This window comes from Brumimicrobium oceani (genome assembly GCF_003143775.1).
Taxonomy (GTDB): Bacteria; Bacteroidota; Bacteroidia; order Flavobacteriales_D; family Crocinitomicaceae; genus Brumimicrobium; species Brumimicrobium oceani.
On the sequence record NZ_QFRJ01000014.1, the window covers coordinates 1 to 57,671 of the forward strand.

53 protein-coding genes (1 of these 53 running past the window's edge) are annotated in these 57,671 nt (G+C 35.9%); 20 read left to right on the forward strand and 33 right to left on the reverse strand.

What is annotated here, in order from left to right; translation table 11 throughout:
• Positions 1-506: 506 nt before the first annotated feature.
• Genes yajC through DIT68_RS13870 form a run of 4 tightly spaced genes read right to left on the reverse strand, consistent with a single transcriptional unit; the run spans position 507 to position 3,300 of the window.
• Complete coding sequence (gene yajC / locus DIT68_RS13855) at positions 507-794, reverse strand: preprotein translocase subunit YajC (protein WP_233244201.1); 288 nt, start codon at positions 792-794, stop codon at positions 507-509.
• A gap of 46 nt (positions 795-840) precedes the next feature.
• Positions 841-1,236 carry a DUF1573 domain-containing protein gene (locus DIT68_RS13860; protein WP_109360419.1) on the reverse strand — a complete coding sequence of 132 codons (396 nt, stop codon included), beginning with the start codon at positions 1,234-1,236 and terminating at the stop codon, positions 841-843.
• A gap of 10 nt (positions 1,237-1,246) precedes the next feature.
• A complete protein-coding gene (locus tag DIT68_RS13865) occupies positions 1,247-2,197 on the reverse strand; it encodes a transcription antitermination protein NusB (RefSeq protein ID WP_109360420.1) in 951 nt (316 codons plus the stop codon).
• Positions 2,198-2,202: 5 nt separating this feature from the next.
• Positions 2,203-3,300 (reverse strand): Glu/Leu/Phe/Val dehydrogenase dimerization domain-containing protein, encoded by a 1,098-nt coding sequence (locus DIT68_RS13870; RefSeq protein WP_109360495.1) that lies wholly within the window; start codon positions 3,298-3,300, stop codon positions 2,203-2,205.
• A 93-nt stretch (positions 3,301-3,393) separates the two neighbouring features.
• Between DIT68_RS13870 and DIT68_RS13875 the strand changes: the two genes are divergently transcribed.
• From DIT68_RS13875 to DIT68_RS13890, 4 genes are all read left to right on the forward strand, one after another.
• On the forward strand, positions 3,394-5,154 hold the full coding sequence (locus DIT68_RS13875) for an ABC transporter ATP-binding protein (protein WP_109360421.1): 1,761 nt from the start codon (positions 3,394-3,396) through the stop codon (positions 5,152-5,154).
• A 28-nt stretch (positions 5,155-5,182) separates the two neighbouring features.
• The gene (gene uvrA / locus DIT68_RS13880; protein WP_109360422.1) at positions 5,183-7,972 is read left to right on the forward strand and encodes an excinuclease ABC subunit UvrA; all 2,790 of its coding nucleotides are present in this window, start codon (positions 5,183-5,185) and stop codon (positions 7,970-7,972) included.
• A 137-nt stretch (positions 7,973-8,109) separates the two neighbouring features.
• Complete coding sequence (locus tag DIT68_RS13885) at positions 8,110-8,511, forward strand: hypothetical protein (protein WP_146194231.1); 402 nt, start codon at positions 8,110-8,112, stop codon at positions 8,509-8,511.
• Between the two features lie 134 nt (positions 8,512-8,645).
• The gene (locus DIT68_RS13890) at positions 8,646-9,053 is read left to right on the forward strand and encodes a hypothetical protein (RefSeq protein ID WP_109360424.1); all 408 of its coding nucleotides are present in this window, start codon (positions 8,646-8,648) and stop codon (positions 9,051-9,053) included.
• A 69-nt stretch (positions 9,054-9,122) separates the two neighbouring features.
• On the opposite strand, the gene DIT68_RS13895 is transcribed toward DIT68_RS13890, so the two are convergent.
• From DIT68_RS13895 to DIT68_RS13945, 10 genes are all read right to left on the reverse strand, one after another.
• A complete protein-coding gene (locus DIT68_RS13895; protein WP_109360425.1) occupies positions 9,123-10,160 on the reverse strand; it encodes a PorP/SprF family type IX secretion system membrane protein in 1,038 nt (345 codons plus the stop codon).
• 53 nt (positions 10,161-10,213) lie between these two features.
• A complete protein-coding gene (locus tag DIT68_RS13900; RefSeq protein ID WP_109360426.1) occupies positions 10,214-12,127 on the reverse strand; it encodes a T9SS type B sorting domain-containing protein in 1,914 nt (637 codons plus the stop codon).
• A gap of 3 nt (positions 12,128-12,130) precedes the next feature.
• Entirely contained in the window at positions 12,131-13,552 is a 1,422-nt protein-coding gene (locus DIT68_RS13905) for a peroxiredoxin family protein (RefSeq protein WP_158276196.1), read from the reverse strand.
• 101 nt (positions 13,553-13,653) lie between these two features.
• A complete protein-coding gene (locus DIT68_RS13910; protein WP_109360428.1) occupies positions 13,654-14,625 on the reverse strand; it encodes an FISUMP domain-containing protein in 972 nt (323 codons plus the stop codon).
• 49 nt (positions 14,626-14,674) lie between these two features.
• A complete protein-coding gene (locus DIT68_RS13915; RefSeq protein WP_109360429.1) occupies positions 14,675-15,646 on the reverse strand; it encodes a fibrobacter succinogenes major paralogous domain-containing protein in 972 nt (323 codons plus the stop codon).
• Positions 15,647-15,659: 13 nt separating this feature from the next.
• Positions 15,660-16,571, reverse strand: coding sequence for an FISUMP domain-containing protein (locus tag DIT68_RS13920; protein ID WP_109360430.1), 912 nt, complete (start codon positions 16,569-16,571; stop codon positions 15,660-15,662).
• 329 nt (positions 16,572-16,900) lie between these two features.
• On the reverse strand, positions 16,901-17,065 hold the full coding sequence (locus DIT68_RS13930) for a hypothetical protein (RefSeq protein ID WP_109360496.1): 165 nt from the start codon (positions 17,063-17,065) through the stop codon (positions 16,901-16,903).
• Between the two features lie 606 nt (positions 17,066-17,671).
• A complete protein-coding gene (locus DIT68_RS16590) occupies positions 17,672-17,803 on the reverse strand; it encodes a DUF4372 domain-containing protein (protein ID WP_233244202.1) in 132 nt (43 codons plus the stop codon).
• A gap of 213 nt (positions 17,804-18,016) precedes the next feature.
• Positions 18,017-18,592 carry a TlpA family protein disulfide reductase gene (locus DIT68_RS13940; protein ID WP_109360432.1) on the reverse strand — a complete coding sequence of 192 codons (576 nt, stop codon included), beginning with the start codon at positions 18,590-18,592 and terminating at the stop codon, positions 18,017-18,019.
• Between the two features lie 2 nt (positions 18,593-18,594).
• On the reverse strand, positions 18,595-18,960 hold the full coding sequence (locus tag DIT68_RS13945; RefSeq protein WP_109360433.1) for a CoA-binding protein: 366 nt from the start codon (positions 18,958-18,960) through the stop codon (positions 18,595-18,597).
• A 324-nt stretch (positions 18,961-19,284) separates the two neighbouring features.
• Here DIT68_RS13945 and DIT68_RS13950 point away from each other — a divergent pair, with 324 nt between their 5' ends.
• From DIT68_RS13950 to DIT68_RS13980, 7 genes are all read left to right on the forward strand, one after another.
• The gene (locus tag DIT68_RS13950; protein ID WP_109360434.1) at positions 19,285-20,478 is read left to right on the forward strand and encodes a pyridoxal phosphate-dependent aminotransferase; all 1,194 of its coding nucleotides are present in this window, start codon (positions 19,285-19,287) and stop codon (positions 20,476-20,478) included.
• Positions 20,478-21,470: a bifunctional heptose 7-phosphate kinase/heptose 1-phosphate adenyltransferase gene (locus DIT68_RS13955; RefSeq protein WP_109360435.1), complete on the forward strand. Its 993-nt coding sequence runs from the start codon at positions 20,478-20,480 to the stop codon at positions 21,468-21,470. Before DIT68_RS13950 ends, DIT68_RS13955 begins: the two co-directional genes overlap by 1 nt.
• A complete protein-coding gene (locus DIT68_RS13960; RefSeq protein ID WP_109360436.1) occupies positions 21,464-23,290 on the forward strand; it encodes a TrkH family potassium uptake protein in 1,827 nt (608 codons plus the stop codon). The genes DIT68_RS13955 and DIT68_RS13960 overlap by 7 nt, the downstream gene beginning before the upstream one ends.
• A gap of 2 nt (positions 23,291-23,292) precedes the next feature.
• A complete protein-coding gene (ubiE, locus tag DIT68_RS13965; protein WP_109360437.1) occupies positions 23,293-24,027 on the forward strand; it encodes a bifunctional demethylmenaquinone methyltransferase/2-methoxy-6-polyprenyl-1,4-benzoquinol methylase UbiE in 735 nt (244 codons plus the stop codon).
• Positions 24,028-24,177: 150 nt separating this feature from the next.
• Positions 24,178-24,903, forward strand: a complete 726-nt coding sequence (gene porT / locus DIT68_RS13970) for a type IX secretion/gliding motility protein PorT/SprT (RefSeq protein ID WP_109360438.1) — start codon at positions 24,178-24,180, stop codon at positions 24,901-24,903.
• The gene (locus DIT68_RS13975; RefSeq protein ID WP_109360439.1) at positions 24,903-26,471 is read left to right on the forward strand and encodes an NAD(P)/FAD-dependent oxidoreductase; all 1,569 of its coding nucleotides are present in this window, start codon (positions 24,903-24,905) and stop codon (positions 26,469-26,471) included. The genes porT and DIT68_RS13975 overlap by 1 nt, the downstream gene beginning before the upstream one ends.
• A 244-nt stretch (positions 26,472-26,715) precedes the next feature.
• The gene (locus tag DIT68_RS13980) at positions 26,716-27,327 is read left to right on the forward strand and encodes a class I SAM-dependent methyltransferase (protein ID WP_109360440.1); all 612 of its coding nucleotides are present in this window, start codon (positions 26,716-26,718) and stop codon (positions 27,325-27,327) included.
• Between the two features lie 274 nt (positions 27,328-27,601).
• On the opposite strand, the gene DIT68_RS13985 is transcribed toward DIT68_RS13980, so the two are convergent.
• The gene (locus tag DIT68_RS13985) at positions 27,602-28,336 is read right to left on the reverse strand and encodes a TrmH family RNA methyltransferase (protein WP_109360441.1); all 735 of its coding nucleotides are present in this window, start codon (positions 28,334-28,336) and stop codon (positions 27,602-27,604) included.
• A 138-nt stretch (positions 28,337-28,474) separates the two neighbouring features.
• Between DIT68_RS13985 and DIT68_RS13990 the strand changes: the two genes are divergently transcribed.
• A complete protein-coding gene (locus tag DIT68_RS13990; protein ID WP_109360442.1) occupies positions 28,475-28,798 on the forward strand; it encodes a hypothetical protein in 324 nt (107 codons plus the stop codon).
• Between the two features lie 178 nt (positions 28,799-28,976).
• Here the strand turns inward: DIT68_RS13990 and DIT68_RS13995 are convergent, their stop codons facing one another.
• Entirely contained in the window at positions 28,977-29,813 is an 837-nt protein-coding gene (locus DIT68_RS13995) for an RICIN domain-containing protein (protein WP_317133915.1), read from the reverse strand.
• Positions 29,814-29,816: 3 nt separating this feature from the next.
• Positions 29,817-30,134 carry a hypothetical protein gene (locus tag DIT68_RS14000; RefSeq protein WP_109360444.1) on the reverse strand — a complete coding sequence of 106 codons (318 nt, stop codon included), beginning with the start codon at positions 30,132-30,134 and terminating at the stop codon, positions 29,817-29,819.
• Between the two features lie 502 nt (positions 30,135-30,636).
• Here DIT68_RS14000 and tamL point away from each other — a divergent pair.
• From tamL to DIT68_RS14035, 7 genes are all read left to right on the forward strand, one after another.
• Entirely contained in the window at positions 30,637-33,300 is a 2,664-nt protein-coding gene (gene tamL, locus DIT68_RS14005) for a translocation and assembly module lipoprotein TamL (RefSeq protein WP_146194232.1), read from the forward strand.
• 1,215 nt (positions 33,301-34,515) lie between these two features.
• On the forward strand, positions 34,516-35,133 hold the full coding sequence (locus DIT68_RS14010; protein WP_109360446.1) for a DUF4494 domain-containing protein: 618 nt from the start codon (positions 34,516-34,518) through the stop codon (positions 35,131-35,133).
• 3 nt (positions 35,134-35,136) lie between these two features.
• Positions 35,137-35,796, forward strand: a complete 660-nt coding sequence (gene pdxH / locus DIT68_RS14015) for a pyridoxamine 5'-phosphate oxidase (protein WP_109360447.1) — start codon at positions 35,137-35,139, stop codon at positions 35,794-35,796.
• The gene (locus DIT68_RS14020) at positions 35,769-37,037 is read left to right on the forward strand and encodes a M16 family metallopeptidase (protein ID WP_109360448.1); all 1,269 of its coding nucleotides are present in this window, start codon (positions 35,769-35,771) and stop codon (positions 37,035-37,037) included. The genes pdxH and DIT68_RS14020 overlap by 28 nt, the downstream gene beginning before the upstream one ends.
• Before the next feature lie 86 nt (positions 37,038-37,123).
• Positions 37,124-38,662, forward strand: coding sequence for a PAS domain-containing sensor histidine kinase (locus DIT68_RS14025; RefSeq protein ID WP_109360449.1), 1,539 nt, complete (start codon positions 37,124-37,126; stop codon positions 38,660-38,662).
• Positions 38,663-38,767: 105 nt separating this feature from the next.
• Positions 38,768-40,291, forward strand: coding sequence for a histidine kinase dimerization/phosphoacceptor domain -containing protein (locus DIT68_RS14030; protein WP_109360450.1), 1,524 nt, complete (start codon positions 38,768-38,770; stop codon positions 40,289-40,291).
• A 240-nt stretch (positions 40,292-40,531) separates the two neighbouring features.
• Entirely contained in the window at positions 40,532-42,061 is a 1,530-nt protein-coding gene (locus tag DIT68_RS14035) for a PAS domain-containing sensor histidine kinase (protein ID WP_109360451.1), read from the forward strand.
• Here DIT68_RS14035 and DIT68_RS14040 read toward each other — a convergent pair.
• The 9 genes from DIT68_RS14040 to DIT68_RS14080 form a co-directional block, all read right to left on the reverse strand.
• Positions 42,049-43,452 (reverse strand): hypothetical protein, encoded by a 1,404-nt coding sequence (locus DIT68_RS14040; RefSeq protein WP_109360452.1) that lies wholly within the window; start codon positions 43,450-43,452, stop codon positions 42,049-42,051. The genes DIT68_RS14035 and DIT68_RS14040 overlap by 13 nt on opposite strands.
• Before the next feature lie 87 nt (positions 43,453-43,539).
• Positions 43,540-43,953, reverse strand: a complete 414-nt coding sequence (locus tag DIT68_RS14045) for a DUF6691 family protein (RefSeq protein WP_109360453.1) — start codon at positions 43,951-43,953, stop codon at positions 43,540-43,542.
• 17 nt (positions 43,954-43,970) lie between these two features.
• Positions 43,971-44,531, reverse strand: coding sequence for a YeeE/YedE family protein (locus DIT68_RS14050; RefSeq protein WP_317133914.1), 561 nt, complete (start codon positions 44,529-44,531; stop codon positions 43,971-43,973).
• Between the two features lie 6 nt (positions 44,532-44,537).
• Positions 44,538-45,371 (reverse strand): universal stress protein, encoded by an 834-nt coding sequence (locus tag DIT68_RS14055; protein ID WP_109360454.1) that lies wholly within the window; start codon positions 45,369-45,371, stop codon positions 44,538-44,540.
• 2 nt (positions 45,372-45,373) lie between these two features.
• On the reverse strand, positions 45,374-45,778 hold the full coding sequence (locus DIT68_RS14060) for a rhodanese-like domain-containing protein (protein WP_199223428.1): 405 nt from the start codon (positions 45,776-45,778) through the stop codon (positions 45,374-45,376).
• Between the two features lie 96 nt (positions 45,779-45,874).
• Positions 45,875-47,287 (reverse strand): MBL fold metallo-hydrolase, encoded by a 1,413-nt coding sequence (locus tag DIT68_RS14065; RefSeq protein WP_109360455.1) that lies wholly within the window; start codon positions 47,285-47,287, stop codon positions 45,875-45,877.
• Positions 47,288-47,764: 477 nt separating this feature from the next.
• Positions 47,765-48,481, reverse strand: a complete 717-nt coding sequence (locus DIT68_RS14070) for a BRO-N domain-containing protein (protein ID WP_233244203.1) — start codon at positions 48,479-48,481, stop codon at positions 47,765-47,767.
• A gap of 4 nt (positions 48,482-48,485) precedes the next feature.
• On the reverse strand, positions 48,486-49,082 hold the full coding sequence (locus DIT68_RS14075; RefSeq protein ID WP_109360456.1) for a methyltransferase domain-containing protein: 597 nt from the start codon (positions 49,080-49,082) through the stop codon (positions 48,486-48,488).
• Between the two features lie 125 nt (positions 49,083-49,207).
• A complete protein-coding gene (locus DIT68_RS14080) occupies positions 49,208-50,941 on the reverse strand; it encodes a SulP family inorganic anion transporter (protein WP_109360457.1) in 1,734 nt (577 codons plus the stop codon).
• A 224-nt stretch (positions 50,942-51,165) separates the two neighbouring features.
• On the opposite strand from DIT68_RS14080, the gene DIT68_RS14085 reads away from it, so the two are divergent.
• A complete protein-coding gene (locus DIT68_RS14085) occupies positions 51,166-51,588 on the forward strand; it encodes a nucleoside-diphosphate kinase (protein WP_109360458.1) in 423 nt (140 codons plus the stop codon).
• A gap of 449 nt (positions 51,589-52,037) precedes the next feature.
• On the opposite strand, the gene DIT68_RS14090 is transcribed toward DIT68_RS14085, so the two are convergent.
• The 7 genes from DIT68_RS14090 to DIT68_RS14120 form a co-directional block, all read right to left on the reverse strand.
• Positions 52,038-53,345 (reverse strand): pyruvate dehydrogenase complex dihydrolipoamide acetyltransferase, encoded by a 1,308-nt coding sequence (locus tag DIT68_RS14090; protein WP_109360459.1) that lies wholly within the window; start codon positions 53,343-53,345, stop codon positions 52,038-52,040.
• Between the two features lie 14 nt (positions 53,346-53,359).
• Entirely contained in the window at positions 53,360-54,412 is a 1,053-nt protein-coding gene (pdhA, locus tag DIT68_RS14095) for a pyruvate dehydrogenase (acetyl-transferring) E1 component subunit alpha (protein WP_109360460.1), read from the reverse strand.
• 270 nt (positions 54,413-54,682) lie between these two features.
• Positions 54,683-55,156: a cytidine deaminase gene (gene cdd, locus DIT68_RS14100; protein ID WP_109360461.1), complete on the reverse strand. Its 474-nt coding sequence runs from the start codon at positions 55,154-55,156 to the stop codon at positions 54,683-54,685.
• 286 nt (positions 55,157-55,442) lie between these two features.
• Positions 55,443-55,826 carry a hypothetical protein gene (locus DIT68_RS14105; protein ID WP_146194233.1) on the reverse strand — a complete coding sequence of 128 codons (384 nt, stop codon included), beginning with the start codon at positions 55,824-55,826 and terminating at the stop codon, positions 55,443-55,445.
• A gap of 391 nt (positions 55,827-56,217) precedes the next feature.
• Entirely contained in the window at positions 56,218-56,697 is a 480-nt protein-coding gene (locus DIT68_RS14110) for a hypothetical protein (RefSeq protein ID WP_109360463.1), read from the reverse strand.
• Positions 56,698-56,793: 96 nt separating this feature from the next.
• Positions 56,794-57,024 (reverse strand): DNA-binding protein, encoded by a 231-nt coding sequence (locus DIT68_RS14115; RefSeq protein ID WP_109360464.1) that lies wholly within the window; start codon positions 57,022-57,024, stop codon positions 56,794-56,796.
• 92 nt (positions 57,025-57,116) lie between these two features.
• Positions 57,117-57,671 carry the 3' portion of a mobile mystery protein B gene (locus DIT68_RS14120; RefSeq protein WP_109360465.1) on the reverse strand. Its footprint extends 42 nt past the window's final position, so 555 of the gene's 597 nt are visible here — the last part of the coding sequence; its start codon lies off the right edge, out of view; its stop codon occupies positions 57,117-57,119.

A 57,671-nucleotide genomic window follows, 5' to 3' on the forward strand; every position in this document is an offset into this window, starting at 1 on the left:
AGAAAAACACGCTCAAAAAGTGAGAAATTAAATCAATAAAATAGACAATAACGCTTAGTTAAAAATTGAAATTTATATTTCTCCTTTCTTAATTGGTTAAAACTAGCTGATGAATAAAGCGGGTTAAAGGTATTCCTTTTATTGTAGCATACTAAATAGCTGGTAAAGTTACCGACAAGCATTTAAAATTTATAACCATTTTTTTGACCTCGCTAACCATAAAAAAAGTTACTGCAAGATTCCATCTTGTGGTAACTTTTTTTCTACATCACTTTAATCCATGTTATCCCTTAGTCTGATCAGATGTCATCAAGCTTTGAGTGCTACCGCGAGATTTTTTTCTCGTGGTAGCCAAAACCAAAAAGACCAGTTCCGACATGATGTCAAAACTGGTCTTTTAATATTTTAATAGAACTTAATTTCTGATTTAGAAAGTTCAATATTCTTAGGCCTTTGATAAGAAGACTTCAAAGACAAGGCTTGTAAAGTTTTCTTACAAAGACTAATTATTTGTTTACTTGAGCTAATTGCTGTTCATCAGTCCCAGTAGAAACAGCAGATTTCTCTACACGAATCTTTGCACTTCCTTCGCAACTTAACAGAATGGTTGTGTCACCAATTTCTAAAACTTTTCCATGAATACCACCAATAGTAACAACTTTGTCACCAACAGCTAAGCTTTCACGGAATTTTTTAAGCTCTTTTTGCTTCTTCATCTGCGGACGTATCATAAAGAAATAAAATACTCCTAAGATAAGTAGCAACATTACTAATTGCATTCCTCCTTCACCCATAACTTACTTTTTAATTTAATTATTAAATATTCTTCTATTGTCTGCGCTAGTCTAAAACTGTCGCTTGAATCATTACAACAGTTGCTGATGGTCTTGTATTGGCCAATATAGAAATTGGTTTTTTAATTACACCTTTTCCTGTCTCATCTGTGTTTACAGAAGCTTTAATGATTGTTGTTTCGCCTGGTTTAATAGGATCTTCACTGTATTCAGAAACAGTACATGCGCAGGCAGCAGAAATGTTTGCTATAACTAACGGATAGTCTCCTGTGTTTTTTACTTCAATTTCTGCCTCAACAATTTCTCCTTTGGCAACAGAGCCAGCATTATACAATTCTTGAACCTCAATCGTTGTATATTGTCCAACCTGTGCTTCGGTTTCTCCACCTCCACAAGAGAGAAGACCCAAAGAAAGAGCCGTCATTAAAAATACTTTTTTCATCTTTTCGTTTTTATTTCATTAAACCGCGTCCCACTTTTTGAATGTCGCCTGTACCTTCAAGTTTTGTAATCGCTTTGTCTAGGATTCCGTTAATGAATAAATTACTTTTTGGCGTACTATAAAATTTTGAAATTTCAATGTACTCGTTCAAAGTAACCTTTGTGGGAATATTGCTGAAAGTTGTTAATTCAGTAATTGCCAACTCCATTAACAAAACATCCATTTTTGCGATACGATCAAGTTCCCAGTTTTGGGTTAAATCATCGATAATCTTTAAGTTTTCTGGACGATTTTTGATCGCTTGTCTCAGTAGGTCGGCAATAAAGTCTTCCTCATCATCATTGGGCTTGTATAAGGGGAGAATAGAATATTCCTCACTGTCTTCTTTAAAAGACTTGAGGGTCTTAATCACCATTGAACAAGCCAAGTCGATATCATCCATCCAGTACACGCTTCTTTCTTCTAAGAAGTCATATAAAAGTGGAAAGTTGGCTATCTCCGTTTTAAACAACTGAACCATAAACTCTTTGTCTTCCTCAAAGCCTTCTTTTTCATTGTTCATGAATTCGAAGTAAACCTCAGATTGACGGATGTGATTGTACATTTTACGCATCAATTCCTGACGATCATCACCAATCCAATTGGCTTTGAGGTCTTCTGCTTGATGACGTAATTCTGCACTCTCTTCAAGGATTTGAATAATTTTGTTGTCAATAAACTTCAGATTCGGATTAATATCCTCCTCTGAAGGTAACATCTTCTTTTTATTCTCATCCACACGATGTTCTCCCTTTAATTTTAATTCAGGGAAAATCATGAGTAGCGAAATGTACAATTCATACATTTGGTCTACTGCTTTGAATAGTTCTTTTTTAGCCCACAAAAACTCTTTGTCCTCATGCTGAGAAAAAGCATAAAGCGTTTGGAGTACTTTTATACGTAAGTGTCTTCTGTTTAACATCTATCTTAGTAAGGTAATTTAACTTTACCAACAGCAGCTATTCTTTCCTCAGCTACTTTATTAGCAATAGCATAAGCTGGAATGTTTTCGTCTGTTGAACGTTTTATAATTTCGTAAATTGTATCGTAAATTCCTTCTGCTTTTTGCAATGCCCACTCAGAAGTGTTGCTTGTTAACTCAGCATAAACATTAATTACACCACCTGCATTAATTGCATAATCAGGAGCATAAATAATTCCTTTGTCGAGCACTGCTTGACCGTGTTTTACTTCGTTTGCCAATTGGTTATTTGCAGAACCAGCGATGATAGAACATTTCAAACGAGAAAGTGTATCGTCATTCACGGTTGCGCCAAGTGCACATGGTGCATAAATGTCCATGTCGATGTCATAAATTTCATCTAAACCAACAACTTTCGCTCCGTAAGTTTCAGAAACGTGTTTTAAAGTTCCTTCATCAATATCAGAAATATAAACTTCTGCATTTTCTTCACGTAAGTGTTTCACAAGGTATTCTCCCACGTGTCCAACACCTTGAACGGCTATCTTTTTACCTGCTAAACTATCGTTTCCGAATTGTTTTTTAGCACATGCCTTCATTCCTACATAGGTTCCTAAAGCAGTAATTGGAGATGGATCTCCACTTTTCCCTGGTAATCCAACAACGTGGTCAGTTTCCATGTTTACCCAAGTCATGTCAATTGGAGAAATTCCAACGTCTTCTGCAGTGATGTATCTTCCTGCAAGTCCGTTTACAAACTTTCCAAATCTGCGGAATAAAGCTTCCGATTTCATGGTTTTAGAATTACCAATGATTACAGCTTTACCACCTCCCAAATTTAATCCAGAGATAGAGTTTTTGTAAGTCATACCACGAGACAAACGCAAAACGTCGTTTATTGCCTCAAGTTCGTTGTTGTACATCCACATTCTGGTTCCTCCCAAAGCAGGTCCTAAAGTCGTGTTGTGTACGGCTATAATTGCTTTTAATCCCGTTGCATTATCATTACAAAATAATAGTTGCTCGTGATCATATTCACTCATTGCTGCAATGACTGGATTGTCTACCAAATCCTCAGCGGTAACTTTTCTTGTTTCTATCATTGTATTACGCTTTTTATACTTCATATAAAATCAAATGGCTACTTTTGTAGAACAAAAATGCTCATTCGTTGTGCAAAAATAGGAAATTAATAGATGAAGTCTCTAAGCTATCTCAACAAATATTTTTTTAAGTACAAATGGCGCCTTTTATTGGGTGTTTTGTTCATTCTAGGATCTAATTTTCTTTATGTGAACATGCCATTAATTGTAGGTGATGCAGTAGATCAATTTAAAACAGGATTTGATGCAGATAATTGGTTGAAATTTGCGCTGTCTTTGGGTGGAATGTACATCCTGCTGTCATTGGGTAAAGGGATATTTTTATTCATGCAGCGCCAAACCATTATCGTTGTTTCTCGCTATATTGAATATGATTTGAAAAACGAAATTTATGATCAATATCAAAGGCTTTCTTACAACTTTTATAAAAGAAACAACACAGGAGATTTAATGAACAGAATCTCTGAAGATGTTTCTTATGTAAGACAATATCTTGGGCCAGGAATAATGTATACCATCAGTACAACAATTCTCTTTGCTTTTACCGTAACCTTTATGGTAAATATTAGTCCAGAATTGACCTTATACACTTTGATTCCTCTTCCTTTACTAACTTTTATTATTTACAAAGTTTCGAGTATTGTAAATAGACAAAGTGTAAAAGTACAACAGCAGCAATCGAAAATTTCAACGAAAGTACAAGAGTCGTTTTCTGGAATTACGGTATTAAAAGCTTATGGTGCAGAAGATAAGTTTCAAGCAGATTTTAATATCGATGCCAAAGGATATTTGGCCAGACACATGGATTTGGTGAAGACCAATGCTTTTTTTATGCCTACCATCACTTTCTTAATTGGTCTAAGTACCATTATGACCATCTATTTTGGGGGAATCCTTTCCTTTGAAACACAAAGTGGATTGACGGCGGGAAATATTGTTGAGTTTATTTTCTACGTAAATATGCTCACATGGCCTTTGGCGAGTGTGGGTTGGGTTACTTCTATGATTCAAAGGGCTGCCGCAAGTCAGGAGCGAATTAATGAGTTTTTAAGTGAAAAGCCAGATGTTAAAAACACCAATAATTCACCTTTCCATTTTAAAGGAGATATAGCGTTTGAAAACGTAAGCTATACTTTTCCTACCTCAGGTATTCAAGCGGTAAAAGATTTGAGTTTTGAGATTAAACAAGGAGAAACATTGGCCATCATCGGAAGAACAGGGTCAGGAAAAACCAGTGTCATCAACCTTTTAATGCGTCAGTTCGATCCTACTTCAGGAACAATTAAAATTGATGGTGAGGATTTGAAATCCATCAATGTGAATGATTTTAGGAAAGAAGCTGGTGTTGTTCCGCAAGGGGTTTTCTTGTTTTCAGATTCTATTCGAAATAATGTAATGTTTGGATTGGCGGCAGATCAAGAAGCAACAGAAAAAGAGGTGATTGAAGTGTTGGAAACTACCCATGTTTGGCATAACATCAAAGACTTTAAACAAGGTTTAGATACCGTTTTAGGAGAACGTGGTGTGAATTTGAGTGGTGGACAAAAACAAAGAATTAGTATTGCGAGAGCATTAATTAGAAAGCCGAAGCTGTTGATTTTTGATGATTGTCTTTCTGCTGTGGATACGGAAACTGAAGAGATAATTTTAAATAACTTAAAGGAAACACTTCAGGGAACAACTTCATTAATCGTAAGTCACCGTGTTTCTTCTATCAGAAATGCAGATAGAATCTTAGTGTTGGAAGATGGTGGGAAAATCGAAGAAGGAACTCATGATGAACTTTTGGCTTTAGGCGGTGTTTACTCCGAGATATACAATAAGCAATTGTTGGAAGAACAGGAGGAGGAATAATTGACAATTCGTAATTCGTAATTAACTAATGAGGACAGAATTTATACATATAAAGGGCGCAAAAGAACACAATCTTAAAAACATTGAAGTCAAAATTCCACATGGAAAAATGACTGTAATTACAGGATTGTCGGGTTCTGGGAAATCCTCTTTGGCTTTCGATACATTGTATGCCGAGGGTCAGCGTCGTTACATTGAGAGTTTATCAGCGTATGCCAGACAATTCCTCGGAAAACTCGATAAGCCCAGTGTTGATTTCATTAAAGGAGTAGCTCCTGCCATTGCAATTCAGCAAAAGGTGACCTCAACAAATCCACGTTCTACTGTGGGAACGGTGACGGAAATATATGATTATTTGAAAGTGCTTTTCGCACGCGTAGGGAAAACCTATTCCCCCATTAGCGGTAATGAAGTGAAAAAGCATGATGTAACAGATGTTGTGGATTTAATCAATAGCCGAGAGGAAGGTGAGAAATTTATGATTCTGTCTCCTGTGAAAAACTATGAACGTTACGGAATTGAACGACAATTAAATATTTTTAAAGAACAAGGTTTTGCACGTGTTCGATTAGATGGGAAGGTTTTAAGAGTTGATGAGGCAATTGAAAATCCTCCCAAGAAGATAAAGGATTTAGAATTGGTGATCGACCGTTTGGGGGTTAGAAAAGAAGATGAAGATCATCAATCCAGAATTGGAGATTCTGTTCAGTTGAGTTTTGCAGAAGGTAATGGCGAATGTTGGATTTACTTTCCGAAAAATGAAGAGATTTTTCCGTTTTCTAATCGTTTTGAATTAGACGGAATGCAGTTTGCGGAACCTAATTTGCATTTTTTCACTTTCAATAATCCTTACGGAGCTTGTGGAACTTGTGAAGGGTTTGGATCCGTAATTGGAGTGGATGAAGATTTGGTTATTCCCGATCGATCTCGTTCACTTTACGATCAAGCAGTTGTGCCGTGGAAAGGTGAAAAAATGGGACAATATTTGAACGATTTTATTGCTCAGTCGGCCTCGATTGGCTTTCCAATTCACCGTCCGATTAAAGATTTAACGGATGAAGAATATGATATTCTTTGGAATGGTAGAAAGGGAATTGATGGAATAAATGATTTTTTCGAATATTTAAACACAAAGAAGTACAAAATTCATGTGCGTGTGATGTTGGCGCGTTATCGTGGAAAAACGAAATGTCCAGATTGTAAAGGAACACGCCTTAGAAAAGATGCCAATTATGTTAGGTTAGGAGGGAAGAATATTTCAGAAATGATCTTAACTTCAATTGAGGACAACTTGGAATTCTTTAAAAATATTGAACTGGATGAGCAACAATTAGAAATAGGAAAACGAATTCTGGTTGAAATTCAAAGCAGGTTAAATTGGTTGAATGAAGTTGGTTTAGGATATTTAACGCTTAATAGACAAGCCAATACATTATCTGGTGGAGAATCTCAACGCATTAATTTAGCAACCTCATTAGGAAGTAGTTTGGTGGGGTCAATGTATATTTTGGATGAACCAAGTATAGGACTACACCCAAAAGATATTGAAAAATTAGTAGGTGTTTTAAATGAATTGAAAAGCCTAGGAAATACTGTAATCATTGTGGAACACGAAGAGGCCATTATGAAATCGGCTGATGAAATTCTCGATATTGGTCCTTTGGCTGGTGTGAATGGTGGAGAACTCGTTTTTCAAGGAACGCACAAAGAATTGGTGAATGCCAAAAACAGTTTAACGGCAGATTACTTAACAGGAAAAGTAGAAATTCCTGTTCCTAAAAGAAGAAGAAAGTTAAAAGATGCCATTCATGTTATTGAAGCTTCTGAAAATAATTTGAAGAAAATCAGTGTTAAAATCCCATTGCACGGAATGGTTTGTGTTACGGGAGTGAGTGGATCTGGGAAATCGACTTTGATTAAAGATATTCTTTACCCAGCTTTGTCAAAGCAATTAGGAATTCACGGAAATGCTATTGGAAAACACACAGAAATCACAGGCGATTTTTCACAAGTTGAAGCTATCGAATTTGTAGATCAAAACCCGATTGGGCGTTCTTCGAGAAGTAATCCTGTTACTTATGTAAAAGCTTTTGATGAAATCAGAACCTTATACTCTCGTTTGAAATTGGCAAAAATGAGAAATCTGAAACCGGGTTACTTTAGTTTCAACGTTCCTGGAGGAAGATGCGAAGTTTGCGAAGGTGAAGGTTTGATTACTGTTTCTATGCAATTTATGGCAGATATCCAATTGACCTGTGAAGCGTGTAATGGATCGCGGTATAAAAATGAGGCTTTAGAAATTAAATATGAAGAGAAGTCGATAGCCGACCTTTTAGCAATGGATATTGACGAAGCATTGACTTTTTTCAAATCTAAGGAAGGTAATCTCGAAAAGAAAATAGTTGATAAAATTCAACCTTTGGTAGATGTTGGATTAGGCTATTTAACGATGGGACAATCGTCGTCAACATTATCGGGGGGAGAAGCCCAAAGAATAAAGTTAGCTTCTTTCTTAGTGAAAGCAAAAAATCCAACCAAAACGTTATTCATTTTTGATGAACCCACCACAGGACTGCACTTCGATGATGTAAATAAATTATTGATTTCATTAAATCGCTTAATTGAAATTGGCCATTCTGTTGTGATAATAGAACACGATATGGATGTGGTGAAAAACGCAGATTGGGTTATAGATTTAGGTCCAGATGGTGGAGTGAATGGAGGTAATTTAGTAGCGCAAGGAACTCCAGAAGATTTGGTGAAAATTAAAGAAAGTTATACAGGCAAATTTTTGAAGGAGAAGCTTATTAATGTTTAATTATTATGGTTTAATGTTTAACGTGGTTGGTTTTTTAATTATTATTGGTAGATTGTTGAAGATTTGCGATTTTTCGACAGCGCAAACGACGTTAATAAATAAATCCTAAACAATAATCATTGAAAATGACTAGTATTATGAAAAATATTCTCAAATTTCTATTTACAGTTTTATCAGTTGTTCTAGTGTTCTCTTCCTGCGTGAAATATGAAGCGGGACCAAGTATTACTATCTATACCAAAAAGTTTAGAATTACAGGAGAGTGGGAAAAAGAATTGTATTATTCTTCTGCTGGCGAAGAATACGAAACGGACGGAATTCAAAAAATGGAAATTTATAGAGATGGAGTAATTACTTATTTCGAGGACAGCACCGAAATTACTGGTAATTGGGAATTTATAAAAGACAAAGAGGAGATTTATATTACTAACGACTTGTTTAATCCTACTTCTTACAAGACTTTTAAAATCAAGAAACTGAGAAATAAGGAGATGTTGTTGGAGGATGAGTTTGGAGAGAGTCGTCGTTTTTTTAAATAAGATGAATGCTATGGTGAAATTGAAGGACTTTGAGATATTCACCTTTTTTTAATCAACTCATTAAATAAGAAGCTCTAAATTTTGTGTTATGGGTTCTAAACAATATTTTTGAGCAATAATCGATAATAAATAAAATGAAAAACAATTTTAAATTTTTTCTCGCGATTTTGAGTGTAGCCTTCGTTTTTACAGCTTGTAAAAAATACGATGAAGGTCCGGCTCTTTCGTTATTAACTAAGAAAGCAAGGATTTCTGGGGAATGGAGGGTAGAAAAAGAGATTTCTGCAGCAGGTGTAGAACAACTTGTTCAATCGCAAGATGTACTTTCTATAAGCAAGAGTGGTTCTTTTGAGATAATTGAAGATAACAAAATTGAAACTATCGGTACTTGGGACTTCATTAAAGACAAGGAATACATTAGCTTCACTTACAAAGAGGATGGTGTAAACAATATTGAAGAGTTCAAAATTATCCGATTGAAAAACAGAGAATTGTGGTTAAAAGATATCGAAGGAAAACAATATAATTACGTTCCTGCTTAAAATATATTTTTTTAAAAAATAGTGGTTCATCCTACAGAAGTAGTAGGATGAATTTTCTATTTATAGAGATCAATAAAATCGTGTATTTGCTTTATTTCCAAAAGCCGATTTCTGAGAAATGAATTTAAGACTGATTTCAAATCCCCCTTTACCGTTACTGGCATTTCTTAGTTGAGAAGCATTAATATCGTAGCTTAATCCTAAAACAAAAGAATCCCATTGTACTTGTACAGTTGGAATAAAAGCATCAGCAACGCGATAATAGGCTCCAAAAGCTATTGATGAAGATTTGTTATGACTTTTAGAACCTTCGTTCAAATTATAATTTAACAAGGAGCCAAATACAATGTCAAGTGCTTTGTTTTGTAAAGCCAAGTAAGCTGCTGGTTGAACTGCCCATTGAGAAGAAGAAAGCCCAAATGAACTGTTGAAACTAGTGATGAACTTTAAACCTAGGTCTTCTTGACTGATTTTATGATAGCGCGGTTGGTTGTAATGGTAAACGGCAACTCCCACATTAATTTTCTTACTTCCAGTAGCTGGTTGACTAAAAATATCAGACCATAAATAAGAAATTCCTCCAGAAATAGTTGGACTAATTTCAGAAATATTTGATAAATCTTCATTTGGATTTATCGCGGGATTATGTCCTGTTCCTTCAAATTGATTATCAAAACGCAAATCGCTTTTATCTATGCTTTTTTGATTAAAACCTCCTTGGAGTCCGCCAGAAAAGAAGCTCTTACTATTAATTTTAACATGTGCAGCAAAAGTAAAATTCACCAAGGTTGTGCGCATTTTTGAATTTCCTGCTACATCGGAAAACATGGAGAATCCTCCAGCCAAGTGACTTTCACTACCATTTAAGCCTTTTTTAAAGCGTGTATCGAAACTTGCTCCAAAAGATTGGAAAGGAGATGAAATAACACTTCCCCATTGAGATCTGTAATTCACAATGGCCCTCAAGTCTCCTCCAGAATTCCCTGCAAAGGAAGGATTGTGAAGGAGTGGAGTGCTTTGGAGTTGTGAAAAGTGAACATCTTGAGCATAGACTTTATAGCTAACAAATAGCAGCATTGCAATTGTAAAAAGTATAGTGTTTTTCATGGTCTTGTTTTTTTAACTCTAAAGTTATTTCCTATAATAAGTGCATAAATTGCTTATCTAATTAAGTTTATATCTCCGCTTTCTACTATGGTTTTTCCATTTTCAAAAGTAGCTTCTAATATGTAAGCGTAAACACCAGAATTTTGAAGGTTCCCTTTGTAATATCCGTCCCAGCCGTCATTTAGCATATTAGTTTCAAAGACTAAATTCCCCCAATGGTTGAATATTTTAAAGGAAACATTCGTAATGCAAAAACCTCTAACAGGAATAAAATCATTGTTGCCGTCACTATTTGGTGAAAATGCATTCGCAACATAGATGAAACACTCGCATCCATCTGTATTGTTGTAAATTTCGAAAGATTTAGTAACACTGCACGAAACAGCATCTGATACAGTTACGTCATAAGTTCCCTCAGAAAGTTCTGATATAAAAGAATCAGTACTTCCATTATTCCAAGAATAAGTGAAAGGAGGATTTGGTGAACTAGGATTAAGTACTATTTGACCTGTATAGGTTTCACAACTATCTTGTATAATTGTAGCACTGAGAACAGGAGTAGGGTTAATATTTACATTTACTTGTGATGTATCATTGCAGTTGTTTCCAAGTGAAGTAATCACCTCATAGGTTCCAGAGTTGGCCGTGCTTGTGTTGTTGATTGTCGGGTTTTGGCTCTGACTTGTGAAGTTGTTTGGTCCAGTCCATACATAAGAAGCGCTATTTATTGTTGTTGCATTGAGGCTTAAAATTCCCCCTTGACAAATTGGGCTGTTGCTAGTTGCAGTTACGTTAGGTGGACTAACAATTGTTAAATCTAATGTTACAATAGAATCACAACCATTTGCTGCTCCTCCGGTTATCGTATGGGTTGCTGTATTGTTATCTGAAGAATAGGTAATTCCATCAATCCACGTATAACTGTCACAAGCTGTTTGTGTATCTGTTCCTGTAACTTCAATATTTATTGTTAAATCAAGAGTTACAATGGAGTCACAGCCATTTGCTGATCCTCCAATTATAGTATGGGTTGCAGTGGTGTTGTTTGCAGTATATGTAACCCCATCAATCCAAGTATAGCTGTAGCAAGCCGACTGTACATCAGTTCCATTTGATGTTGGACTTATGGTCAAATGAGTTGTTACAACACTATCACATCCTAAAATATTGATTAGATTATCTACATATACACCAGCATTTGAATAGGTATTTGTTCCAACACTTATGCTTTCACCTTGACAAATGAAAAGGTTTTGAGAAACAGAATCTACCGCACAAGGGACAATTAGAGTCCATGGAGAGAATGTGTTTTGACCTAATATTGGTCCTAAAGAACCAACTCCAGTAGTAACACCAGCTATTCCTGGTCCAACAGGTGCATCCCAAGAAGTACCGTTCCAATGCTGTGCTTGAATTGCACCATTTGGGGCACTCGTTGTGTTTTCTACACCTAAATACGAGAAAGTTAAATCGGCAGTGTTTCCACTGGCTTGAATATCCCAAAAACGATCTAATGCATACAAAACAGAGTCTGTTATTCCTGTCATATTACCAACCGCAGCCACGTTTGTAGCGGCTGGATGCGGCAAGTTTTGCTGGTCAGTTGACCAAGTTGATACACTGATATTGTTATTTCCCGCAGTTTTATTAAAGACAAATGGAATATAATCTGTTGCATTGACTCCCACTCCAAATGGGAAAGTATAACTTCCTGTTGCTATTCCTGAAAGCCACTTTACATAGTTATATTGATTTTCTGAATGAATATGGCCTCCTTGTGGCAGTCTTGTTATTCCCGAAGGATTAGCCTCCCCAACTACAATGTAAGTTTGGCTTGATTGAGAACCGTCCATAACAATATTGGCACCGTTTAATATGATTAAACTGTTTTGGGCGCTTAAATTATTTGAGAGTTGATAACTAACAATTAAAATTAACGGAATAAGAAAGTTTTTGACTGGCTTCATAATTTAATTTTTAGTAGTTAAGGTATAATTCACCCATGCATCGACTTGTTCTACAGAAGCAGGTCTAAGTATAATTTTTCTTTCACTATCTAGTAGAAATAGAGTAGGAGCAGCATTGACATAATAATCTTGTGCGGCTTGGTTGTCCCATCCTTTGAAATCACAAGAAGAAAGAAAAGGGAAATCTCTCACGAAATTTTTAAACTCTAGCTCATCGTGATCTAGAGAAACAAATACCGTTTCAACGCCTCTTAGTTTCCATGAAATATACTTCTCCTTAATTCTTGGAATTTCCTGAGCACAATGAGAGCACCAACTTGCGCCAAATACTACAAGCGTATAGTTTGATTTCAAATCACTTAACTTTAAATCTTTATTTACTTCAGTTCCCATCATCATTTTTCTACCTTCAAAAACAATGTCAGAAGCAGTATTTCCAATTTTCATTGCCCGGTAAGACTCCATTTGTTTTGTTAAATTATCATCTATTGTGCAACTGTTTTGGGTAAGAAGTTTAAGCGCTAAATGTTCTGAAGCTTGATAAAGGCTTCGTTTTTCTAATAACTTAAATAGAAAATCACCTATTTCATTTAATAATTTTTCATTTCCTTCAAGATTTTTAATCAAATAATTGGTGGAGATATTCATTTGTAGATACATGCTGTCGAAAGTCATTCCACCATTTTCTAATAACCAATAATGACTTTCTATCAAATCATCTAAAATTCCACTGTGGTAAAGTTCAGGATCATTGAAATTAATATTTCGAAAATCTGCAACATTTTTTGGAATTCTTTCATTGTATTGCTGTGCCGATAGTGGAATGTCATCTAATAATTTTCTCAAAGGCAGAAACCAAGAAACATAGGATGATTTATTCAATTGAATTAAAAATTCTTGATCTTGATTTTCTAATCGTGAAATCTCTTTTTTAATTATGTTAGCATACTCTTTTTGCTGTTTCAATAATTCGACTGATTTGTACTGAGGCAATAAAAATTTCCATCCCGCCAACGCACGCTCTCGTTGATTGTGTTCAACCGCGTATTGGTTAAAAAGTAGATTTTCATTGCTGTTCGAAAACTTTATGCTGTCAGGTTCTTTTAAATGCGTCCCTGTAATCTCAATTTTCGGCTCGTTTAAAACCATAAACAGCTGACTTTTATCAGATGTTTCTAAATATCCCATTCCTTTATAGTTTTTGTATAATAGATTGAAATTACCTGATTCATCAATTGTAGTTTTGGCTAATTCTACCGTTTCAAATCCATTATAACCCAAAAGTTTTACTTCTTGATTTGAGTGGTGTTTTAAATTAGCAGATATCTCCTGTGAAAACGATGTAGACCAGTTCAATATAAGAATCAAGCACAGAAGGTTAATCTTTTGTAGTTTTAACTGAAGGTGTTTCTCTCTCTTTTTCATATTTTTAAATCTCTTTTTCATAGAAAACATAGTCTGTAATAGTTGTTCTTTAAATTACTTATTTTTTAGCTCATCAAAAATTCATTCAATGAATTTAACAATTAATCTTTTATACATCTTACGCTACAACCAACTGCTCTATAGTTGAGAGCAGTACTTGACGCATTATTGGTGTTAAAGGTTAATGTGCGTGCACGAGTTGGATAGGATGGATGTATAGTGCTACTCCAGTATGCACTTGTATTTCCATTTTGATAGGGTGTGCCAAAAAAATCTCTATAACCAGCCATAGGGAGCTTTAAAACCGAAGCATAAGCGCCTATTTTATCAGGAGAAATCCAAGTGATTGTTTCGTCATACCATTCTTCTTCAGTGGGAATGCGATAACCAGTTGGGCAAGGATTATTTATTCCTGAAAGACCTTGCCATAAGTTATCATTTTGTGGAATTCGCCAATCGTAAGGAAAATTCGAGTTTGTAATATAATCACCATGTCCAGGAACGTCTATTGCACTTGTGATTGAAGTATTTACACTTGTTGTGTTTTGGTGAAGGTCATCAGCTCTTCCCCACTGAAATATATCGCCATAGGATAAGGGATCGGTGTCGCTTGTGGCTACTTGAGAAGCACCTAAGTTTCTGTCTAACCAACATCTAACAGGAGCTGTTTCACTAAGCACTGTTCCGTAGGTTACGGTGGCACCTTTGTATGTGAAAGTAACAGTTCCACAATCTGCTCTTAGTGGACTAGGTGGAGTGGAAGAACCACAAGGACAATTTGCGCCTACACCACCTAAAACTGTCCACATTGTACCATTGTAGATGTATAAACAAGAATCGCTTGGTGCTAAAGTCATTAATCCAAACGCGGGTGCAGGAATGTTCGATGTTTCTGCTCTTGTAATTAAAAAACCTTTGTCAGTGCTGTTTATATCTAATAAAGCAGAATTATCAGCTGCTGCACCAGTAGAATTTATGGCAACGTTCTGTGCTATTGCATTTCCGTTTATAAACAGAAGGCTATAAAGCATTGTTATTGTCGGTATGATGATTTTAATAATTCTGATATACATTCTTTCAGTCTTTTAATTATAAAATATTCTTTTGCTAAAAGCATTATCACTAATTTTTGATGCAACGTATGCTAAAACCAGAAGCTCTTCTACTGGATCCCATCCCGGCGCTATCATCATGAAAGCTAAGTGCTTTTGAACGAATAGGGCTATAGAGATTGGGAGGATTATTTGAGTGGATGGTACTGCTCCAGTAAACTCCATACTCTCCTTCGCCCACCACTACACCCGTTTTTTGAAGTCTTTGTCCAGCAAGAGCAAGTTTTAAAGGAGAATTAAAAGCACCAGTTGCATCATTCGTTGACCAACTTATACGTTCTGCTTCTAATTCTATATCTGTTGGAAGTCGATAGTCTGCAGGACATGGATTGTTAATGCCTGCAACTCCTTGCCATAGGTTATCGTTTTTTGGTTGGCGCCAATCACCATTGTTTTGATTGGTATATTCCCTAATAAAATCACCGTGACCAGGTATATCTGTAGCACTGAAAAATACTGTAATAGCACTGTTTCTATTTTGATGTAAATCATCCAATCTGCCCCATTGAAATAAATCACCATAAGCCAATTGGTCATTTTTGCTTGTTGCTATTTGGTCAGCGCCAAGGTTTCTGTCCAACCAACATCTGGGTTGAGCAGCATTACTCAATACTGCACCATAGGTAACAGAAACCCCTTTGTAAATAAATGTTTCAGGTACACAGTTCGTTGAGGGTGGAGTAACAGTTGGGATTGAGGGGCTAGGACAATTGGCTCCTACGCCACCGATGCTTACCCAATTATTTCCACTAAACATATATAAACATGAATCAATTGGCGCTAAAGTCATTAATCCAAAAGCAGGGGAGTTTATATTAAAGGTATCAGCTCTGCTTATTAAAAAACCTTTATCTGTTGAATTCAAATCCAAAATTGCAGAATTGTCTGGTGTTGCTCCAATTGTATTGATACCGATGTTTTGAGCATCACTGCAAAATGCAAATGCCATGATTGTGAATGTCGTTAGAATAGTTTTTCTCATTTTTCTTTGTTTTTTAATCTTTGATACATCTTACGGAGAAACCACTGTCTTTATCGCTAGTAACTCGGCGAATTTTACCTTGGGTGAGAGCTATGTCTCTCCTCCAGGCCATGTTGGAATTCTCTGTAGCTGACCACCAAAATCCTGCTATGCCATCGTTGTAGAAGTTCGCACCACTGCTAAAGCGACTACCACCCGGCAGTGCTGTAAAACCAGTGGAGTTATTTCCACCCCAGCTTGATGTTTTTAATTGATCTCCTTCATTTGTACCTCTATATCCTGTGGCGTCTGCATCGGCTTGAGACATTCCTAATCCCATTTCTAATTCTTTCCATTCTGCATCACTTGGAAGATGCCAACCAGTTGGACATATTCCTTTTACACCACTCGGATTGGTATTGCTCGAAGTATTATTTGCTGCAACATCCCAATCATATAATCTACCATAAGTGACACATTTAGCAGGGTTTAATTGATAACACCAAGAGTTACCAGTGGTGGGAGTATAATTCAAATTTTCACTCATCCAACACTGATTTCCTATTTGTACCGTTCCGTAAGTTTTATTGTCACGTGTATCTATTAAAGATGTAGATCCGCAGGTAAAAGACGGACTTCCAGAGTTTGGCGGTGCGGGGGGGCTGCAGCTGCAATTACTTCCTCCTCCTCCCATGCCAATCCATGCGTTTCCACTAAACATGTATAAGCAAGAGTCGCTTGGTGCTAAAGTCATTAATCCAAAAGCGGGTGAAGTTATATTAGCAGTATCTGCTCGGGTAATTAAAAAACCTTTATCTGTAGCATTCAAATCCAAAACAGCAGAATTGTCTGGCCCAGCTCCTGTAGTGTTGATCCCCACGCTTTGGGCTAGGCAGTTGAAAGCGAGCAGTATCGTAGTAATTGAGAGTGTGATTGATGTCTTCATGTACTTAATTATTAAACCTTTTTTAAGAAAAATTTATTTAGGCCATCAATGGTCTTAAAGGTACAGTTGAGCAATAAAACAGAAATAAGTAAAGGTTTAGCTTGTTGATTCGCAGGTAGGTGGTAGTGTACTTTGGCATTGCTAAATAGGCGAATTTTGTAAAGTATCTTTTCAGGCCAATGAATAATATATAGTGGTATCATTTTCATACCTACATAACGACACAAAAATGTAATGGGTGCTTTTTTTTTGAATAAATATTATGTTGGGTTGTTTTGAAGGAGTTGTTTTTTGGGTATGAGGAGATTTTCCCCACTTTTATCATCACTTTAAAAGCTTTTTCTTAGCCAATTACTAAAAGAATCTTGCACCAAATCTTTTTTAGGTAATGAGATGTATTTAAGACTAATCTCAAATCCACCATTATTTTGACTCGCACCACTCAATTGAGACAGATTCACATCATAGCTTAAGCCGATGTTAAAAGAGTTCATGTAAATTTGAATTGTTGGTATTAGTGCATCTTTAACATCAACCTCAATGATTTCATCTAACAAAATACTGCTAAGGAGCTCATCTGGTAATTCATTTGTTTCTACAATGTCATATCTCGCGTTATCTTTGATAGGCGTTACAAAACCAGTTTTATGTGTAGAAAAATGTCTGAAAGCTTTATAATCATTGTATCCTTTGTCAAAAACGTAATAGTATTATCATCGCACACTAGCTTTTTTAAAAAACTATGGTCATGGGTTGCTGCTGAACTAAACCAAACTAAACTTGGTACAATTTCATCTGCATTAATTACAGCATGTACCTTAGCACCTCCTTTACTTTTTCCTTCTTTTGGCTTCCTTCCGACACATTTTAAAATATCCTTAAAGAGGCTAATCGTGCTACTCAATTAATAGGCTATTATAGATTTCTTCAAAAAACTCGGCCTTTCTATTTTTATTTGTATCGGATAAGGTGCTCCGTTTTGGAATATGTTTTAAACGAAACGCATTCGTTTTACCTGATAAACCTAACATAGCTCCCGAAACTTCTCGAAGTGAATTACATTTTGCAAAAGAGCAGAATAGCAAGCTTAAAAGGTGACCCTAACTTTTAAACTTTTTGACATAACGATCTGCATCATGTTTTTTTACAGCATCACTTATCGTTTTATCTTTAATTAAGGAAAGAAGCTGTCCGAAAACAGATTTAGTTGAAAAATAGTTACTTTTACCCATCGTTAATTTGACTTTTTGCGAAATCAAAATTACTATTTATGGAGAAGTCAGCATTGCTGACTTCTCTTTATTTTTTTTTATCGGACAACAATGAATAATTATATTAAAATAGACAAAACGAAAGAACTTAATACGATTTAAAGGGTAGCCCTATAATCTTTTAAAAACGGAGGCGAAAAAGAATATAATCTCTGTTACTTAAATGAAAAACAACTAATTCCCCAACATCCCATCAACCTTCTCCAAAAAGCTACTGCTATACCAATCATGAGCCCCAACTTCTTCCATGATTATTTTTCCTTCTTGATTTAAAACATAAGTTGTGGGTAGGCTATTGGAATCAAATTCTTTCGGGTAGTTGCTAGCTGGTATATACACTGGAAAAGTATAGTTTTTAGCATTCATAAAGCGGTCAATTTTTGAGGGTTGTTCATTGCTCACAAAATAAAACGCCAATTCATCGCCATATTTATCATACAATTTCTGAAGAGAGGGCATTTCTGCAACACACGGAGGGCACCAAGTTGCCCACATATTTACGATGGTGATTTTTCCATGGGAAGCTGAAAAGTTGTGCTGTTTTCCTTCTAAGTCAAGAAGAATCCAGTCCATAGAATTGACTGTTTTTTGATCCTCAGCAGCAATTTCAGAGGGTGAGCCTGCAAACAAACGCTGCACAAATGACATCACTGGCATCCTTACGCTGGGAATAAACATTAAACCTATAAAAGCGACAAATACGATGTCCCACTTTCTTTTCTTAAGCCAAGCTTTATTTTTATCATTCATTTTTAATAGCTATTGGTGCTCAATAAAACTAAAGTACAAGCCACTTCAGACTCAATACCATGTTCGCTTAATTGCTTTTCGAATTCAGGGTTTTCAGTTCCTGGATTAAAAATCACTCGTTTGGGCTTTAGGTCTATGATTGCATCATAATACGACGGCTGGTTTTTAGCAGACAAATAAAGAGTGACAGAATGTATATCTGAATCTTTAGGGAACTCTTTTGCTATCGGGGTGTCGTTAATGTTTCCCGCTTTATTTCCAAATGCAACTACAGGAACATTGTGTTCTTGCAACATTCTAACTGCTTTATTGGCATAGCGATCTGTTTTTTCGCTTGCTCCTATGACTAATGTTTTCTTTGTTTTCATAAGTACAAAGATAAAGAAAGCAATCAATGAATTTAAATTCCAAGTCTTTACAATTGTTAAGAGTGATAAATGTTACATGAGACTGGGGATAACTGCTGCTGCGAGATAGTGTATAACTGCTGCTACGAGTCAAAATCTCGCAGCAACAGTAGAAACGGTTCAAAACCAAAAAAGAGTTACCGCAAGATTTTATCTTTTGGTAACTCTTTTTTGATCCCCCTCCAAACCTACAACAAAATTTACTTTCAATCATTCTTTTCGCAAACCAAAGGAAAAGCCTAAAAAAATTTTAAATTTGTCTAATTAAACCAATAAATAATTTTAATGTTAGAGTTATCAGATCGTTTGTTAGCCATGGAGGAATCCGCAACATTGGCAATGTCTCGTAAAAGCCGTGAGCTAAAAAGTCAAGGGCTAGATATTATCTCATTAAGTTTGGGAGAACCCGATTTTAACACGCCAGACTTTGTAAAAGAAGCTGCTGTTGAAGCGATGGAGCAGAACTATACAACCTATACACCTGTTCCTGGTTATGATGAATTGCGTCAGGCCATTGCGGATAAATTTAAACGTGATAATGGATTGCATTATGATTTAGATCAGATTGTCGTTTCTACAGGAGCTAAACAATCTATCGCAAATCTAATGATGAGTTTAGTTAACCCTGGAGATGAGGTGTTAATACCGGCTCCTTATTGGGTTTCTTACATTGAAATTGTAAAAGTTGCAGGTGGTGTTCCAGTAATTGTAGAATCCTCTATCGATACCGACTTTAAAGTGACGGGAGCAGCCATTAAGGCAAAGATTACAGATAAAACCAAAGCAATAATTTTCTCCTCTCCATGTAATCCGACGGGTTCTGTTTACTCGAAAGAAGAACTGAAAGATATTGCCAGAGCATTTGCTGACCATAAAGATATTACTATCATTTCTGATGAAATTTATGAGCACATTAATTTTGTTGGAAACCATGAAAGTATAGCTCAATTTGAGGAGGTGTATGACCAAACTGTAACCATTAACGGAATGTCAAAAGCTTGGGCGATGACAGGATGGAGAATAGGATATATTGGCGCACCAAAAGCTATAGCAGCAGCGTGTAACAAAATGCAAGGGCAATTTACAAGTGGTGCAAATTCTATAGCTCAACGGGCTTCAATTGCAGCCTTGAAAAAAGACCCTTCCTATTTGAAGGAAATGTTAGCCGCTTTTAAAAGCCGAAGAACTTTGGTTTTAAATGCACTAAAATCCATAGATGGAGTGGAGGTAAATGAACCAGAAGGTGCCTTTTATTTCTTTCCAGATGTATCTAGCTTTTTCGGGAAATCTTATGACGGAAAGGAAATGAAAGATGCTAACGATTTAGCAATGTACTTGTTGGAAGAGGCTTTGGTAGCTGTTGTTACGGGAGATGCCTTTGGAGATCCAAACTGTATGCGTATTTCTTATGCAACTGATGAAAAAACGCTAACCGAAGCAATGGGTCGCATTAAAACAGCTTTACAAAAATTAAAGTAATGACACTGGAAACGCTTTTCGAAGATTTCAAGACGAAAAAAATTATTGTGCTAGGGGATGTGATGATTGATGCATATCTTACTGGTCGAGTGGATCGTGTGAGTCCTGAAGCACCAGTTCCTATCGTAAATTTCTCTAAGAGAGAAGAGCGTTTGGGAGGAGCAGCAAATGTAGCCCTGAATTTAATCAGTTTAGGTGCTCAGGTGACGATGAGTACAGTTATTGGTCAAGATAAAGAAGCAGAAACAATGCTTCAACTTTTAGAAGAGCAAGCCATTTCTACCTCAGGAATTATTCGTTCGAAAGAGCGCCAAACCACGGTGAAAACCCGCGTAATTGGAAACCACCAACAATTGTTGCGCGTAGATCAAGAGCAAACCAATGATATTTCCACATCTGAGGAAAATGCATTACTGTCTGACTTAGAAAATTTATTGAAATCTGGGTGTGATGCTTTAATTTTCCAAGATTATAATAAAGGAGTGCTGACCGCATCTTTGATTGAAAAAGTGATTGACTTAACAAAACAATATAATGTTTTAACAACGGTTGACCCCAAACTAAAAAACTTTTTGGCCTATAAAGAAGTTACTTTGTTTAAGCCAAATTTAAAAGAGCTCAGTGAAGGAGTTCAAATGAAAATAGATTTCGCAAAGGAACCAAAGCAGTTTGAAAGGGCGATTGAAAAATTAAAATCAATAGTTCAGCCAGACATTGTATTTGTGACATTAAGCGAACATGGAGTTTTTATTGAGAACAAAGAAAGCAAACACCACATTCTTGCGCACAAGAGAACAATATCCGACGTTTCTGGTGCAGGAGATACCGTAATTAGCGTTGCGACTTTGTGTTTGGCCGCTGGTGTAAAAATCGAAACACTAGCTGCTATGGCTAATTTGGCAGGTGGAATTGTATGCGAATACCGTGGCGTTGTGGCTATAAAAGCTCAAGAGTTATTTGACGAGGCTAAAAAACTAGGCATTAAATGTTAAACGATTTTAGAGAAAAGGTCAACTTAAGCCTGTACAACTCTAAAAATGCTGTACTTTCCCTATTCAGATGGTTGCACATCATTATAGCTTTGTCTATGATGGGGGTGCTCACCTATTATTATGGATTTCCGCAAACTGAAGAATCTCAAGAGTTCTTGATTCGAATCATAGAGTTTAGTTTTCTTTTTTACATTATTCGCTATTTTGTAAAGCTTATTTATGACTACAATCTTTTCCATTATATTCGGAGTAATTGGTTAGAAACCATTATTGTAGCATTACTTATTGTTGAAGGTGTTTCTTATAATTTGTTTGGAATAATTTTGGCTGCGCACTTTTTTGAATCTATTGGATTTGAGGGTTTTGCAGAATTTTCGAACTTAACAATCCAGTTGTTCTTTGTGGCGTATATCTTTATGGAGATCTTTAAGAAGCGCGATTTTAGACAATATTTTAAAATTCATCCGGGTTTACTTTTCACTTTATCGATTCTTGGAATTATTCTTATTGGAACCGGCATGTTAATGCTGCCAGAGATGACACAGGATAGTTATAACATCAGTTTTATTGACAGTCTGTTTATTTCTACTTCTTCAACCAGCGTAACTGGGCTAGCCACTATTGATATTGCCAATATTCTTACTTTCAAAGGACAAATTGTTGTTTTGTTTTTGATTCAGGTTGGCGCCTTGAACACCATAGCTTTTGCAGCGCTGTACCTTTTAATTGCCAAATTTGGAATTGGGATTAAACAACATGATGTAATTGAAGATTTCGTTAACAATACCTCCTTCCTGGATACGGAAACCATGTTCTATAAAATTGTGAAATGGACCTTGGCTATTGAGTTTTTAGGGTTTGTTTGTGTTTTTATTTTGCTAGAACCCGCAGGTATGTTTGCGGACACTTCAGATAGAATTTTTCATTCATTGTTCCACTCTATATCGAGTTTTTGTAACGCGGGTTTAACCACTATTCCGAATGGATTGATGAATGCTTTGGTCGTAGATAACTATTTACTGCATGGGGTAACCTTAGGTTTGTTCTTCTTAGGAGGATTTGGAATGATTTATTTGTTCGATATTTTCGGTGTTCAAAGTTTGAGAAAACGAATGAAATACCCTTGGAAAACTTTACGCTTTGATACCAAGATTACACTTTACACAACATTGTTTCTTTTAGTTTTAGGTGCTGCGGTATTCTATATATTTGAATATGATCGCAGTTTGGAAGGTAAGTCAGGTTTTGGCGCATTGATCACAACCCTCTTTCATTCCATGACTACAAGAAATGCAGGATTTAGCACAGTTGACATTTCTGCTTTAAGCTTGCCTGTTATTGTGTTTTTCTTGTTTTTAATGTTTGTTGGTGCCAGTTCGGGATCTTCTGGTGGTGGAATTCGGGTTTCTACCTTTGCAATTATGGTAAGTTCTGTTGTTTCCACAATAAAACGAAAGCCCCATGTTGAGCTTTTTAAGCGAACCATTGACAATGAATTGGTGTTAAAAGCATATTCTATCTTCGTATTTTTCGTAGTAGGTAACTTAATTGGTATTTTTGCACTTTTAGTAACCGAATACCAAGCGATAGAAGCGGGGAAATTCATGTTGATAGACATTATATTTGAACACGTTTCTGCAGCAAGTACAGTAGGATTGTCTACTGGAATTACTGCGGAATTGTCAGAGCCAGGGAAAATTGTGCTAATAATTGCAATGTTTGTTGGTCGTGTTGGAACATTAACGATAGCTTATTTGTTTGGTAAACAAGTAATGAGTAGAAGGTATAAATACCCGAAAGGGCACACAATGATTGGTTAGTTATGTCAGAAAAAAAAGTTGTAAAACCGTACAATAAATTAGATAAGTCTAAAAAGGAAGAGGTTGCTGAAATGTTTGATAATATATCAGCGAAGTATGATTTTTTGAATCACTTTATGTCCTTAGGAATTGATCATTTGTGGCGAAAGAAAGCTATTAATATGTTGAAATCCAGTAAGCCCAAAAAGATAATTGATTTGGCCACAGGAACGGGTGATTTCGCAATAGCGGCATTAAAATTAAATCCAGAGAAGGTAGTTGGTGTAGATATTTCCAATGGAATGCTGGATAAGGGCCGTGAAAAAATGAAGAAAAGAGGTAAGGAGAATATCGTATCCATGGTCTATGGAGATTCGGAAGATTTGCCTTTTAACGATAATGAATTTGACGCCTTAACAGTTGGGTTTGGGGTAAGAAACTATGAAAACCTTGAAAAAGGTTTAGCGGAAATGCTAAGGGTAATTAATGTAGGAGGAACAGCTGTAATTCTTGAGTTCTCTAAACCTAAGAAATTTCCAATTAAGCATCTTTTTGGGTTTTATTCAAAATATGTGATTCCTGTATTGGGAAAAACAATTTCAAAAGACAGTTCTGCCTACGAATATCTTCCTGAGTCAGTAGCTGCTTTCCCTGAAGGTCAGGATTTTTTAGACATCCTCAATAAAGTAGGGTATAAAAACACAAAAGCAAGATTAGTTTCTGGTGGAATTGCCACTATATATACAGGAACGAAATAAATAGAATGAATCAACGTTTGTTCATTACGGGGGACAAATCATTCAAAAGAAATTATTTTGAAATGAATTGTCCTTCTACATTTTAAATTACTTTACAAGTATGGCTTTCCAATTGCTTAGGCAGCAGAGAAGTCATTGTTGAAAAAATAAATGCTTAAAAAGATCATCTTCATATTGCTTGTTATTCTTTTGGGAATAAATAGTGGACTATCACAACGCAGTCCGCTCACTCAGAATTATAGAAAGTTTGATCGTAAAACCATCCACTTTGGTTTTATGTTGGGGGTAAACACTTCAGATCTTTCTACGCAATATAAGCCAAATATGCTTGAAGATTATGGAATGTATTCCATTACCAACAAAAGTCAGCCCGGCTTTCAATTGGGTTTGATTAGTTCTTTAAAGCTATGGACTCCTTTGTTGAGACTGCGTTTTGTTCCGTCTCTGTCATTTCAAGAAAGAATTTTAAATTATACATTTTATTCGGAAGATCCAGAGAAGGAGTTTGATGAGTACGAAGAGCGAATTGGTTCCACAAATCTCGACTTTCCTTTACTTTTAAAATTCAGAACAGCCCGATACAATAATTTTGCGGCTTACTTTGTTGGAGGCGCACAATACACGCTTGACTTGCAAACAAAGCAAGACAATTCACAGAAATTTGGAGATCCATTTATTAAATTATTTCGTGATGATTTCCAAGCTCAAGTTGGGGCGGGTGTAGATTTTTTCTTACCATTTTTTAAGTTTGGTATTGAAGTAAAATACTCTCATGGACTTAAAAATGCCCTGATTCAAGACAATACCCGCCTTTCAGAACCTATTGAGGCTTTGAGAAATAGAGTGTGGTGGATTTCACTAACATTTGAAGGATAATGGAAAACATGGTTCAAATTCAGATCTTGCCAGAGCAACTGCAAGATGAAAAGTATATTCTTAGTGCAGCCAACAAGAAAAATAAAGGAAACAAAGAGGATTTTCCCTTTTATTACATTCGTAAACGTTCAATTGACGCTCGAAAAAAGCCCGTAAAATATAATCTTCAAGTAGTTTTAACATCAGAGAAACAAGAGTTAACTGTTCCTCAGGTGAAGTACGGAAACGTTGCAAACGGTGAAGCAGTTCATATAATAGGAGCGGGGCCAGCAGGCTTGTTTGCCGCCCTTGAAGCTATAGAGTTAGGGTTAAAACCTATTGTTTACGAAAGAGGAAAAGATGTACGTGAACGAAGAAGAGACTTGGCGGCTATAAATAAAGAGCACATCGTAAACCCAGAATCTAATTACTGTTATGGAGAGGGAGGAGCAGGAACTTATTCCGACGGTAAATTATATACCCGTTCTAAAAAACGAGGAAATGTGCTGAAAGTGTTAGAATTGTTTGTTCAATTCGGTTCGCCTTATGACATTTTAGTGGACGCACACCCACACATCGGAACAAACAAATTGCCTGCGATTATTACAGCAATGAGAAATCAAATCATTGCTTCGGGTGGGGAGGTTCATTTCAATACAAAAGTGACTGATTTCTTAATTGAAGAAAACAAAATTCAAGGACTTGAGCTAAATCACGACAAGAAGGTAGAGACTCAGTATGTGATTCTGGCCACTGGACATTCTGCAAGAGACATTTTTGAATTGTTGAGAGGGAAGAATGTCAAAATGGAAGCCAAGGGTTTTGCACTGGGAGTTCGAATTGAGCATCCGCAAGAATTGATTGATAAAATTCAATATCATGGAAGGCTGAACGATGAATTTTTGCCGCCTTCCACTTATAGCTTGGTTACTCAAGTGAATGACACGGGGGTGTACTCCTTTTGTATGTGTCCTGGCGGAATAGTAGCGCCTTGTGCAACATCGCCTGGTGAAGTTGTAACCAATGGTTGGTCGCCTTCAAAAAGAAATAATCCCTATTCCAATTCAGGAATTGTAGTAGAAATTGATCCGAAGCGATTACCGAATTACGAGCCCAATAATCCATTTGTAGGTTTAGATTTTCAAGCTTCGGTGGAGAAAGCTTGTTGGGAAGCAGGTGGGAAAACACAAGCGGTTCCAGCGCAAAGAATGCTAGATTTTGTAAATAGAAAAGTTTCAAAAGACCTACCGAAAAGTAGTCATCAACCCGGAATGAAAAGTGTGGACTTAAACAAAGTTTTGCCGCATTTTATCGCCAATAATTTACGAAGAGCCTTTAAGGATTTTGGTAAGAAAATGGATGGATATTTAACCAATGATGCTGTTTTGATGGCTCCAGAATCTAGAACCTCTTCACCAATTTCTATCCCCAGAAATCCCGAAACTTTGCAACATGTTGAGATTTCAGGATTGTATCCGTGTGGAGAAGGTGCTGGATACGCAGGTGGAATTGCTTCTGCAGCCGTGGATGGTTTGAATTGTATTCAGGCGGTGGCGAGAATTATTGAAAGAAATTCCAAAAATAAATAACCCAAATCAAATTATAACGCCGTAGCAGGGACGATTTGTAAATCGTCCGTTTACAGTTATAATTCGGGTTATATGTAAATTGTCCGTTTCATTTTAATGTAGATCGAGGATTGTGAAATGAAGGGGTTAAAGCTTCTCCATTGGTGATGTGTGTTAAAGAAAATTCCAATTCTTCCTCAACTTTTGTTACATTGAAATCATTCGTTCAGTGCTATCTTTGTTTTTCATAAAATTAGAGAGAGAAATGGAAGAGTTTTGGAATGATCGTTATTCGGGCGTAGAGTTTGCCTATGGTGAAGAACCTAATGAATACTTTAGAGAACAATTGGCAAAAATTAAACCGGGCAGAATTTTATTGCCTGCCGACGGCGAAGGAAGAAATGGAGTTTGTGCAGCACGTCAAGGCTGGGAGGTTGAATCTTTTGATATCAGTAGTGAAGGAAAAAAGAAAGCAGAACAATTGGCGGCTAAACATAACTTAAGCATAAATTATCAGGTAGGTAGATTGGAAGATTTGAGTTATGAACCTGAGTCGTTTGATGCCATTGCTTTAATTTTTACACATTTTGATCCAAAGGTGAGGGCAGAATACCGCAAAGAATTTGTGAAATTATTAAAACCTGGTGGAATCATTATTTCTGAGACATTTAGTACAAACCATCTTGCCTACAATAAAGCCAATCCTAAGGTGGGGGGACCAAAAAATATTGAGTTTTTAACTTCCTTGAAACAAGTGAAAGAGGAATTTAAAGGAATTGAGATGGAGGAGCTCTATCCTGTTGAAGCGATCTTTGACGAAGGAACTTTTCACGTAGGAAAAGGTGAGGTTATTCGTTTTTTGGGACGAAAATTATAGAATAAAATGTTTGTATCTTTAGTTTGCGAAGGACTTTGTCGGTTCACTGATTAATCACATGCTAAATTAAACTTAAAGATATTGAATTTTAGATCGTCTTACAAAACATGTTGAGCTAGCTGAAATACTGATGTTTGACTATCCGTCTATGTGCCCGCTTGAAGACCTTAAAAAAGCCCACAAACCTGAGTTAATTTCCATCAGGTTTGTGGGCTTTTGTTTTGTTCTTTTACACCATGAGCCATTGATTTTGACACTGAACTTTTGATTCCTTTTAGGTTGATTCGTTTCTAGGTCTTGAGAATTCTGAAAGAAAAACAGAAGTGGCCATCGCTACATTTAAAGATTCTCCCGCTCCAAATTTTGGAACTGTAACAGGATCTGTTATCAGAGAAAGCACATCCTCACTAATGCCATTTCCTTCGTTACCCATGACAAGGATTCCCTTTTTCTGAATTTCTTTTTGGTAAATATTTTCTCCTTCCAGCAGCGAACCATAAATTGGTAAATCGGTTTTTTCAAGCGCTTCTTTTAGCGCTAAGTATTCAATGTTTACATTGAAAATAGCGCCCATTGAAGCTTGCACTACTTTTGGATTGTAGCAATCTACGGTTTCTTTAGAGGCGATAATGTGCTGGACTCCAAACCATGAAGCCAAACGCATTATTGTACCCAGATTTCCAGGGTCTTGAATGGTGTCTAAAGCAATATAAAATGCTGGACGAGCGCCTACACTAGGCAAATAATTGCATATCGCCACTTGTTTTTGTGGATGTTTTAGCGTTGAGATTTGGCCAAGTGCCCTTTGATCTATTTCTTCAAATAAAACATGTTCTGGTAGCTTTCCATCGACTTTTTCAGTTCCATAAATTTGAACCAAACTTTCAGGAGCATATTGAATGGCTTCTGCAATCATTTTTGGTCCTTCAATAATAAACTGCCGACTGATATCACGAAATTTCTTTTTGTGTAGCGAGCGAATAAACTTGATTTGTTCTTTTGAGATCATAGTTGCGGGAAATTAATCTGACGTAAAAATAGAAATGTTTCAAGGTAATTGACAATTAACAATTGATAATTATCAAATGAGGTAAAGTTTTATCCGTTAACTCTGTTTTCCTTACATTTGGACTAAAAGAAATTGATTATGAAAAATGTGAAATTATTTACTTTGCTTACTTTATTGATGACAATTTTGAGTTTTCAAAGTTTGGCACAGAACATTTCCACCGTAATTATTTCTGCGGTTAATTACTCTGGAACAATAAGTATTCAGGTTGTAAAACCCGATTATACGGTAGGCGAAAAATTTTATGTTCGAAAAGATAAAAAAGTATTTTTCGTTGAAGTGAAAAAAATACTCGATTCATGGATCAATGAAGGCTTTACCATAACCCATACTGAATCTTACATACATCCTAGCACTTATAGCATCCATCATCATTATATTTTGAAGAAAGAGGAGGAGTAGATAATTATCAATTTTTACTAGGTGATAATTAGAATTTACTGATTGTTGAAAATATGGCCACTATTCATACATTGACGTTGATAGGAATGAAAAAACCATAGACCCACGAACATAAAATATTTACGTTTGTGAATCTAAGGTTAATGTGAAAATAATTAAATCTGATTTTATGCGATAATTATTTGCTCATCAATTTCTGGTTCCCACCAGGTATAAAAGTTTTACCAGTAGAGGAATTAATGAGATACCATTCTGTAGTTATTGCATTATGGTTGTCCCATAAATGTACAGGGTTGCCATTATTATTGTGTTTGTTGTCTTTTAAGCAAACAACTTTTCCACTTTTATGGAAGATTTTAAATCTGCCATTACCTAGGTGTTCTAAATAAAACTGTTGTGCCGCATTGTTTGTGTTGGTTTCCCAGCCGTGTATTGGCGTACCCTTATCTGTTTTTCCACCTTTGCAGTCCATTGCGATTCCTCTATATTGGTGTTCGCCTGATGTTATTGTGTAATATTCACTATTGTGACCTTTCTCAAAATGAAACTTTTTATTTGGGTTTGCATCTTTGTTCCAAATGGTCATCAAATTTCCTTTTCTGTACCAATCAGGGTTTTTTCCTGGGAATTGCAAATACCCATTGTCATTGCGTCCGTAGCTCATTCCCGATTGTATGTAATATACTCCCTCTGGCACTTTTACTCCCTTGAGCGCGGCTGCCTCGGTCGTTGCTGATTCGGTTGGTTTTATGGCTTTTTTTGTTGAAGCATCTAATAAATACCATTCGTTGTGCAAGCCTTCGTGATCATTCCAAACTTGTACATTTGTACCGTTTCCAGCACCTTGATTTTCAAGGTTTACAATTTTTCCTGATTTTGTGTAAATTTTAAAACGCCCGTTGCCGAGATGTTTAAACAGGAATTTCTGATTGTCTCCACCATTTTTCTCCCATATTCCAATGTTTTTTCCACCTGCAACATCGATTCTAGAAGTCGGTATATCAGCGATATAAATTTCCTACCAGCCTTGCTCATCCGTTTCTACAAGCGTAAATCTTTTTGTTAGCGCATTGTCTAAAGTCCAAACCCGAATGTTATCACCTTTTGCTGCCAATGAACCACCGCCAGGGTTTTCCCAACATCCACCAGCATTCCTGCCGTAGTGTACAGCTGATTGTATAATTAACTTTTTCCTGTTGGCAGCACAGCAGAGCTTGTTGGTTGTGCATCTGTTGTCATACTGATTCCCAAAAGCATGATCAGTACTGTTATTGATTTTAAAAAATTCTTTCTCATAATCACTTAATTTAACATTAATAAAATATTTATCATTCACCTACTCTTCACGATTTTCGAAACTCGTCTAGACTTTTGTTTATACAGGTTTATTAGAATTTGTCCTGCTTTTATTCCCCATTGCAACGGAGTTTATAGTTGTGCTGTATTGGTTTAGCGCAATTACACTTAACCTACCTGATTTCCTTCAGTGTAAACTTAACACTAACTTCTCTTAAATACTTGTGAAATTTGGTGATTTATAACGATTGTAACTATGATTTTTATCAGGTTTGCATATCTTAAACCGGCACAATTGAAACTAAAGATTCTAGGCGGAAACAGTGGCTAAAAAAGACAATTAAATCTCATTTTTCTTGGCTCATGTTATTGCTTGATTTTCTTCTTAAATGAAAATTCTTTATTTCTGTTTTCTTTACATTTTGACCTTTCATTATCTAATCAGCTTGTGGAATTAGGTTTAAAAAACAGAATTAGAGAATTATCAATTTTTAATTATCAATTGTCACATTATCACTAACTGATTCGTACTTTTGTCTGTTGTGAAGATATTTAAGCGCTATATTCTCCTTTCTGTGCTTTTCAGCATTATTGCGGCGTGCAATATTACTCGGAATGTTCCCGATGGCTATTACCTTTTGGTGAAGAATGTAGTTGAGATGCCGAAAGAGACAAGAATCAGTAAAAGCGAAGTGGAAAGCGTTATTCGGCAAAGACCAAACTACAAAACCCTTGGACTAAAGCTGAAATTACGTGCTTTTAACGCAATAGATTCTACAAAGACAGAAATTGATAGGAAAGAGCGTTATTTCAAGTTCCGTAAGAAAAACAGAAAGCGTATTTCCCGACAGGAAAAAATTAATGATAGACGCATAGCACGTGCTTTGAAGCGAGGAGAAGATTTCTATAAGCCAAAAGAAATTGATTTAAAAGATACTTTAGATCCCCGCCCTACAATCAGAGAAAGAATAAAATACGATTATGGAGAAGCACCGGTGATTTTTGACTCCTCATCAATGATTGTCTCCAAAGATCAGATTCAACTTCTTTTGCAGAAAAAAGGATATTTTAATGCTGAAGTAACTGCAGCGGTTAAACCTAAAGGAAAAAAGAAGTATGAGGTACATTATGATCTTACTCCAAAAGACTTACATTTTGTAGATTCTATTTTTTTAAGGACGCAAAATAGTGCGGTAAAAGCGACTTATGAAAAGTTTTTGAAGGAGGGGAAAGATGTATTGATTCCACCATTTCGTTTTGATTCTGAAGCATTAGCGAAGATGCGAAAATCTTTATCTGATTATATGAAGAACAACGCGCTGTATGGTTTTAAGGAGAGTTATGTTTCTTTTGAAGTAGACACCCTTAGGTCTGGCGATACCATCAAAATTGCAGTAGATATTTCTAAAAGAATAGTGGGGAAAGAGGAAACAGAGGCATTTAAGCCCTTCGCATATACCAAAGTTAGAAATGTACACTTTCATCTCATGGATACCTTAAATTATCCAGGGAATTTTCAGAAAGAACAACTGGAGCCAAGAGGTATTCAATTGGGACCTTATGACAATATCCCTACTTTCGACACGCTTGTTTATGATTGGTACGATGGACGCAACGCGCAATTTAGAACAGCTACCTTCTTTTATAATGGAAAACTAACTACGAGGGCAGAATTGATTGAGTTTCAAAACTATTTGGAGGAGACCAATTATTATAAAGGGGATTATTTGGGGCAATCTTATAACCGATTGATGAACCTCAATATATTTAAAACGGTAAAGCCGGAAATTATTGAAAATGAAGATAATAGTATTGATGTTCATTATTATCTTACCCCTCAAAAACAAAGAACTTTTAGTTTTGAACCAAAGGCTACTCACTCAAGCAGTTATTTAGGTATTTCAACCTCTTTAAATTATATAAATAGAAATTTATATCGATCGGGTAATCGTTTGAAAATTAGTTTCAGTGGTGGTTTTGAATCACAGCCAGATGTTTTCTCGACCAACGATGAATCTGCGGTTTTGAATGATGGAACTCGTAGTTTTAACTCTCTTGAGTTTGGTCCGTCGATAGAATTAGATATTCCACGATTGTATCCCTTAAAGTTGAAACGTTTATCTAAAAATCAGAATCCTACAACCACTTTTTCAGCAGTTTATAACTTTCAACAAAGATCTGAGTTTAAGCGTCAAACCGTTCAATTAAATTATTTGTGGAAATTTTTTGATATAGATAGAACTCAGGTTTTTACGGTAGGTATTCCTGTGATTGGTGGAATTCAATTTGTGAGGATTGATAAAACGGAAGGTTTTAAAAACCGATTAGAGCAGCAGAATGATTTATTTTTGATTAATGCCTACAGTAATCAAGCAATTTATAAAGATGCAGCTGTTACTTACAGTTTTACTAATCCAAAATTAAAAGAAGGTCGTATCACTTTTAATTATGGGTTTATTTTCGACATGGCCGGAATGACAATGAGCTTAATTACAAAAGATAAGCCTTCCAATGAAAATGGATTTAAAGAGTTTTTGGGTCAGCGTTATTCACAGTTTGTGCGCTTAGACAATGAGTTTAGACTGCACCATTATTTCAACAAGCAATCTATACATTATCGTTTGCAAGTTGGGGCGGGTGTACCACTAGAAAACAACGGGCCTAGTTTACCATTTGATTACAGTTTTTTTGGTGGTGGATCCAATGATAATAGAGGTTTTCGCGCAAGATCACTCGGTCCTGGGGTTTACAAATATTATTTGGATACCAGTAGAACAGTGACAGAAATGGGGGATATGCGCCTAGGGGCATCAGTCGAATACCGATTTAAGATTTCAAGTCTTTTTGAAGGAGCAATTTTTAGCGATGTAGGAAATGTTTGGACTTATAACGAGGATCCTAATCGTTCTGGAGGTCAGATTACTGCAGATTTTTATAAGCAATTAAGCGTTTCCGGTGGGATAGGTTTGCGATTAGACTTTACCTTTCTAATTGTTCGTTTAGATTTAGGTATTCCTTTGCGAAATCCAACCTTGCCCAAAAATGCGCAATGGATATTCCAAGATGATGCGCCATATATTCAGGAAGCTATTGATCAATGGGGAATAGATCCTGATACTGGGGATTACTATTACAAAAGTGATAAGGCAAATTTCCCGAATCCTTTTCAGCCACAGTTCCATATTGCTATTGGTTATCCTTTTTAGGGGGGAGGGTGAATTTTTTCCCGCGGATTTTCGTAGATTTCGGAGAATTTTTTGATTCGCTGGTGCTCAGGTTTTTTCCGTGGATTTTCGCAGATTTCGTAGATTTGTTTGGATTCGCTGGCGCTCATTTTTTTCCCGCAGATTTTCGCAGATTTCGCAGATTTGTTTTGATTCGTTTTGTCAATTTGTGGGTCGCTTCGCTCTCTTTCGCTTTCTCACTCTATTTTTTCTCCTGTAGATTTTCGTTGATTTTGTAGATCTGTTTTTGATTCGCTTGAGCTCATTTTTTTCCCGCAGATTTTCGCTGATTTCGCAGATTTATTTTGATTCGCTGGCGCTCAGGTTTCTCCCGTAGATTTTCGTGATTTCGCAGATTTTTTTGGGGGTTCTTGTTATGAAGTTGTGGGTCGCTCCGCTCTCATTCGCTTTCTCACTCTATTTTTTCTCCTGTAGATTTTCGTTGATTTTGTAGATCTGTTTTTGATTCGCTTGAGCTCATTTTTTTTCCGCAGATTTTCGCAGATTTCGCAGATTTGTTTTGATTCGTTTTGTCAATTTGTGGGTCGCTTCGCTCTCTTTCGCTTTCTCACTCTATTTTCTCTCCTGTAGATTTTCGTTGATTTTGTAGATCTGTTTTTGATTCGCTTGAGCTCATTTTTTTCCCGCAGATTTTCGCTGATTTCGCAGATTTATTTTGATTCGCTGGCGCTCAGGTTTCTCCCGTAGATTTTCGTGATTTCGCAGATTTTTTTGGGGGTTCTTGTTATGAAGTTGTGGGTCGCTCCGCTCTCATTCTTTTTCTCACTTTATTTTTCTCCTGCAGATTTTCGTTGATAATTCTGGGGATGTTTAACTTTTTTTGGTTTTCTGGCTGTTAGCTTTGAGGATTGGGCGGTTTTAAGAAGAGGTCTATTTCTTTCTTGGGTGAGGGGTAGAAGCGGCATCCTTTTTTTCTTTTAAAAAAAGATATAGCGGATGACCCGACGCAATGCTTCTTTTAATTTAGTGATCTGACTCTTGTTGAATGGATGTTTTGGAGAAGAAAAGAAGTATTGCGGCACCCCCAAAAAAAAGCTGTTTCGAAATAAATTGTTGTAAGTGTCTTTATAAGTAAGCTCATCGCAAAATTAGCCACAAAAATTTTCGATAAGAAGTCTAATTTGTGCTAACTTTGTTGGTCTTAAAATGAAGACATTAAAAAATTAAAATAGAGCTATGAATAATTGGTTTACGGTAAAGGTAAAATACACCAAACAGCTAGAGGACGGACGTTTGAAGCGTGTAACTGAGCCTTATTTGGTGGACTCTGTTTCATTCACTGATGCAGAAGCACGTATGTACGAGGAAATTGGACAGAGTGTAACTGGAGAATTTTTGATTACAGGTATTACGAAGACAGAATATGCGGATATTTTCTATTATGATGATTCTGACGACTGGTATAAATGTAAATTGACTTACGTTTCTGTTGATGGAGATGAAGGGAAAGAGAAAAAAGTGACCAATAATTTCCTTGTTACTGCAAGCAGTGTAAAGGAGGCTTACGAGAGAATTAAGGAGAGTTTAAGTGATATGACGGTTACTTTTGAGGTGCCATCAATCATGCTAACGCCAATTGTTGAGGTTTTGCCTTATAATCCAGATATGGACGTTGAGATAGGAAGAAGACCTCTTGAAGAGAGTGAAGTTTTAGAAAACTCAGTTTCCTCTAAACCGGATTACTCTGATGAAGAAGACGAAATACAGGATGAATATGAGTCATCAAATGAGGAGGAAATAGAGCCAGAAGAAGAGGAAGGAAATGAAGTTTCATTTAAGGACGAAACAAATTAAAAAATGAAAGAGTTTCTTGATATTTTACGTAACGACCACGCTGATTTTGATCAGGGGAAATTGGATGATAGATTAAAAAGTATTGATCCGATGAAGCTTTTTACAAAATGGTATCAAGAAGCTTTTGAAAAACAGTGTGTCTCTCCAAATTCTATGACAATTAGTACTGTAGGAAAGGATTTAATGCCTTCCTCTCGAATTGTTTATATGAAAGAGTTGATGGAAGAGGGACTCATCTTCTACACCAATTACGAAAGTAAAAAAGGGGAGGATTTAAAAGTAAACCCTCAAATTTCAGCCTTATTTTATTGGGATGAATTATCAAGACAAATTCGGGTGCAAGGTGTTGTCGAAAAAGCACCTGAGTTTATGTCTGATGATTACTTCGAATCGCGACCAAGACCTAGTAAATTAGGTGCTTGGGCTTCTCGTCAAAGCAATGTTATTGAAGATAGAGCTACACTTGATGAAGCGTATAAGGAAGTTGAAAAGCGTTTTGAAGGGCAAGAAGTTCCCCGTCCGCCTTTTTGGGGAGGTTACTTGATTAAGCCAATTTACATCGAGTTTTGGCAGGGCAGACCTAGTCGATTGCATGACAGAATTTGCTTTGAAAAAGACGATGTTGAAAGCACTGAATGGAAAGTAACTCGTCGAAATCCTTAATTCCTTCTATGAACGTAGAACCAACGATCTATCTGTTAGATAACGGAATGCGAGTTGTATATTTGCATGATCCATCCATTGTTGCCCATCTTGGAGTAACGGTTCGCGCTGGTTCAAGGTTTGAAGCGGAGAATGAAGAGGGCTTAGCCCATTTTCTAGAGCATTGCATTTTTAAAGGAACCAAAAATAGACGGGCTTTTCACGTCTTGTCTCGCCTAGATTCAGTTGGGGGAGAATTAAATGCTTATACAACTAAGGAGGAAATTTGTGTTTACAGCTCTTTTACTAAAGAGCATTTAAAACGTGCTTCTGACTTGTTGGCGGATATTCTATTCAATTCCACATTTCCAGAAAAGGAAATAGAGAAGGAAAAGGAAGTTGTTTTAGATGAAATTAATTCTTACTTGGACAGTCCTTCAGATAAAATTTTTGATGAGTTTGAATCGTATTTGTTCCCAGGTAATTCACTTGGCAATAACATTTTGGGAACAGTAGATTCTGTTCAGTCTTTTCAAAAATCGGACTTAGAGCGCTATGTAAAAAAGTTTTTTTACCCTGACAACATGGTAATTTCCTTTGTGGGGGATTTAAAACCAGAATTGATTCTTAAGCAGTTAAATAAAGATTTTGGACATTATACTCAGCATGAGGAGTTAAGTGAGCCTGTTGCCCCTAAACCACTTGTGCCTTTCAATATAATTGAAGCCGAGGCGAATTACCAGTCTCACATAATGGTTGGCGGAAGGGCTCCTGGTTATAACCATCCCAATCGACGCGTTTTCACGTTATTGATTAATATTTTGGGCGGTCCAGCTTTAAACTCAAGACTGGGGCTTTCTATCCGCGAGAAATATGGTTATACTTATAATATAGACGCCAGTTATACTCCTTTTGAAGAGGTGGGATACTGGAATGTTTATGCTGGAACAGATCCGAAATATCAAAAGAAAACGGTTCGGCTCATCAAAAAGGAAATTCAACGATTTATTGATGAGCCTTTAAGTGAAAATCAACTAAAAAAAGCAAAGCAACAAATGAAAGGTCATTTCGCCCTAGGGATGGATAGTAATGGCGGTGTAATGTTGAACTTTGGAAAAAGTTTATTGGTTTTTAATCAGATTGATACGCTTGCAGAAATTTATGAAGCTATTGACAGCATTACGCCAGAAGAGATTCAAGCGATTGCGAAAGAGTTTTTAAATCCTGATCAAATTTCAAGTTTAATCTTTAGTGTAAAGTAAGCTAGAGTAGAATAATTAACTTTTTTTGTTAACTTAATGGGCTCAATTTGGAATTGTATTCTGAGTTGCGCTAAATACCTTTATTTATGAACGAAGAGATTGAAAAAATAGATATTGAGATTTTAGACGCTAAAGCAAAATTATTAGCGCTAAAAACCAAATCATTAGAGCTTAAAAGAAAAAGTTTAGCTGTAAATGATCGCTTAACTCCATCCTCTACATCGAAAGATGTTGAGGAGTATAAAGAGAAATTAGATAAATTGGAGGAGCGCATTGAAAAAACTAAGGTGTTTTTTAGTGTGGGTAAATGGCTTTATAGTTTCGAGGATGAATCTTTAGAATGGTCTGGAGAAACCTATAAAATATTTGATTATCCAGAAAGTTACGAAGGAAGTTTAAAAGAGTTTTATTTTTCATGTGTTAATGATATCACAAAGGTTCGGTTGGATGAGTACAGTAAAAGACTAAGGACTGAAAATGAGGAGATAGAAGTTAATCAGTCTATTACAACCCCTCTGGGTAGAAAAAAAATGCTTTCATTTACTTCAAAACCTATATTGAATAAAAACGGTGAAATTATAGGTGTTGAAGGTTTGGTTAAGGATTTAACAGATGAAATTGAAGGAGGAGAAGCGCTAGATAACTTCTTTAATTTATCTTATGACTTACACTGTATCGCTCACCCAGATCGCTATTTTGTTAAAATTAGTCCAGCTTGGGAAAAATTACTTGGTTATGATGAAAAAGAAATTCTGTCTCGTTCTTATATGGATTTTATTCACCCCGATGATTTAAATGTAACGGATGATGCTGTTGATGAACTAAAGGATCTTGGTTCTGTTTTTCAGTTTGAGAACCGCTATGTGGCCAAGTCGGGAGAAACAGTTTTTTTAGAATGGAACTGCCAAGTTGATTTAGAAACTAACCTAACTTATTGTAATGCCAAGGATATTACGAAAACCAAATTCGACAAGGAAGCTTTATTAAATGATTTGAGCAACAAGGAATTATTGCTTAGAGAAATTCACCACAGGGTGAAAAATAATCTTCAAATTATTTCAAGTTTACTTTCATTGCAGGCTGGTGTGAATCATGACGAGGATAGAATTTTAAAACTCTACCAAGACAGTAAGAATAGAATTCATTCTATGGCAGCTATCCATGAAATGTTTTATAAATCTGAAGAGTTGGATAAAATTGATTTTAGTGAATACCTTGAAAAATTGGTGGCTGATTTGGCCAATACCTTTAACTCTAAAGATAAGAACATCAGCTTTGCCATTATAGCAAAGTCTGTTTTTGTTAACCTAGATACAGCAATTCCTTTAGGTCTGTTAATCAACGAGGTAATTACCAACTCCATGAAACATGGTGTGGATGCTGAAGGAAATGTGAAAATCTCCATCAATATGGAAGAGAAAGAAAATGAGCGGCTTGAAATAATGATAGGCGATAGTGGAATCAATAGCTTAGATAATATTTTGGATCAAGATTTAGAAAGTCTGGGCATTATGCTCATTAATAGTTTGGTTGAACAAGTCGATGGAGAGATTGAACAGCTAAATGAAATTGATGGAACAGTTTTTAAATTGACTTTAGAAAATAAATTAGCTTATAAGATGTAGGCTGTTGTATTTGTTCCCATTTGAGCAGGTGTGTTGCAATTCGCTAATTAAAAGAATCTACTATGCTGTTTACCGAAGATTAAGAAAAGCGTCAAACTAAATAAAATGGAGAAGAAATTAGAGATTATATTACACAAGTTAATACAAGCGGAAGAAAGTGTTCGTATGCTTAAATCGCAAGCTCTTAAAACGATAAATCCAGAAAGTAACTTGTTGTTGGAGGATACCCAAAAGTTGGAGGAGCTCAAGGCAGAACTAGAACAGAAGGAGGATCTCATAAGAAAAGGGGAAGAATTTGCGAATGTAGGAAGGTGGATATACATGTTTGACACAGATCAAATGGAATGGTCCGATGAAACACGTAGAATTTTTGAATACCCTAAGGATTACGAGGGGAGTTTAAAGGATTTTTACTTTGAATGTGTTGATCCTGATGGTTTTGAACATTTAGCTATTCAAATTGAAAACCTGAGATTAAAGAGTGAAGAGCAAGTAATGACCCACAGTGTTCGCACACCGAGTGGAAATCTGAAAACTTTATCGTGTGTATCTTCTCCCATCTTGAACGAAAAAGGGGAGATAATCGGAGTAGAAGGTTTTCTCAAGGACATTTCTGATCATATTACAGGGAACAAGGGCTTGGATAACTTTTTTAACCTATCTCACGATCTTCATTGTATATTTCATTTAGATGGAAGGTTTGTAAAAGTGAGTCCCTCTTGGACGAAATTACTAGGATATGCCGAGAATGAATTGGTTTCTCATTCTTTTTTAGAATTTCTTCACCCAGAGGACAAAGAGAAATCTTTACAAATTTATACGGATGTGGAAAGGAATAAAAGAACTCCAACTTTCGAAAATCGGTACATTAGTAAAAGTGGTGAAGTAGTTTATTTAAGTTGGAATACTCAATTAGATACAGAAACGAAATTAGCCTATTGTACGGCCAGGAATATCACAGAAACTAGATTAAAAGAGGAAAAATTACTTTCTGATTTGTCGGGAAAAGAGCTCTTGTTGCGCGAAATTCATCACAGGGTTAAAAATAATCTTCAAATCATTTCTAGTTTGTTGTCCCTGCAGTCCGATATTAATGAAGGGCATGAATTGCTTTCTAGGCTTTATGCAGACAGTAAAAATAGAATTCACTCCATGGCGGCTATTCATGAAATGTTTTATCAATCTGAAGAATTAGATAAAATTGATTTCAGTAAATATATAAAGCAGTTGTTAAGTGATTTATCCAACACATTTAATTCTGATAAGAAATCAATTAGTTTCTCAGTTAACGCGACGGCCGTGTTTGTTAATCTAGACACAGCAATACCTTTAGGGTTACTGATAAATGAGGTAATTACGAACTCTATAAAGCATGGTGCAAATGCCGAAGGAAACGTGGTGATCTCCATTGATATGACTGAAAAAGAAAATGGAGAATTTGAAATAATGATAGGCGACACCGGTATTAATACACGAGAGAATATATTGAATCAGGATTTTGAAAGTCTGGGGGTTTTATTGATTAATAGTTTGGTGGATCAGGTCGATGGAAAAATTGAACAATTAAATAAAACTGAAGGTACGGTTTTTAAACTCACATTGGAAAATAAATTAGTTTCACAGGGTTAAATTTTTTATTAGGGTTTATGTGAACAATTAACTTTTCCTAAACTGAATGTCTTTTTTTTCTAGCGTTTGTTAGAAGTTCTAAATCCTTAACCATTTTTCGCTTTAGCAATTAACTTTTGTTTGAATATCGTTTGATTTTCAATAATCTACCCAGCATAAACCTAAGAAAAAACAGAATTTCACAATAATTTAACTATTTTTACAATCTAAATCTTGTTTGGGTCTAGAAATTAATCAATAATGCAAAGAAACCACGAAAAGCTAAAAAAAGAACTAGAGAGCGCTGCAGCTAAACTCTTAGAGTTAAAGATAAAAACAAAAGATTTGGATTACAGCAGTAAAATTCCTCTTCAGTTCCAAATCAGTAAAAAAGTTTATAACATCTCTCTCTTTAATGGGATTGATAATCAGATTAAAAACTTAAAAAACAAAGAGCAATCGAAAGTGGGGAGGTGGTCTTATTTGTTTGAAAGCCAAAATTTGGAATGGTCATCGGAGGTTTATCACATTCTTGAATATCCAAAGAACTTTAAGGGAGACTTATTGGCTTATTATTTCTCAATTATAGATAGGAAAACAATAGAGCGTTTGCCGGAAATGATCGAAATCTTTAATGGAAAAAAGGAAAGCAGTGTAATGAGCCAAACTATTATTACACCTTCTGGAAAAACTAAGGTTTTATCTTTTTCATCTGTTCCTCTTTTAGATAATAATGGAGAGCTTATCGGTGTTACTGGTAGTTTGATTGATGTTACAGATAACATAAATGGAAGAAGCGGATTAGATAACTTCTTTAATATGTCAAGTGATTTACATTGTATTACACACTTAGACACTTATTTCTTAAAGGTAAGTCCAGCGTGGTCTCAGCTCTTAGGATATACAACGGAAGAGCTACTTTCGAAAAGCTATTTAAATTTTATTCATCCCGATGATATCGATGGTTCCTATGCCGCGGTTCTTGAAGTTGATAAAACAAGTACTTCTTTGACGTATGAAAATAGATTTGTAAAGAAAAATGGTGAAACGGTTTATTTAAGTTGGAAAGCTAGATTGGACCCTTTAACAGACTTAGGTTTTTGTACTGCTAGAGATATCACTGAAAGTAAGTTGAAAAGTGACAGTTTAATTAGTAGTCTCAGCAATAAAGAGTTGTTGCTCAGAGAAATTCATCACAGGGTGAAGAATAATTTGCAAATTATAACTAGTTTATTTTCGCTTCAAGCCGGTATAACTCCACACGAGGAGCATTTGACACAATTGTATCAGGACAGTAAAAATAGAATTCATTCTATGGCGGCTATTCACGAAATGTTTTACGAATCTGAACAACTAGATGTAATTGAGATAGGTAAATATTTAAAGAAATTAGTTGATGTTTTGTCTTCGAGTTCAGATACAAAGGGAAAAACTATTGCGTTTACTACAAAAATGGATGAAGTCTATGTGAATTTAGATATTGCAGTACCATTGGGGTTAATAATCAACGAAATTGTAACAAATTCTATCCGCTTTGGAATGGATGGAGAAAACAAGGTGAATATTTCTATTTCTATTAAGCAGTTAGCGGGTAATCAACTGAAAATAGAGATTGGTGATAATGGCGTGAGTGAATATATTGATTTGCTTGATGAAAAGGCAGAAAGCCTGGGTATTTTATTAATCAATAGTTTGGTAGAACAAATAGATGGTGAAATAGAGCAATTAAAAGGTGTTCAAGGGACTAAGTTTACATTGGTTTTTGAAAACAAAACCAATTATAATGCATAATCAATAATTAAATTCAAATTGATCATATTTACCTTATTGTGCTTTTCTGAAAAGGTCATTGAAGCGGAGTGCTTCTCTTTTTTATAGGCTGCCAAAAACCTTATGCTCATTCCTTTAAGATAATTTTTAAACTTGTATTTCATGTCGATTGTGAAATGATAATAATCATCCAAACTGTACTTGTTCAGTCTTTTATTCTCTATATCCGGTTGATCAACTAATCCTGCACCTAAAAGTAGGGAGTATCCAGTCTTTAAAGTGTTGAATTTGTATTTTAAGGTGTATGCATTTAGCCCTCCATAACCTTCAAAAGCTTCTCGGGATTGCGTTGCATAAAAAATTTCGCGTCCCCATTCTCTTGGAAAAAGATACCTGCCTTGATCAGAAATTCCTAAATAGTTTATACTAAATTCATGTTGCTCAATGAATTTGGCGGCCATTTTCCCTCCTATGGCAAAGCTTTGCTCATCTTTTAGAATGTAGGTGAAATCTTGATTAGCATTTCCTCCATTGTTTAAAGCAGTTTGGTATAATCCCTGAAGCCCAAGCTTATATTCTGTATTGTTGTGTTTTAATTTAAAATCGGATTGAATAAAAGTTAAATTAAAAACATTCTCGCCTACATAGTTCCAAGCTTGTGTTTTCCAATTGTCTAAATTGTATTGCGCTCCAAAAACACCAATTCCTGAGGTGGAAATATGACCGCGATAATTGCTCGCTTCACCAGAGGGATTAATGCCTTGACCGTAAACTCCGAATGAGTTGGAAGAAGAGAAGCTATGGCTCGTTCCTCGGATATGCTCAGAAAGAAACCAAGCAGCCGAAAGTTTCCATTTATTGTAATTATAATTTACATTTAATCCTTGAAATAGATTAGGACGTATGCGATTGGTGTTCTTGTTCAAAAGTGGTGTTTGGTGAATTTGACTTCCAAGTTTGAAATGGAGTCCCTTGTATTCATAGGCCAAATAAATCTCTTCCAAACCAGCCAAAGGATGCCGATTATTTGGGTTTTTAATGTCAAATAAAGACTTTTCATAACGATTTTGAGCCCATTCGTTTTCAGCATTGAGTAAATTGTACTCTGCTAAACGAAAGGTGACATATCCTCCCATTTTAAAATGAAATCCATAAAAACTAGGGGTGGTGTAGTCAACTCCAGCACCTTGGGCCAATGCGAAGTAATCTCTATTTGATCCTTCATTTAATGTGGACATAAAAAATGTTCGTGATTTAAATTCTAATTCACCTTTTTTTAAGAAATCACTTAATGTTTTGGTAGAATCGGTAGAAGGAGATTGACCAAAGGGATGCTTTGGGAAAGTAAAAGCGAGTAAAATAACTATTAGTAGAATTAAATTTTTACGCCTAACACTTGCTTTTAATATCATTTTACTCGCTTTTGATTTTAAATTCGATGGACAACTACCAAAAGTAAATGGCCAACCAATAATTGTCAATTATAATTTGTTCACTGTTTAATGAGGTAGTCTGTCTTTTAGTACACCATAAAGCAGTGTTCCCAGCAGCGCGAATATGAAAATCACACCGAAGGACATAAAGCCATACCCGATGTTAACCACCATTGGTCCAGGACAAGCACCGCTAAGTGCCCAACCTAATCCGAATATAGTACCTCCAATTAAGTAACGCGCAACGGATTTGTTTTTTGGGTAGAATAAAATTGGATTTCCTGCCATGTCACGGACTTTGAATTTTTTTATCAGTGCTACAATAATTGTAGAAGTAACTACTGCAACTCCAATAATGCCGTACATGTGGAAGGCTTGGAATCTGAACATTTCTTGAATTCTGTACCAAGAAATAGCTTCTGATTTGGACATAACTATTCCAAATAGTGCTCCCACTATTAAGTATTTTATAAATTTCATCTCTCTCTTTTAATTTTTTAAAAAATAAGCGGGAATATTCCGAATGTCATGATTAACCCGCCGATAAAGAATCCCACAACTGCAATTAATGAAGGAAGTTGAAGGTCTGCTAAGCCACTGATGGCGTGTCCTGATGTACATCCTCCGGCATATCTAGCACCGAATCCAACCATAAGACCACCAAAAGCAAGAATTAAAAATCCTTTCAATGTGAATATTGCTTCAAAAGCAAATAATTCGGCTGGTTGTATAGATGTAGGAGCAGCAAAACCAAGTGCTTCTAAATCTGTAATTGTGTTTTCGGATATCAAAACGGCCTGGTTAGGATCACTCAAGAACTCGCTTGTGATGTATCCTCCAACTACTGCACCTAAAAGAAAAACTAAGTTCCATATTTGTTTTTTCCAATCAAAATCAAAGAACTTTACACGTTTCCCAGCACCACCCATTGAGCAGATTGTGCGTAAATTGGCAGAGAATCCGAAGGAGTTTCCGAAGAATAACATCAAAAACATAATCAAAGCAAGTACTAGCCCTGAAAACCACCATGGCCAAGGTTGCATTAAAAAATCTATCATTTTTATCTATTTAATTTTGTAAGAAATAATTGGTTTGTATAAGTGGTTAATCAAAGTTTCTGTTGCACTTTTATGGAAAAAACCACCCTTTCCGTGTGTTCCAATGCATACGACATCCATGTCATGTGATTCCATGAAGTGATTAACACCCTCCTCGATATTATGATCAAGAATTACATGCATTTCGTAATTTTTCAGCTCGTTTTTCTGAGCAAAAATCAACATGTTTTCCTTGATTTTATCTTGGTTGTCATTCTTCGTAGCAATTTGCAGTAAATGAAGTTTAGTTCCGAAGACTTCCATCACGCGCTTCATCAACTTTAAATTCTGCGGATCATTTTCTTCAAAATTATGAACCAAAAGAATGTCTTTTAATTCTAATCCTGAACGGTCACACATCAAGGTCATCACAGGAATTTCAGAACGTCGAGCAATTAATTGCGCATTACTACCGATAAACCGCTCTGCAAATCCGGAAGTTCCTTTTGTTCCTAATGCGATAAGATCAAAGTTGTTTTCCTCTGCATATTGAATGATTCCTGTCGTAGTATGGCCAAAAATCAGATCAGTTTTAACCCCTTCATTTTTCTCTTTAAGTTCATTCAATTTTCCTAAAGCCATGTCACGTTGTACGGCAACAAAGTCCACATCAATCTCTCCACAAGTACTAATGTTGTTGTCCTTATCGAGCGTTACCGTGTCGGGAACATTTAAAATATGCAAAAAAGTGATGTCCATATTTGCCTTTTTTGATAGGTTGTTTACCATCATAAAAGCATATTCCGCTTCGATTGAGAAATCAGTGGGAATCAAGACTTTTAAACTCTCTTTCTTTTCCATGATTATTGTTGTTTCTTAATTTTATTCAAATGGGCTTCATTAATTCCATTGATGATATTGTCGACTCCGGCATTCATCAGCATATTTTTAGCTTGTCCAGATCGTGCTCCACTGCGGCAGTACACAACAACTTGGTCATGGCCTTGGAATTTTTCAACATTGGATTCAACAGTATTTAAAGGAATATTAATCGCACCTTCAAAATGGCCTGCTTTAAATTCTTGTGGTGTTCGTACATCAACTATAAAGGCATTTTCAAAATCAATTTTATCGTTTTGACTGTTTTGAGTTGTGCGCTTTGTTTCTGAAGTGCTCGCCGTTTCTGATGTTTGTGAGTTTGAGCAGCTCGTAAAAACTACTGTTCCAAACATCATGAGGCTTAAACCTATGTTTTTTATATAACTCATTTGCTTTGTTTTATAACTTTAAAATTTGGATTCTAGTTCAATACAAAACACAGTGGCCCAAACGTGTTGAACCACTGTGAAAATTATGATATTGAATTATGATAAAGTCTTAGATGCACAAACGAAGTCTGTTTTAGGTACTTTTGTTTCTGCGATTGCACCCATTCCACCTTCAACCTCCGTGAAGTTTCTGTAACCTCTAGATTGTAAGATACTTGCTGCAATCATACTTCTGTATCCACCCGCACAGTGCATGAAGAAATGCTCATCTGGATTAATGTCTTTGATCCAGTCATTTAGACTTGCTAATGGACGAGAGAAAGCTTCATCAACGTGCTCAGCTTCATATTCTGATTCTTTACGTACATCGTAAACAACGCTTTCGTCTTTTTTGAAACGACTTTCGAATTCAGCTGGTGTAATTCTGTCTACTTTGTCAATTTCACGGTCTTCTTTAGTCCAAGATTCAAAACCTCCTTCTAAGAAACCAATTACATTGTCGAATCCAACGCGTGTTAATCGAATCACAACTTCTTCTTCCATTCCTGGTTCAGTAACCAAAAGTAATGGTTGTTGAACATCTCCAATCATAGCTCCAACCCATGGTGCAAAGTCACCTCCGATTCCGATACTCACTGAGTTAGGAATAAATCCTTTAGCGAAATCACCATTGTCTCTCGTGTCTAGAATTAAAGCTCCTGTACCTTCTGCGGCTGCTTCAAATTCTTTTGGAGACAATGCTTTAAGACCTGTTTTGATTACATCGTCAACGTTTTTATATCCTGTTTTATTCATTGCAACGTTAGCTCCAAAATATGCTGGAGGTGGTAGTAAACCATCTGTTACCGCTTCAATAAATGCTTCTTTATTTGGTTGATTCAATGCATAGTTTACCTTTTTCTGGTTTCCTAATGTATCAACTGTTTCTTTCATCATGTTTTTACCACAAGCAGATCCTGCACCGTGAGCTGGATAAACGATTACGTCATCTGCTAAAGGCATGATTTTCGTCATTAACGAGTCGTAAAGGTGACCTGCTAGCTCATCTTGTGTCATATTCGCTGCTTTTTGAGCTAAATCTGGACGTCCCACATCTCCTAAGAATAAAGTATCTCCTGAGAATATAGCGTGATCATTTCCGTCTGCGTCAATCAATAGGTAAGTTGTACTTTCCATTGTGTGACCTGGTGTATGCAAAACTTTAATTTTGATGTCTCCCACTTCTAAAATTTGCTCGTCTTCAGCAACTATACAATCAAACTCTGGTGCTGCCGTAGGACCAAAAACGATGTCAGCTCCTGTAGCCTTAGCCAAATCTAAGTGTCCAGAAACGAAATCTGCGTGGAAGTGTGTTTCAAGAATGTACTTCAACTTAACGTTATCTTTTTCTAATCTTTCTAGATAAGGTTGGATTTCACGTAATGGATCAATAATTACTGCTTCTCCATTGCTCGTGATGTAATATGCACCCTGTGCTAAACATCCTGTGTAAATTTGTTCAATGTTCATGTCTCTCTTTTTTTATTGTTTTTTAATTATTTTCTTTTGACTGGCACAAAGGTCGGGAATCATTAGTGATATCTCGGTTACAATTGTTACAGTCTTTGCAAGAGTTCTCCAAATCCTGCGTTACGCTCGTTAAATTTTAAATCATTTATAAAAATAAACTCCCAACAATTATGCCTTCGCATGCCTTGTCATTGTGCAATTCTTACAAAGAATTGTATTTCTTCTTTTAGTATTTCAAATCCTGCGTTATGCTTGGTTTTACTTTCAGTTGTTTATAAAAATAAACGCCTAAAATTAAAATCATGTATTTATCGGAATCACAAGCCTTGTCATAGATTAATGCTCATTAAAAATATATCATTTGTCCAAATTCTTTTGTTCATTTAAATAATCTTTAGCTGTCAGTTTGTTTACAATTTTTTTTCCTGATTTTTCTTCAATTTCTTTTCTTGTATTGCCTGCAATAGTTCCACCTTGTTATGCTATTTCTTTGTTCGCGGTGAAAGACTTTGGTTTTTTCTCTTTACTTATTTCCGTAGTAGTAGCTTCGGCAAGCATATTTAGTACGAGTTCTAAATTGCTCATGTTATCACGAAGATTTTCTTTTTTAAGTCCTTTCAGTTTTTTATAATTTTTCACATCAAAACCACTCCATGCTTTAGTTATTTCATTAGTGAGAATTGCATATTCCATTCCTTTTTTAACACCTCTTTCTTCCCATTCATCGGTAAGCTCCTTTCGAACCTCAATACTTTTTAGCCGTTGATTAACCCATTGTTTGCTATATCCTTTTTTGAGGTAAGTTTCCATTAATCTATCAAATCCAATCTCCGGATCTTCAATTTCATCAATACGTTCCTTGGCCACTTTAGCTATCCATATTTTAAATGGTTCTGCTTTTGGTGACGGAACACTTTGTATTAATCTAAACAGTTGTTCGGTATCGGCAACATCTGTTTTTCTCTTTTTACCATCTTTAGCTGTCATTTTCAACCCGTGAAGATTTGTCACGGTTTGGTTTCCCTCTTGCTTTAGGCGTTGTTTTAGTTTACGCCAATAGGCTGTTGCATCTTTACTTTCGGTGAGAATAGCAATAACATCTATAACTGAAAAATACCATTTCTCTTGGTCTTCATCCCATTCCGTGCGTACTTGTTGTTGTTCAAAAAGTTTTATGCTATTTTCTTTGGTCATTTGCCTACTTTTTAAGATTAATCCACAATTCAGTATCTTTTCTTGCTGGATGAGAATTATAGCACTTTTCCATTTTTTCTATTTTTAAATTCCCTTCCATTAAATCCAAATATTCTTCCTTGTTTCCTTCGAATGGCGGACCGCCAACAAATTCTCTATCGAATAACAATCCACAAAGTTTACCTTCGTCTGAAAGTAAGGATTTCATTTTTTGTACATATTTCGGTCTAAGAGAAGGGTGAATAGCACAAAAGAAAGTTTGTTCAATGATTAAGTCATACGCTCCTTCATGTTTAAAAAAGTCTCCATGAATTAAATGAATATTTGGATTGTTCTTAAAGTCTTTCTGAAGTTTGGAAATCAATTTTGGTGCAATATCTATAACGGTAACATTGGTAAATCCATTGTCTATTAAATATTTCGCTTCATAAGCGTTTCCGGCTCCAGGAATTAAAATCTTTAAATCCTTATTTTCAATTTGATCAATATATGTTTTGATAGGAGGGGAGACTTCGCCCAAGTCCCAACCAGTTAAATTATTCTCGTATTTAGAGTTCCAAAATTCTTGGTCTAAATTTTCTAATGTTTGTGATTCTTTCAAGGTCTATGAATTTTAATTTGAAGAAAGAAAGATACTAAAATATATGCGATTTACCGACTATATAAAACCAAAAATAGGCACACCGCATTGCAATGTACCTATTTTAGCCTGTCTTAAGATTTTAGTTACTTTACATTACTTTGTAAAGCATATCTTTTACTATCAAAATTTTCTTTGATTTCTTCTTTATTTAAGAATTGTACCGCATCTTTCATATTGATAAACACATAATCTTCTCCAAGTTTTTTAATCATATTCCATTTTACAAGGATATCTCGAACTGGACCACGGGCTCCAGCAATTGCCACTTGAATTCCTTTCTTGTGCCAGTTGTTGATCCAGTCTTCAATTTCATGAGCTCCCGTACTATCCAACGAAATAACACTTTCGAAGTTGAGAATAACTTTGGCTAAGGCTTCTCCTTTTTCTTTTTCCCAAGCTTCTACTTGTTTTTGAATAAAACTGATATTGGCAAAATAAATTTGACCATCGATACGGATAAATAATTCGTCTTTTCCTTCATTCAAATCTGGAAAACGCTCTGTATTTCTATAAATAGTTGTGCTGGGAACCTGAGCTAATTTTGCAATGTGTGGACGAGAAGCTTTGTATAAAACCGCAACTAATGAAAGAATCATTCCGATGATAATTCCAGTTACAATTCCTAAAGTTAAGGTAGAAACAAAGGTAATCATCAACAAGAAGAAATCTGTTCTGTCTGTTTTCCATAATAACTTTGGAGTTTTTGCGTCAATTAATCCATACACAGCTACCATAACTACCGCGGCTAAAATTGATTTCGGAAGGTAGAAGAATAATTCTGTAAGAAAGAGGAGTGTAATTACGATAAGCGCAACACTTATGATAGAGGCTAAAGCAGTTTTAGCACCCGATTGGTCGTTTACTGCTGTTCTGGAGAAACCACCTGTAACAGGATAACCCATAAAGAAAGCCGCTCCAAAATTAGCCATTCCTAATCCAATCAATTCCTGATTAGCATCTAATTTGTAGTCTTTGTGCTTTCCTTGAATGATCTTTGCTACTGCGAAACTTTCAGCAAAACTCACCAATGATATTGTAATGGCTATAGGAAGTAAAATACTCCAAGTTTCCATTGAAAAAGATGGAGAAGATAATCCTGGAAGTCCAGAAGGGACATCACCAAGCACTGAAACTCCGTTGGCTGTTAATCCAAATCCCCAAACCAATAAAATTCCAAATATTACCGCTAAAAGTGGGGTAGGTAAGCTTTTATGAATTTTCTTACCAAATTTTATAATGATGATTCCACCAATACCAATTGCGAAGGCTGTCCAGTTGATTCCTCCAATATTTTGGTAAATATTTACCATTATATCTTGTAAGTATTCACTTCTAGGTAATTCAATTCCAAATAAATGCTTGGCTTGACTTAGTCCAATAATTATTGCAGCTGCCGATGTAAATCCGTTAATTACAGGATGAGAAAGGAAATTCACAAAGAAACCGAAACGTAAAACTCCCATTGCAAATTGAATAAGTCCAATGAGGAATGCCAATGTTAGGGCGTAAAGTAGGTATTGCTCAGGAGAATCTGGATTGAGCGCTCCAATTCCTGCTGCGGTTAGTAAGGAAACCATGGCCACTGGACCAACAGCGAGCTGTCTTGATGTTCCAAAGATGGCATACAATAAAATGGGAACAGTTACAGCATATAATCCGTGAATTGGATCTAAACCCGCTAACATTGCATAAGCCATTCCTTGAGGAATAAGCATAATTCCAACCGTTAAACCAGCGGACAAATCTCCCTGAAGATTTTTCTTTTTGTAATTTGGGAGCCAATCTAGTATTGGCATGTACTTTTTAAGTAATTGCATTTTCTCTCGTTTTCTCTCTTGATTTAATATTTTACAAAAGTCTAAAATTCTTCTTGTTATTTAGGTGACTAAAGTAACGCTCATTTAAAATGAGGAGATGAAAACACAAAGCTTTACTTCGTTGATTGCTGATTTTATTCTGCCAGGAAAAATATTTTGTCAGAACATTAACTTATTCAATTCCGTTTCCTTATTTTTGCGCCACATTTAGAAAAAACAATAAAATGGCAACGAATAGAACTTTTACAATGATTAAACCAGATGCAGTTAAAGCTGGTAATATCGGAAACATTCTTCAAATGATTACGGATGGAGGATTTGAAATTAAAGCGATGAAATATACGCAATTGACTGAAGAGCAGGCAAAAGAATTTTATGCTGTTCACAGTGAGCGTCCTTTTTATGGTGAATTGGTTGAGTTTATGACGTCAGGACCTATCGTTGCTGCTATATTAGAAAAAGAAAATGCAGTTGCAGATTTCCGTACTTTGATTGGAGCAACTAATCCAGCAGAAGCAGCAGAAGGAACTATCCGTAAAAAATACGCTTCTTCAATGGGAGAAAATGCAGTTCATGGTTCAGATTCTGACGAGAATGCAAAAATCGAAGGTGAATTTCACTTTGCAGCTGATGAGGTTGTAGCGTAAGTTACTTTGAGAATATATGATTTGAAAAGCTGTACTGAGAGGTACGGCTTTTTTTTTAACCACGAAGTTCACAAAGGAGGCACAAAGTTCATAAAGAAGAGTCACCTGAGGTATTTTAAAAGGTGACGCAAAGGTGCGCAGAGGAGCAGAGATTCGCATAGTTCTAGAGAAGAATCACCTGCGGTGTTTAAAAGGTGACGCAAAGCTTCGCAGAGGAGCAGAGGTACGCGAAGTTGTTGAAATGCGTCCGACCAGCTGTCAAATCTCACGTTGTCTGCTGGAATTGTACTATGAAAAAAGCCCAGACATTTCATCTGGGCTTTTGTAATATGTTTTATTTAATTGTTGTGTGAATGCGTTGGTTTGTGGGCATGCACATTAATATGTGGGCATGCGTTGGTATGTGGGCATGCGTTGGTTTGTAGGCATGCCCTAATAGGGCAAGCCTACTAAACCAACATCATCATTGGGTTTTCCATGTACGATTTAAACGTATTCAAGAATTCCGCTCCTGTAACACCATCAACCACACGGTGGTCACATGAAAGTGTTACTCGCATAACATTGCCTGGAACAACTTGTCCGTCTTTTACGACAGGGACTTGTTTAATTCCTCCAATTGCTAAAATACAACTGTCTGGCGGATTAATAATCGCTGTGAATTCTTCAATATTATACATTCCTAAGTTAGAAATTGTAAATGTATTTCCTTCCCAATCTTGAGGTTGTAATTTCTTTTCTTTTGCTTTTTTGGCGTATTCTCTTACTTCAGCACCAATTTCCATTAGTCCTTTGGTGTCAGCGAAACGCACTACAGGAACCAGTAAACCTTCTTCTACAGCTACAGCTACTCCGATATTTACATGGTCATATTTTCTGATTTTGTCTCCTAACCAGGCGCTATTTACTTTAGGATGCTTTTTCAATGCAACGGCGCAGGCTTTTATAACCATATCGTTGAATGAAATACGGATGTCGTCGTTTGCATTTACTGCTTTACGCTGTGCAATTGCGTTATCCATGTCAATATCTAGGGTTAAGTAGAAATGAGGTGCAGTAAATTTGCTTTCCGCTAAACGTTTTGCAATTGTTTTACGCATTTGAGAAACGTTCTCATCTGTGTAAGATTCTGTTAAGGCTGAACCAGCGCTTTTTCCTGCTGGAGATTTCGCGCTGTTTTGAGGTTTTTCTGATGGTTTGTAATTTTCAATATCGCGTTTAACGATTCGACCATTTTCCCCAGATCCTTGAACATCAGATAGATCAATGTTTTTATCTTCCGCTAATTTTTTAGCCAAAGGCGAAGCGAAAATTCTCTCTCCATCTCCTCCTTGTGATGATGCAGTTTCTTTTGGTGAATTGTCAGAAGATTTATCAGCTACTGGCTTTTTTTCTTCTTTCTTCTCTTCTTTTTCCTCTACTTTCGCTTCCTTTTCTACAGGTTCTTCATTCCCTTCATCGGAAGGTGCAGAGTCATCTCCTTTTTTTGCGTCGGCGATAATTTGATCTACGTCATCTCCTTCTTCTCCGATAATTGCAAGAATATCGTTTACTGGTGCAGTTTCTCCTTTGTCAATTCCGATATATAAGAGTTTTCCGTCATAGAAAGATTCAAACTCCATTGTTGCTTTATCTGTTTCGATTTCAGCAAGTAATTCACCTGATTCTACATCGTCTCCAACTTTTTTGTGCCATTCTGCAACGACACCTTCCGTCATCGTATCCGATAATTTTGGCATTAAAATAACTTCAGCCATTGTTCTTTCGTTTTTTAGTATTCTTTAATAAATGGGTAATCCTCAGATTTGTATACATCCTTGTATAATTCATCTTTTGTTGGGTAATCTGAATTTTCAGCAAACTCAATTGCTTCTTTTATTTCGTTTGCTACCCAGTCTTGAATTTCCTTTATTTCCTCTTCCGTTAGGTAAGAATTGTCTTTGATCACTTTTAAGCAGTGCTCAATTGGATCTTTAGACTGATATTCTTTCACCTCATCTTTCGTTCTGTATTTTTGAGGATCAGACATTGAATGTCCTTTGTAACGGTATGTTTTAATGTCTAGTAATGTTGGACCGTCTCCTTTACGAGCGCGTTCTGCAGCCATTGAAATAGCTTCGTGCACGTCTTCAGGTGACATTCCATTTACAGAGAAAGAAGGCATTTCGTAAGAAGAACCTAATTTCTTTAAATCCATCACGTTTGTTGTTCTTTCTACAGAAGTTCCCATCGCGTAATTGTTGTTCTCTACAATGAAAATTACGGGCAACTTCCATAGCATTGCCATGTTGAATGTTTCATGAAGTGCTCCTTGACGTGCTGCTCCATCTCCAAAAGATACCATGGTCACATTGTCTGTTCCTTTGTATTTCTCAGCAAATGCAACACCCGCTCCCATTGGAATTTGCGCTCCAACGATTCCGTGACCTCCCATGAAGTTTTTTTCTTTGTCAAAAAAGTGCATTGATCCACCTTTTCCTTTTGAAATCCCGGTTTGACGACCGTAAAGCTCAGCCATTAATGGACGAACATCCGTTCCTAATCCAATTGGGTGCGCATGATCGCGGTATGCAGTCATATGGAAATCTGTTGGTTTTGTAGCACTTACAGTACCCGCTACAACAGCTTCTTGACCTATATATAAGTGACAAAATCCTCCAAATTTTTGTTGGATATATAATTGTCCAGCCTTCTCTTCAAATTTTCGCATCAAAAGCATATCCTTATACCATTTGATATAAGTTTCTTTTGAAAACTTTTGTTTTTTTGAAGCTGTTTCCTTTTTAGTGGTTTTTGTTGGCTTTTCTGATGATTTTGCTGCCATAGTTTAATACAGTTTAATTCGAATAGACAAATATAGAATTTATATTTTTTTAAAGTAGGTATTCCATTAAGAGAATTCCCGAAAATCTTTACTGGGGTATGCAAGATTACTAAGTATTACTTTACCCTTGAACAGAAAGCGTTAAAGACAAGGCAGGTGATGCTTTTAAACGCTAGAGTTTATTCTCAATAAATGCGTTGTGCTGAGTCAGTCGATGGGACGGCAATTTAAAACAAGCATAACGCCGTATTTGAAGTTTTCTATTAAAGATTATTTGCTCCCAAAAATAAAAGGCAGCAACTGATGAACTCCCTCAAAAACTAATATACTGCCATCACCATTTTTCATTATAATTTCGAATGGTTTACCTTGAATTTCAGTGTATTCAGCCATAGCTTGTCTGCAACCACCGCAAGGTGTGAAAAATTCATCTGGATTTATTAATTCACCTGCACAGGCAATGGCTAAAATTTTTATTCCCTGATCTTTCTGTTGTGCGCCGTAGGAAAAAAGTGCAACACGCTCTGCACATAATCCAGTTGGATATGCTTTGTTTTCTTGGTTACTCCCCAAGACTAAAGTATCGTCGTTTAACAAAAGAGACGCACCAACCTTAAAATGTGAATAAGGAGCATAAGCCTTCTGGGTAGCTTTTTCAGCGCCATCCAACGCTTTCTTTTGATCTTCATTTAACTCTTCAACTGAGGCTAAATGATGGTATGAGAATTTGAATTCTTTTTTCATATTGAGTTATATTATACCATTTTTACAAATGAGTATATCTTTTGTTTGGTAAATACCGACTCAGTAGATCGTAGTTCAAATACAGTAATTCGCTGTGATAAATACAAAGCCTCCTCGGTATGTATCCATACTCAGTTTACATTGCCTTGTATGGGATGCTAAAATAGTAGGATTATCCTAAGTGTTAGCCATTAGTTTGCTTTTTTATCATAAAAAGTACAAAAAGAAGCTTGTTTTGAATGGAAAGGACAACGCGAAAGAAATAAAAGTGATTTTGAAGGATGAATTATTCTTTGATCAATTTTAACTCCATTAAATCACTTGCATTCTTGGTTTTAACTTGACATGTATACCGGTCTTTTCCGATCTCAACAATTTCTGCACTAATTTTTTGGCCAACCATGTCGTTAAACTCTTCTGGAGCATTCTTAAATTCTTCATAGGTAAGGATATATTTACAATCTGAAACCCATTCGATTGAAGTGTGCGCTTCAATTTTCGTTTCTGAGTTGATTTCAACTTGGGTGTTTTCTGTTCGAATTATTCTAATATGATTAGATTCTGGTGCAGTATATTCGAAAGTTCCAGTGCGAAAATCTGAACATGTCTGTTTTTCTGGGGTACACGAAATAACTAAAAGTAAAATCGAAATGTACATCAAGCTCTTCATATAATTGATTTTAAATAAATTTAAATAATGGTGAGAGAATTAGATTCAAAATGAAGCGCTTATTCTCAATTGCTTTTAAAGTAAAATTAGAGAAAACAGATTCTTATATCGACGAAAAGGGGAGTTATTTAGAGGAGTAGTTTTTGATTTTTAACTTGTTGTGTGATGAAGGCCAGTCGCTGCGCTACTTTTGGGGAGATTTTTTAGGGTGTTAAAATACTGTAATTCTGAATTGCGGCGTATGTATTAAGCCCTTATTTTTAAATATAAATTAGCCCAATAAAAAGGAGTGAATTCTGTAAATTGTTGCTAGCTTCTCCAATGTAGCTCCAAAATTCGTAAAGGTTTTTAGTGATTTGTTCTTTCATTTGTGATTGGAATTTTTACAAAATTAATAGGATTTAACCTTTACAATCGGATTATTCGTCCAAACACTTTCAATACAATCCCATCCAGCTCCAAACCAAATAGAGTTATCTTCCTCAATCATCAATTCATATTTATATTCGGGGTATTTTTCTTCGAATTTTAAATACCTATGAAGAGCTCTTCTTTTTAAATTGTATGCTGGGTTTCTTGATCGAGCAAAGGCAATAGGATAACCAATTGTTCCATTTTTGTTGCTCAAAAACTCCTCGTCTTCATCCAAAGTAAAGAATAAAACCTTATCACTTGCTAGCCATTTCCCGGTATTTTTCCAAAAGGTAGCAAAATTACAATCGGGTTTTATTTGAATGTGCCAAGTCATTCGATAAGTTGAATCGGGATTCAGAAAAAGTTCTGCTTTCATAGAAATAGTGGTGTCTAGCTTTGTGTCAGGAATAGAATCAGTGCTAACTGTTCCGGTATAATAACCAGTGTATTTATCCATTTGCGCAGCTGATGTTTGATAAAAGAAGATGACGAATAGAAATGTGAGAATGTATTTAATGATTTTATTTTTTGTTTAAAATTCGTTTTTTAGTTTTTAATCTTTGCCATCTGAGGCAGTTGTTAAGTAATCCTTAATAACTGAATTCTTTTCTAACTCTCCGTCTTTCAGTATGTTTGATATGTGTATACTGATGTTTGGTACAGAGGTGGTAAAAAGTTCTGCTAGCTGATTTCGGTTGTTCCTAATATTGCCGTTTTTGGCGCATAATGAGACCGTTGCTTTTTCATCAGCGGTTTTATAGACAATGATATTAGTGTTGTCCATTCCGATTACTTAGTGAAAGTTTAAAATTACGGAATTTGTTTGTAAAAGGGAAGTGGAGGTGCTTGCTTTACGAATGAAATTTACCGTTTAATTCAACTCCTAGCAAACTCAATTAAAGGATTTATAATGCACTTATCAGCTTCTCTCAAAGTATCTATGTATCTTTTTCTAGTTTCATTCGCTTTAACCATATTTGATCTGCTCCAAGTAAATACTTCTTGACTGAAAATGGATTCAATTATTATGTCAGCTATTAGCCGTGAATGTCTTCCGTTCCCATTGGGAAAGCAGTGAATAGATACAATTCTGTGTTTAAAACGTATGGCGATTTCATCTGGTGAAAATGTTTGGAATTCTATCCAAAATTTAGTATCATCGATGAGAATTTTCAAGGAAGAACTGACAAGAGTCCAGTCAGTTCCAATGTTTTTATTGGATTTCCTAAACTCTCCCGCCCACTTCCAAACTTCACCATACATTTTCTTGTGGAGATCCTTGATAAATTTTTCTGTGAGAATAGTTTCGCCTTTCAACTTCTTCCGGATAGTCCATCCTACGGCCTTTTCAATATTCAATTGCTCAAATTGATCTAACTCTCCTTGGGTTGTGATTGACTTTATTTTCAATCCTTCTTTTTCAGTTTCATC

Excerpts from the sequence above, each read along its gene's own strand:
- yajC (WP_233244201.1), bottom strand. The coding sequence starts at position 794 with ATGGGTGAAGGAGGAATGCAATTAGTAATGTTGCTACTTATCTTAGGA.
- DIT68_RS13860 (WP_109360419.1), bottom strand. The coding sequence starts at position 1,236 with ATGAAAAAAGTATTTTTAATGACGGCTCTTTCTTTGGGTCTTCTCTCT.
- DIT68_RS13865 (WP_109360420.1), bottom strand. The coding sequence starts at position 2,197 with ATGTTAAACAGAAGACACTTACGTATAAAAGTACTCCAAACGCTTTAT.
- DIT68_RS13870 (WP_109360495.1), bottom strand. The coding sequence starts at position 3,300 with ATGATAGAAACAAGAAAAGTTACCGCTGAGGATTTGGTAGACAATCCA.
- DIT68_RS13875 (WP_109360421.1), top strand. The coding sequence starts at position 3,394 with ATGAAGTCTCTAAGCTATCTCAACAAATATTTTTTTAAGTACAAATGG.
- uvrA (WP_109360422.1), top strand. The coding sequence starts at position 5,183 with ATGAGGACAGAATTTATACATATAAAGGGCGCAAAAGAACACAATCTT.
- DIT68_RS13885 (WP_146194231.1), top strand. The coding sequence starts at position 8,110 with ATGAAAAATATTCTCAAATTTCTATTTACAGTTTTATCAGTTGTTCTA.
- DIT68_RS13890 (WP_109360424.1), top strand. The coding sequence starts at position 8,646 with ATGAAAAACAATTTTAAATTTTTTCTCGCGATTTTGAGTGTAGCCTTC.
- DIT68_RS13895 (WP_109360425.1), bottom strand. The coding sequence starts at position 10,160 with ATGAAAAACACTATACTTTTTACAATTGCAATGCTGCTATTTGTTAGC.
- DIT68_RS13900 (WP_109360426.1), bottom strand. The coding sequence starts at position 12,127 with ATGAAGCCAGTCAAAAACTTTCTTATTCCGTTAATTTTAATTGTTAGT.
- DIT68_RS13905 (WP_158276196.1), bottom strand. The coding sequence starts at position 13,552 with ATGAAAAAGAGAGAGAAACACCTTCAGTTAAAACTACAAAAGATTAAC.
- DIT68_RS13910 (WP_109360428.1), bottom strand. The coding sequence starts at position 14,625 with ATGTATATCAGAATTATTAAAATCATCATACCGACAATAACAATGCTT.
- DIT68_RS13915 (WP_109360429.1), bottom strand. The coding sequence starts at position 15,646 with ATGAGAAAAACTATTCTAACGACATTCACAATCATGGCATTTGCATTT.
- DIT68_RS13920 (WP_109360430.1), bottom strand. The coding sequence starts at position 16,571 with ATGAAGACATCAATCACACTCTCAATTACTACGATACTGCTCGCTTTC.
- DIT68_RS13930 (WP_109360496.1), bottom strand. The coding sequence starts at position 17,065 with ATGAACTCTTTTAACATCGGCTTAAGCTATGATGTGAATCTGTCTCAA.
- DIT68_RS16590 (WP_233244202.1), bottom strand. The coding sequence starts at position 17,803 with ATGGGTAAAAGTAACTATTTTTCAACTAAATCTGTTTTCGGACAGCTT.
- DIT68_RS13940 (WP_109360432.1), bottom strand. The coding sequence starts at position 18,592 with ATGAATGATAAAAATAAAGCTTGGCTTAAGAAAAGAAAGTGGGACATC.
- DIT68_RS13945 (WP_109360433.1), bottom strand. The coding sequence starts at position 18,960 with ATGAAAACAAAGAAAACATTAGTCATAGGAGCAAGCGAAAAAACAGAT.
- DIT68_RS13950 (WP_109360434.1), top strand. The coding sequence starts at position 19,285 with ATGTTAGAGTTATCAGATCGTTTGTTAGCCATGGAGGAATCCGCAACA.
- DIT68_RS13955 (WP_109360435.1), top strand. The coding sequence starts at position 20,478 with ATGACACTGGAAACGCTTTTCGAAGATTTCAAGACGAAAAAAATTATT.
- DIT68_RS13960 (WP_109360436.1), top strand. The coding sequence starts at position 21,464 with ATGTTAAACGATTTTAGAGAAAAGGTCAACTTAAGCCTGTACAACTCT.
- ubiE (WP_109360437.1), top strand. The coding sequence starts at position 23,293 with ATGTCAGAAAAAAAAGTTGTAAAACCGTACAATAAATTAGATAAGTCT.
- porT (WP_109360438.1), top strand. The coding sequence starts at position 24,178 with ATGCTTAAAAAGATCATCTTCATATTGCTTGTTATTCTTTTGGGAATA.
- DIT68_RS13975 (WP_109360439.1), top strand. The coding sequence starts at position 24,903 with ATGGAAAACATGGTTCAAATTCAGATCTTGCCAGAGCAACTGCAAGAT.
- DIT68_RS13980 (WP_109360440.1), top strand. The coding sequence starts at position 26,716 with ATGGAAGAGTTTTGGAATGATCGTTATTCGGGCGTAGAGTTTGCCTAT.
- DIT68_RS13985 (WP_109360441.1), bottom strand. The coding sequence starts at position 28,336 with ATGATCTCAAAAGAACAAATCAAGTTTATTCGCTCGCTACACAAAAAG.
- DIT68_RS13990 (WP_109360442.1), top strand. The coding sequence starts at position 28,475 with ATGAAAAATGTGAAATTATTTACTTTGCTTACTTTATTGATGACAATT.
- DIT68_RS14010 (WP_109360446.1), top strand. The coding sequence starts at position 34,516 with ATGAATAATTGGTTTACGGTAAAGGTAAAATACACCAAACAGCTAGAG.
- pdxH (WP_109360447.1), top strand. The coding sequence starts at position 35,137 with ATGAAAGAGTTTCTTGATATTTTACGTAACGACCACGCTGATTTTGAT.
- DIT68_RS14020 (WP_109360448.1), top strand. The coding sequence starts at position 35,769 with ATGGAAAGTAACTCGTCGAAATCCTTAATTCCTTCTATGAACGTAGAA.
- DIT68_RS14025 (WP_109360449.1), top strand. The coding sequence starts at position 37,124 with ATGAACGAAGAGATTGAAAAAATAGATATTGAGATTTTAGACGCTAAA.
- DIT68_RS14030 (WP_109360450.1), top strand. The coding sequence starts at position 38,768 with ATGGAGAAGAAATTAGAGATTATATTACACAAGTTAATACAAGCGGAA.
- DIT68_RS14035 (WP_109360451.1), top strand. The coding sequence starts at position 40,532 with ATGCAAAGAAACCACGAAAAGCTAAAAAAAGAACTAGAGAGCGCTGCA.
- DIT68_RS14040 (WP_109360452.1), bottom strand. The coding sequence starts at position 43,452 with ATGATATTAAAAGCAAGTGTTAGGCGTAAAAATTTAATTCTACTAATA.
- DIT68_RS14045 (WP_109360453.1), bottom strand. The coding sequence starts at position 43,953 with ATGAAATTTATAAAATACTTAATAGTGGGAGCACTATTTGGAATAGTT.
- DIT68_RS14050 (WP_317133914.1), bottom strand. The coding sequence starts at position 44,531 with ATGATAGATTTTTTAATGCAACCTTGGCCATGGTGGTTTTCAGGGCTA.
- DIT68_RS14055 (WP_109360454.1), bottom strand. The coding sequence starts at position 45,371 with ATGGAAAAGAAAGAGAGTTTAAAAGTCTTGATTCCCACTGATTTCTCA.
- DIT68_RS14060 (WP_199223428.1), bottom strand. The coding sequence starts at position 45,778 with ATGAGTTATATAAAAAACATAGGTTTAAGCCTCATGATGTTTGGAACA.
- DIT68_RS14065 (WP_109360455.1), bottom strand. The coding sequence starts at position 47,287 with ATGAACATTGAACAAATTTACACAGGATGTTTAGCACAGGGTGCATAT.
- DIT68_RS14070 (WP_233244203.1), bottom strand. The coding sequence starts at position 48,481 with ATGACCAAAGAAAATAGCATAAAACTTTTTGAACAACAACAAGTACGC.
- DIT68_RS14080 (WP_109360457.1), bottom strand. The coding sequence starts at position 50,941 with ATGCAATTACTTAAAAAGTACATGCCAATACTAGATTGGCTCCCAAAT.
- DIT68_RS14085 (WP_109360458.1), top strand. The coding sequence starts at position 51,166 with ATGGCAACGAATAGAACTTTTACAATGATTAAACCAGATGCAGTTAAA.
- DIT68_RS14090 (WP_109360459.1), bottom strand. The coding sequence starts at position 53,345 with ATGGCTGAAGTTATTTTAATGCCAAAATTATCGGATACGATGACGGAA.
- pdhA (WP_109360460.1), bottom strand. The coding sequence starts at position 54,412 with ATGGCAGCAAAATCATCAGAAAAGCCAACAAAAACCACTAAAAAGGAA.
- cdd (WP_109360461.1), bottom strand. The coding sequence starts at position 55,156 with ATGAAAAAAGAATTCAAATTCTCATACCATCATTTAGCCTCAGTTGAA.
- DIT68_RS14105 (WP_146194233.1), bottom strand. The coding sequence starts at position 55,826 with ATGAAGAGCTTGATGTACATTTCGATTTTACTTTTAGTTATTTCGTGT.
- DIT68_RS14110 (WP_109360463.1), bottom strand. The coding sequence starts at position 56,697 with ATGGATAAATACACTGGTTATTATACCGGAACAGTTAGCACTGATTCT.
- DIT68_RS14115 (WP_109360464.1), bottom strand. The coding sequence starts at position 57,024 with ATGGACAACACTAATATCATTGTCTATAAAACCGCTGATGAAAAAGCA.